At 71.0% G+C, this 54,739-nt stretch carries 52 protein-coding genes, 1 tRNA gene and 1 other RNA gene (1 of these 54 running past the window's edge); 25 read left to right on the top strand and 29 right to left on the bottom strand.

Going from position 1 to position 54,739, the window contains the following annotated elements:
* The 3 genes from recJ to OG2516_RS15255 form a co-directional block, all read left to right on the top strand.
* Nucleotides 1-489, top strand: partial view of a single-stranded-DNA-specific exonuclease RecJ gene (recJ, locus tag OG2516_RS15265; RefSeq protein WP_007256611.1) — the final stretch only. The gene continues 1,287 nt to the left of window position 1, outside the view; 489 of the gene's 1,776 nt are visible here — the last part of the coding sequence; its start codon lies beyond the left edge, outside the window; it ends in the stop codon at nt 487-489.
* A 103-nt stretch (nt 490-592) separates the two neighbouring features.
* A tRNA-Glu gene (locus OG2516_RS15260) sits at nt 593-667 on the top strand.
* A 100-nt stretch (nt 668-767) separates the two neighbouring features.
* Complete coding sequence (locus tag OG2516_RS15255) at nt 768-1,247, top strand: VOC family protein (protein WP_007256610.1); 480 nt, start codon at nt 768-770, stop codon at nt 1,245-1,247.
* Between the two features lie 33 nt (nt 1,248-1,280).
* Here OG2516_RS15255 and OG2516_RS15250 read toward each other — a convergent pair whose 3' ends face one another.
* Nucleotides 1,281-2,177 (bottom strand): LysR substrate-binding domain-containing protein, encoded by an 897-nt coding sequence (locus OG2516_RS15250; RefSeq protein ID WP_007256609.1) that lies wholly within the window; start codon nt 2,175-2,177, stop codon nt 1,281-1,283.
* A gap of 150 nt (nt 2,178-2,327) precedes the next feature.
* Here OG2516_RS15250 and OG2516_RS15245 point away from each other — a divergent pair, with 150 nt between their 5' ends.
* The 5 genes from OG2516_RS15245 to OG2516_RS15225 all read left to right on the top strand — a co-directional run bounded on the left by OG2516_RS15245 (nt 2,328) and on the right by OG2516_RS15225 (nt 6,734).
* A complete protein-coding gene (locus OG2516_RS15245; protein WP_007256608.1) occupies nt 2,328-3,557 on the top strand; it encodes an aromatic ring-hydroxylating oxygenase subunit alpha in 1,230 nt (409 codons plus the stop codon).
* Between the two features lie 5 nt (nt 3,558-3,562).
* Nucleotides 3,563-4,627: an FAD-binding oxidoreductase gene (locus OG2516_RS15240; RefSeq protein ID WP_007256607.1), complete on the top strand. Its 1,065-nt coding sequence runs from the start codon at nt 3,563-3,565 to the stop codon at nt 4,625-4,627.
* Nucleotides 4,628-4,705: 78 nt separating this feature from the next.
* Nucleotides 4,706-5,698: a 3-oxoacyl-[acyl-carrier-protein] synthase III C-terminal domain-containing protein gene (locus OG2516_RS15235; RefSeq protein ID WP_007256606.1), complete on the top strand. Its 993-nt coding sequence runs from the start codon at nt 4,706-4,708 to the stop codon at nt 5,696-5,698.
* Nucleotides 5,698-5,937, top strand: coding sequence for an NAD-dependent epimerase/dehydratase family protein (locus OG2516_RS15230; protein WP_007256605.1), 240 nt, complete (start codon nt 5,698-5,700; stop codon nt 5,935-5,937). The genes OG2516_RS15235 and OG2516_RS15230 overlap by 1 nt, the downstream gene beginning before the upstream one ends.
* On the top strand, nt 5,928-6,734 hold the full coding sequence (locus OG2516_RS15225; RefSeq protein ID WP_007256604.1) for an MBL fold metallo-hydrolase: 807 nt from the start codon (nt 5,928-5,930) through the stop codon (nt 6,732-6,734). Before OG2516_RS15230 ends, OG2516_RS15225 begins: the two co-directional genes overlap by 10 nt.
* Nucleotides 6,735-6,927: 193 nt before the next feature.
* Here OG2516_RS15225 and OG2516_RS15220 read toward each other — a convergent pair whose 3' ends face one another.
* The 9 genes from OG2516_RS15220 to OG2516_RS15180 are packed head-to-tail and all read right to left on the bottom strand — an operon-like array spanning nt 6,928 to nt 16,339.
* A complete protein-coding gene (locus OG2516_RS15220) occupies nt 6,928-8,034 on the bottom strand; it encodes an N-acetylglucosamine-6-phosphate deacetylase (protein ID WP_007256603.1) in 1,107 nt (368 codons plus the stop codon).
* Nucleotides 8,027-8,938 (bottom strand): ROK family protein, encoded by a 912-nt coding sequence (locus tag OG2516_RS15215; RefSeq protein ID WP_007256602.1) that lies wholly within the window; start codon nt 8,936-8,938, stop codon nt 8,027-8,029. The genes OG2516_RS15220 and OG2516_RS15215 overlap by 8 nt, the downstream gene beginning before the upstream one ends.
* On the bottom strand, nt 8,935-10,011 hold the full coding sequence (locus tag OG2516_RS15210) for an AgaS family sugar isomerase (RefSeq protein WP_007256601.1): 1,077 nt from the start codon (nt 10,009-10,011) through the stop codon (nt 8,935-8,937). Before OG2516_RS15210 ends, OG2516_RS15215 begins: the two co-directional genes overlap by 4 nt.
* Nucleotides 10,008-11,021: an SIS domain-containing protein gene (locus tag OG2516_RS15205; RefSeq protein ID WP_040615923.1), complete on the bottom strand. Its 1,014-nt coding sequence runs from the start codon at nt 11,019-11,021 to the stop codon at nt 10,008-10,010. Before OG2516_RS15205 ends, OG2516_RS15210 begins: the two co-directional genes overlap by 4 nt.
* Complete coding sequence (locus OG2516_RS15200; protein ID WP_007256599.1) at nt 11,018-12,163, bottom strand: Gfo/Idh/MocA family protein; 1,146 nt, start codon at nt 12,161-12,163, stop codon at nt 11,018-11,020. The genes OG2516_RS15205 and OG2516_RS15200 overlap by 4 nt, the downstream gene beginning before the upstream one ends.
* Nucleotides 12,164-12,174: 11 nt before the next feature.
* Entirely contained in the window at nt 12,175-13,272 is a 1,098-nt protein-coding gene (locus OG2516_RS15195) for an ABC transporter ATP-binding protein (RefSeq protein ID WP_007256598.1), read from the bottom strand.
* A gap of 51 nt (nt 13,273-13,323) precedes the next feature.
* Nucleotides 13,324-14,535 (bottom strand): ABC transporter substrate-binding protein, encoded by a 1,212-nt coding sequence (locus OG2516_RS15190; protein ID WP_007256597.1) that lies wholly within the window; start codon nt 14,533-14,535, stop codon nt 13,324-13,326.
* Nucleotides 14,536-14,564: 29 nt separating this feature from the next.
* Complete coding sequence (locus OG2516_RS15185) at nt 14,565-15,407, bottom strand: carbohydrate ABC transporter permease (protein WP_040615921.1); 843 nt, start codon at nt 15,405-15,407, stop codon at nt 14,565-14,567.
* Nucleotides 15,404-16,339 carry a carbohydrate ABC transporter permease gene (locus OG2516_RS15180; RefSeq protein WP_007256595.1) on the bottom strand — a complete coding sequence of 312 codons (936 nt, stop codon included), beginning with the start codon at nt 16,337-16,339 and terminating at the stop codon, nt 15,404-15,406. The genes OG2516_RS15185 and OG2516_RS15180 overlap by 4 nt, the downstream gene beginning before the upstream one ends.
* Before the next feature lie 152 nt (nt 16,340-16,491).
* Between OG2516_RS15180 and OG2516_RS15175 the strand changes: the two genes are divergently transcribed.
* From OG2516_RS15175 to OG2516_RS15150, 6 genes are all read left to right on the top strand, one after another.
* The gene (locus tag OG2516_RS15175) at nt 16,492-17,259 is read left to right on the top strand and encodes a GntR family transcriptional regulator (protein ID WP_007256594.1); all 768 of its coding nucleotides are present in this window, start codon (nt 16,492-16,494) and stop codon (nt 17,257-17,259) included.
* Nucleotides 17,256-19,070, top strand: coding sequence for a beta-N-acetylhexosaminidase (locus OG2516_RS15170; protein WP_007256593.1), 1,815 nt, complete (start codon nt 17,256-17,258; stop codon nt 19,068-19,070). The genes OG2516_RS15175 and OG2516_RS15170 overlap by 4 nt, the downstream gene beginning before the upstream one ends.
* Nucleotides 19,071-19,136: 66 nt before the next feature.
* Entirely contained in the window at nt 19,137-22,112 is a 2,976-nt protein-coding gene (locus OG2516_RS15165) for a valine--tRNA ligase (protein ID WP_007256592.1), read from the top strand.
* A gap of 51 nt (nt 22,113-22,163) precedes the next feature.
* Nucleotides 22,164-22,484 (top strand): DnaJ family domain-containing protein, encoded by a 321-nt coding sequence (locus tag OG2516_RS15160; protein WP_007256591.1) that lies wholly within the window; start codon nt 22,164-22,166, stop codon nt 22,482-22,484.
* Between the two features lie 111 nt (nt 22,485-22,595).
* Nucleotides 22,596-23,021, top strand: coding sequence for a DUF983 domain-containing protein (locus OG2516_RS15155; protein ID WP_007256590.1), 426 nt, complete (start codon nt 22,596-22,598; stop codon nt 23,019-23,021).
* Nucleotides 23,018-23,695, top strand: a complete 678-nt coding sequence (locus OG2516_RS15150; protein WP_007256589.1) for an NUDIX hydrolase — start codon at nt 23,018-23,020, stop codon at nt 23,693-23,695. The genes OG2516_RS15155 and OG2516_RS15150 overlap by 4 nt, the downstream gene beginning before the upstream one ends.
* Before the next feature lie 3 nt (nt 23,696-23,698).
* On the opposite strand, the gene OG2516_RS15145 is transcribed toward OG2516_RS15150, so the two are convergent.
* The 3 genes from OG2516_RS15145 to OG2516_RS15135 all read right to left on the bottom strand — a co-directional run bounded on the left by OG2516_RS15145 (nt 23,699) and on the right by OG2516_RS15135 (nt 25,799).
* Complete coding sequence (locus OG2516_RS15145) at nt 23,699-24,604, bottom strand: DMT family transporter (RefSeq protein WP_007256588.1); 906 nt, start codon at nt 24,602-24,604, stop codon at nt 23,699-23,701.
* Nucleotides 24,605-24,700: 96 nt separating this feature from the next.
* Nucleotides 24,701-25,585 carry a fatty acid desaturase gene (locus tag OG2516_RS15140; protein ID WP_007256587.1) on the bottom strand — a complete coding sequence of 295 codons (885 nt, stop codon included), beginning with the start codon at nt 25,583-25,585 and terminating at the stop codon, nt 24,701-24,703.
* Nucleotides 25,578-25,799, bottom strand: a complete 222-nt coding sequence (locus OG2516_RS15135) for a DUF2061 domain-containing protein (protein WP_007256586.1) — start codon at nt 25,797-25,799, stop codon at nt 25,578-25,580. Before OG2516_RS15135 ends, OG2516_RS15140 begins: the two co-directional genes overlap by 8 nt.
* A 106-nt stretch (nt 25,800-25,905) precedes the next feature.
* Here OG2516_RS15135 and OG2516_RS15130 point away from each other — a divergent pair, with 106 nt between their 5' ends.
* From OG2516_RS15130 to OG2516_RS15115, 4 genes are all read left to right on the top strand, one after another.
* Nucleotides 25,906-26,763 carry a helix-turn-helix domain-containing protein gene (locus OG2516_RS15130; RefSeq protein ID WP_007256585.1) on the top strand — a complete coding sequence of 286 codons (858 nt, stop codon included), beginning with the start codon at nt 25,906-25,908 and terminating at the stop codon, nt 26,761-26,763.
* A gap of 77 nt (nt 26,764-26,840) precedes the next feature.
* On the top strand, nt 26,841-27,695 hold the full coding sequence (locus OG2516_RS15125; protein WP_007256584.1) for a DUF6692 family protein: 855 nt from the start codon (nt 26,841-26,843) through the stop codon (nt 27,693-27,695).
* A 12-nt stretch (nt 27,696-27,707) separates the two neighbouring features.
* Entirely contained in the window at nt 27,708-28,466 is a 759-nt protein-coding gene (locus OG2516_RS15120) for a MauE/DoxX family redox-associated membrane protein (protein WP_007256583.1), read from the top strand.
* Entirely contained in the window at nt 28,463-28,882 is a 420-nt protein-coding gene (locus OG2516_RS15115; protein WP_007256582.1) for an ion channel, read from the top strand. Before OG2516_RS15120 ends, OG2516_RS15115 begins: the two co-directional genes overlap by 4 nt.
* Here the strand turns inward: OG2516_RS15115 and cueR are convergent.
* Together cueR and OG2516_RS15105 are read right to left on the bottom strand one after the other, a co-directional pair.
* On the bottom strand, nt 28,849-29,262 hold the full coding sequence (cueR, locus tag OG2516_RS15110; protein WP_007256581.1) for a Cu(I)-responsive transcriptional regulator: 414 nt from the start codon (nt 29,260-29,262) through the stop codon (nt 28,849-28,851). The genes OG2516_RS15115 and cueR overlap by 34 nt on opposite strands.
* A complete protein-coding gene (locus tag OG2516_RS15105; RefSeq protein ID WP_007256580.1) occupies nt 29,259-31,784 on the bottom strand; it encodes a heavy metal translocating P-type ATPase in 2,526 nt (841 codons plus the stop codon). The genes cueR and OG2516_RS15105 overlap by 4 nt, the downstream gene beginning before the upstream one ends.
* Nucleotides 31,785-31,922: 138 nt before the next feature.
* On the opposite strand from OG2516_RS15105, the gene OG2516_RS15100 reads away from it, so the two are divergent.
* Together OG2516_RS15100 and OG2516_RS15095 are read left to right on the top strand one after the other, a co-directional pair.
* Entirely contained in the window at nt 31,923-32,891 is a 969-nt protein-coding gene (locus tag OG2516_RS15100; RefSeq protein WP_007256579.1) for an aldo/keto reductase, read from the top strand.
* Between the two features lie 7 nt (nt 32,892-32,898).
* Nucleotides 32,899-34,461 carry a CRTAC1 family protein gene (locus tag OG2516_RS15095; RefSeq protein WP_007256578.1) on the top strand — a complete coding sequence of 521 codons (1,563 nt, stop codon included), beginning with the start codon at nt 32,899-32,901 and terminating at the stop codon, nt 34,459-34,461.
* A gap of 281 nt (nt 34,462-34,742) precedes the next feature.
* Here the strand turns inward: OG2516_RS15095 and OG2516_RS15090 are convergent, their stop codons facing one another.
* From OG2516_RS15090 to OG2516_RS15045, 10 genes are all read right to left on the bottom strand, one after another.
* A complete protein-coding gene (locus tag OG2516_RS15090) occupies nt 34,743-35,345 on the bottom strand; it encodes a M35 family metalloendopeptidase (protein ID WP_040615917.1) in 603 nt (200 codons plus the stop codon).
* A gap of 49 nt (nt 35,346-35,394) precedes the next feature.
* Nucleotides 35,395-36,108, bottom strand: coding sequence for an alanyl-tRNA editing protein (locus tag OG2516_RS15085; RefSeq protein ID WP_007256576.1), 714 nt, complete (start codon nt 36,106-36,108; stop codon nt 35,395-35,397).
* Nucleotides 36,105-38,519, bottom strand: a complete 2,415-nt coding sequence (locus OG2516_RS15080; RefSeq protein WP_192808386.1) for a DUF3772 domain-containing protein — start codon at nt 38,517-38,519, stop codon at nt 36,105-36,107. Before OG2516_RS15080 ends, OG2516_RS15085 begins: the two co-directional genes overlap by 4 nt.
* A gap of 8 nt (nt 38,520-38,527) precedes the next feature.
* Nucleotides 38,528-39,562, bottom strand: a complete 1,035-nt coding sequence (locus OG2516_RS15075) for a cysteine synthase A (protein ID WP_007256574.1) — start codon at nt 39,560-39,562, stop codon at nt 38,528-38,530.
* A gap of 55 nt (nt 39,563-39,617) precedes the next feature.
* Entirely contained in the window at nt 39,618-40,733 is a 1,116-nt protein-coding gene (locus tag OG2516_RS15070) for a gamma-glutamylcyclotransferase (RefSeq protein WP_007256573.1), read from the bottom strand.
* Between the two features lie 3 nt (nt 40,734-40,736).
* Nucleotides 40,737-41,180: a TrgA family protein gene (locus OG2516_RS15065; protein WP_007256572.1), complete on the bottom strand. Its 444-nt coding sequence runs from the start codon at nt 41,178-41,180 to the stop codon at nt 40,737-40,739.
* A gap of 33 nt (nt 41,181-41,213) precedes the next feature.
* A complete protein-coding gene (locus tag OG2516_RS15060) occupies nt 41,214-42,422 on the bottom strand; it encodes an SAM-dependent methyltransferase (protein ID WP_007256571.1) in 1,209 nt (402 codons plus the stop codon).
* 66 nt (nt 42,423-42,488) lie between these two features.
* The gene (locus tag OG2516_RS15055) at nt 42,489-43,925 is read right to left on the bottom strand and encodes a cryptochrome/photolyase family protein (RefSeq protein ID WP_007256570.1); all 1,437 of its coding nucleotides are present in this window, start codon (nt 43,923-43,925) and stop codon (nt 42,489-42,491) included.
* A 159-nt stretch (nt 43,926-44,084) separates the two neighbouring features.
* Complete coding sequence (locus OG2516_RS20795) at nt 44,085-45,881, bottom strand: BCCT family transporter (RefSeq protein WP_040615914.1); 1,797 nt, start codon at nt 45,879-45,881, stop codon at nt 44,085-44,087.
* 282 nt (nt 45,882-46,163) lie between these two features.
* Complete coding sequence (locus OG2516_RS15045) at nt 46,164-47,153, bottom strand: MDR family oxidoreductase (protein WP_007256568.1); 990 nt, start codon at nt 47,151-47,153, stop codon at nt 46,164-46,166.
* A gap of 170 nt (nt 47,154-47,323) precedes the next feature.
* Here OG2516_RS15045 and OG2516_RS15040 point away from each other — a divergent pair, with 170 nt between their 5' ends.
* Nucleotides 47,324-48,370, top strand: coding sequence for an extracellular solute-binding protein (locus OG2516_RS15040; protein ID WP_007256567.1), 1,047 nt, complete (start codon nt 47,324-47,326; stop codon nt 48,368-48,370).
* 79 nt (nt 48,371-48,449) lie between these two features.
* Nucleotides 48,450-48,800, top strand: a transfer-messenger RNA (tmRNA) gene (ssrA, locus tag OG2516_RS19720).
* A 61-nt stretch (nt 48,801-48,861) separates the two neighbouring features.
* Here the strand turns inward: ssrA and OG2516_RS20030 are convergent.
* Nucleotides 48,862-49,011 carry a hypothetical protein gene (locus OG2516_RS20030; protein ID WP_007256566.1) on the bottom strand — a complete coding sequence of 50 codons (150 nt, stop codon included), beginning with the start codon at nt 49,009-49,011 and terminating at the stop codon, nt 48,862-48,864.
* A gap of 159 nt (nt 49,012-49,170) precedes the next feature.
* Between OG2516_RS20030 and OG2516_RS15035 the strand changes: the two genes are divergently transcribed.
* The 3 genes from OG2516_RS15035 (at nt 49,171) to OG2516_RS15025 (ending at nt 51,750) form a co-directional block, all read left to right on the top strand.
* On the top strand, nt 49,171-49,833 hold the full coding sequence (locus OG2516_RS15035; protein WP_007256565.1) for a DUF1194 domain-containing protein: 663 nt from the start codon (nt 49,171-49,173) through the stop codon (nt 49,831-49,833).
* Nucleotides 49,834-49,976: 143 nt separating this feature from the next.
* Complete coding sequence (gene chrA / locus OG2516_RS15030) at nt 49,977-51,221, top strand: chromate efflux transporter (RefSeq protein ID WP_007256564.1); 1,245 nt, start codon at nt 49,977-49,979, stop codon at nt 51,219-51,221.
* A 64-nt stretch (nt 51,222-51,285) separates the two neighbouring features.
* Nucleotides 51,286-51,750, top strand: coding sequence for an SspB family protein (locus tag OG2516_RS15025; RefSeq protein ID WP_007256563.1), 465 nt, complete (start codon nt 51,286-51,288; stop codon nt 51,748-51,750).
* A 162-nt stretch (nt 51,751-51,912) separates the two neighbouring features.
* Here the strand turns inward: OG2516_RS15025 and OG2516_RS15020 are convergent, their stop codons facing one another.
* The 3 genes from OG2516_RS15020 to OG2516_RS15010 all read right to left on the bottom strand — a co-directional run bounded on the left by OG2516_RS15020 (nt 51,913) and on the right by OG2516_RS15010 (nt 54,618).
* The gene (locus OG2516_RS15020; RefSeq protein ID WP_007256562.1) at nt 51,913-52,464 is read right to left on the bottom strand and encodes a fasciclin domain-containing protein; all 552 of its coding nucleotides are present in this window, start codon (nt 52,462-52,464) and stop codon (nt 51,913-51,915) included.
* Between the two features lie 127 nt (nt 52,465-52,591).
* Nucleotides 52,592-52,996, bottom strand: coding sequence for a GFA family protein (locus OG2516_RS15015; RefSeq protein WP_007256561.1), 405 nt, complete (start codon nt 52,994-52,996; stop codon nt 52,592-52,594).
* Nucleotides 52,997-53,052: 56 nt separating this feature from the next.
* A complete protein-coding gene (locus OG2516_RS15010; RefSeq protein WP_007256560.1) occupies nt 53,053-54,618 on the bottom strand; it encodes a trimethylamine methyltransferase family protein in 1,566 nt (521 codons plus the stop codon).
* Nucleotides 54,619-54,739: the final 121 nt, after the last annotated feature.

Here is a 54,739-nt window from a genome sequence, read left to right as displayed (position 1 = left end):
GAGGGGCTGCTGCTCAAGGGCGGCGGACACCGCATGGCGGCCGGTCTCACCGTCGCCCGCGACCGGCTCGAGCCGGCGATGACGCGGCTGTCGGAGTTGCTCGCGCGGCAGGGGGCGGGCCGGCTGGGGCCGGCCGACCTGCGCCTCGACGGGCTGCTGATGCCGGGCGCCGCCACCGTCGAACTCTGCGAATCGCTTGAGCGCTGCGGCCCCTTCGGCCAGGGCGCCCCCGCGCCGCGCTTCGCCTTCCCCGGCGTGCGCATCACCCAGGCGCGCGAGGTCGGGACCGGCCACCTCAAGGTGCGCTTCGACGACGGCTTCGGCGGCGGCATCGACGCCATCGCCTTCAACGCGCTCGAAGGTCCGATGGGCCAGTGCCTCGTGCAGCACGGCGGCGCCCGCTTCCACCTCGCCGGCCGGCTCGAGATCAACGTCTGGCAGGGCCGCCAGCGGGTGCAGGTCAAGCTCGAGGACGCCGCCCCGGCCTGATCCCGCGCCCGGCCCGGGCGACGTGGCGGAAATCGCGGCAGGATTTCGCGAAAATCCTCTTGCACCGCCTGAGCGGCTTGGGTAGTCAGCCCGCACACAGAGTGGCCCGTTCGTCTATCGGTTAGGACGCCAGGTTTTCAACCTGGAAAGAGGGGTTCGATTCCCCTACGGGCTGCCACTTCCCCCCTCCCTTGACGACGCTCGCTTGCCCCGGCTCCGCCGCTGCGCTTTGCTGGTCCCGGTCGGCCCGGCGCCGGCCTTCGTGGAGGAGCGATCCCATGACCATTTCGAAGAACACCGTCTGCCTGTGGTTCGACCGCGACGCCGAGGCGGCCGCGCGCTTCTACGCCGACACCTTCCCCGACAGTGCCGTCCAGTCCGTCGCGCGCGCGCCGACCGACTATCCGTCGGGCAAGGCGGGCGACGTGCTGACCGTGACCTTCACCGTCGCCGGCATCCCCTGCCTCGGGCTCAACGGCGGGCCGGGCAACCGCCACAGCGACGCCTTCTCCTTCCAGATCGCGACCGACGACCAGGCGGAGACCGACCGCTACTGGGACGCGATCGTCGGCAACGGCGGCGCGGAGAGCGCCTGCGGCTGGTGCCGCGACAGGTGGGGCCTGTCCTGGCAGATCACGCCGCGCACCCTGACCGAGGCGCTCGCCGCCGGCGGCGAGGAGGCGCAGCGGGCCTTCACCGCGATGATGACCATGACCCGCATCGACGTCGCCGCCATCGACGCCGCCCGCCGCGGCTGACCGCCGCCTTCGCCGGCCCCCGTAGGCCGGGCTTCAGCCCGGCCCGCCCTCCGCCTGCGCCGCCACCAGCCAGTCGCGGAACGCCAGCGCCTTGGCGGACGCGCGCGGGTGGGTGCGCAGGTGGAACGGGTGGGGCGAGGCGAGGCGCTCGGGAACCGGCGACACCAGCGCGCCGCCCTCCAACAGCGGGCCGATCAGACCGGTCCAGCCGAGCACCGCCCCCGCGCCGTCGCGGGCGAGTTGCAGCGCGATCATGTGGTTGTTCACGGCGATCCGCCGCCCCGAAGGCGCGGGACCGCCCAGCGCGGCGAGCCAGTCGGGCCAGCCGGTCCAGTCGGTGTCCTCGGCCGCCATGTGGATCAGCGGGGCGGCCGCGAGGCCGGCGAGGTCGGCCACCCCGTGCTCGGCCGCGAAGCCCGGCGCGGCGACGGCGACGATCTCGTCGTGAAACAGCAGCCGCACCCCCGCTTCGCCCGCGGGCGGAGGCCCGTAATGAATCGCGAGGTCGGCCCGGCCGGCCGGCGCGGCGGCGTCGCTGACGATCTGGCTGACGACGATCTCCGGGTGGCTCTTCCAGAACTGCGCGATCTGCGGCGTCAGCCAGAAGGCGCTGACCGCCGTCGTCGCCTGCACGATCACGTCCTCCGCCTCCGCGGGCGCTCGCACGTCGCGCACCGCCTCCGAGATGCCCTCGAAGCCGCGCTGCAGCGCCACGAACAGGTAGGCCCCCGTCTCCGTCAGCTCGACGCCCCGGTGCTGGCGGCGGAACAGGCGCACGCCCAGGTCGGCCTCCAGCGCCTTGATCTGGTGGCTGACCGCGGCGGGCGTGACGTTGAGCTCGCGCGCCGCGCTCTTGAAGCCGAGATGGCGCGCCGCCGCCTCGAAGCAGGAGAGCGCCGTGAGCGAGGGGAGGTCGTAGGGGCGGGGCATGGAGGTCGCGTTCGCTCCGGTGGATGTCGCAACGGGAACAGGTGAACTCAGCTAAGCCAGGATGAGATTTATTGCCATTGAGAGCAACCTCCGACGGCGCGATGGGTCAGGTCAGCTAATGCCTGCAGCGCCGTCACAGGAGGCTCCGCCATGACCGCCCTCACCGAACTTCTGGCCCGTCGCGCGCCCGGCCACTCCCTCGAGCGGCCCTTCTACACCGACCCCGACATCTATCGGGCCGACCTCGCGGCGATTCATTATCGCGACTGGCTCTTCGCCCTGCCCGCCTGCCAGCTCGCCAAGCCCGGCGCCTACGCGCGGCTGCAGATCGGGGCCTACAACGTCATCCTCGTCAAGGGCGCCGACGGCGAGATCCGCGCCTTCCACAATTCCTGCCGCCACCGCGGCTCGGTGCTCTGCAAGGACGCCGCCGGGCAGGTGGCCAAGCTCGTCTGCCCCTACCACCAATGGACCTACGAGCTCGACGGGCGGCTGATCTGGGCGCGCGACATGGGGCCCGACTTCGACCCGGCCGCCTGGAGCCTCAAGCCGGTCCACAGCCGCGAGCTCTGCGGGCTGATCTACATCTGCCTCGCCGGCGAGCCGCCCGATTTCGCCCCCTTCGCCGACCTCGCCCGGCCCTACCTCGAGGTCCACGACCTCGGCCGCGCCAAGGTCGCCCACACCAGCTCCATCGTCGAGAACGGCAACTGGAAGCTGGTCTGGGAGAACAACCGCGAGTGCTACCATTGCGGCGGCACCCACCCGGCGCTCTGCCGATCGTTCCCGCTCGATCCGGAAGTCGCGGGGGTCTCCGCCGACGGCTCGATCTCGCCGCGCCTGCAGGCCCATTTCGACCGCTGCGAGGCGGCGGGCGCGCCGGCGCAGTTCCGGCTGGCGGGGTTCGCCGGGCAGTACCGCTTCGCGCGGATGCCGCTGCAGGCGCCGGCGGTGAGCTACACGATGGACGGCAAGCCCGCCGTGCGCCGCCCGCTGGGCCGCGTCGGGCTGGCCGACGCGGGCTCGCTGCTCGCCTTCCACTACCCCTCGACGTGGAACCACTTCCTGCCCGACATCTCCCTGACCTTCCGCGTCACCCCGATCGGGCCGCAGCAGACCGAGGTGACGACCTGGTGGCTCGTCGACAAGGACGCCGTCGAGGGCGTCGACTACGATCTCGACCGGCTCACCGAGGTCTGGCTCGCCACCAACGACGAGGACCGCGCCATCGTCGAGGGCAACCAGCTCGGCATCAACTCCCCCGCCTACGCGCCCGGCCCCTACAGCCCGGTGCAGGAGGACGGGGTGGAGCAGTTCGTCGACTGGTACGTGCGCACAATGCAGCGCAGCCACGCCCCCGCGGCGCTGGCGGCGGAGTAGCGGCGATGGGTGCGATGACGCCGACCCTCGCCTTCTGGGACGACACCGAGGCGCTCGAGTGCGTCTCGCGGCTGCCCGAGGCGCCGGAGGTGGTGACCTTCACCTTCCAGTCGCCCTCCGGCGCGCTGTTCCGCTTCAAGCCGGGCCAGTTCGTGACGCTGGAGCTGCCGGTGCCGGGCGGGCCGCTGATGCGCACCTACACGATCTCCTCGTCGCCCTCGCGGCCCACGTCGCTGACGATCACCGTCAAGGCGCAGGCCGGGTCGCTCGGCACCCGCTGGATGCTCGACCACCTGCGCCCGGGGATGCGGCTGAAGGCGGCCGGGCCGGGGGGCGGCTTCTCGCACCTCAACCACCCGGCGGAGAAGTACCTGTTCATCTCCGCCGGCTCGGGCATCACACCGCTGATGTCCATGACCACGTGGATGTACGATGCCGGACGCGAGCCCGATCTCGTTTTCATCAACTGCGCGCGGCGGCCGTCCGGGATCATCTTCCGCGAGCGGCTCGAGCACATGGCGTCGCGGATGCCGGGGATCGAGCTCGCCTGGGTGGTCAGCGATACCGATCGTTACCACCCGTGGAGCGGCTATCGCGGACGGCTGAACCAGCTGCTGCTCGGCCTCGCCGCGCCCGACTACCTCGACCGCGAGGTCTTCTGCTGCGGCCCCGAGCCGTTCATGACCAGCGTGCGCGAGGCGCTCGCCGGGCTCGGCTACGACATGGACCGCTACCACCAGGAGAGCTTCCACGCCCCCGTCGGCGCGACCGGCGCGGTGCCCGACGACGTCACGCTCGACGAGGCGGCGAAGGCGCAGGTGGAGTTCGCCGCCTCCGGCGTCACCGTCGAGTGCGCCGAGACGGAGACTTTGCTCGGCGCGGCCCGCTCGGCGGGGCTGTTCATCCCGTCGGGCTGCACCTTCGGCGTCTGCGGCACCTGCAAGGTGAGGAAGACGGAGGGGCAGGTCCACATGGTCCACAACGGCGGCATCACCGACGACGACATCGCGGCGGGCTACATCCTCGCCTGCTGCTCCAACCCGATCGGCCGGGTCACGCTCGAGGCCTGAGCGCATTTCTGCGGGCGCGCCACCGTGAACCGGGCTAAGGATGAGCCCGGGACACGGAGAAGGGGAGCGGGCGCGGCGATGACCACGGGATTGGCGCTACTCGGCACGGGCCACGCCCTGCCGGCACGGGCGGTGGAGTCCGATGCGCTCGACGCGGCGGCGGGGCGCGAGGTGGGCTGGCTCGCGCGCGCCTCGGGCGTGCGCCGCCGCTTCGTCGCCGACGAGGAGGACCAGATCGCCCTCGCCACCACCGCCGCCCGCGCTGCCATGACGGAGGCGGGAGTCGGGCCGGACGACATCGACCTGCTGCTGTTCGGCGCCGCCATCCCCTACCAGGCGCTCCCCTCGACCGCGCCCCTGCTCCAGCGCGCCCTCGCCATCCCCGACGGGCGCGCCGCCGCCTTCGACGTCAACGCCACCTGCCTTTCCTTCGTCACCGCGCTCGACATCGCCCAGCTCCAGCTCGCCGCCGGACGGCACCGGCGCGCCCTCGTGGTCAGCGCCGAGCTCGCCTCGCGGGGCCTGCCCTGGCAGGACGCGCCCGAGGTCGCCGGGCTGTTCTCCGACGGCGCGGGCGCGGCCGTCGTCGAGGCGGCGCCGGGGCGGGTCTTCGCGAGCCTGATGCGCACCTATCCGTCGGCCTGGGAAGCCTGTCAGGTTCAGGCGGGCGGCACCCGGCACCGCGCCGAGGAGGTCGACGCCGCGCGCTCCTACGCCCGCCTCGCCACCTTCGGGATGGACGGCAAGGTGCTGTTCCGCCTCACCGCCGCGCACTTCGCCGACTTCCTCGACGCGCTGCTCGCCCGCGCCGGCTGGCGGCGCGAGGACATCGCGCTGGTGATCCCGCACCAGGCCAGCCCCGGCGCGCTCAAGCACCTCGCGCGGGTCTGCGGCTTCGCGCCAGGCCAGATCGCCGACATCGCCGCCGGGTACGGCAACCAGATCGCCGCCTCGATCCCTGTGACGCTGGCGCTCGCCCGCGCCGAGGGGCGCGTGCGAGGGGGCGACAAGCTGCTGCTGCTCGGCACCTCGGCCGGCGTCTCCTTCGGCGGCATCGCGCTGGAGGTTTGATGGAACGCGTCCTCGTCACCGGCGCCACGGGCTTCCTCGGGGGCGCACTGGCCCGAACGCTGCGGGCGGAGGGGCGGCGGGTGATCGCCACCGGACGCGATCCCGCCGACCTCGCCGCCGCCCGCACCGCCGAGGCGGTGGCCCGGCTCCGCCGCGCCCGCGAGACTGTTCTGACCCTTGCACGCTGGCGCCCCACGATTTCCTTCGCCCGGGGCCTCGAGACCGTCACATGGACCTGAGCTTTCACGTCACCGCCACCGTCCCCGCCCACGAGCGGATGCTGCGCCACGCCGCCCCCTGGCGAAAGCTGCGCCTGCCGGTCCGGTTCGGCCTGCTGCGCCACCCGCGCCTCGGGGCGGTGCTGATCGACACCGGCTACAGCGCCCACGCGCTCCACGCCCCCGGCCGCTCGGCGGGGCTGCGCGCCTACGGCAAGCTGCTGCGCCCGAGCCTCGTCGCCGGGGGGAGCGTTGCGGACGTGCTCGCCGCCCACCGCCTCGCGCCCGCCGACGTGGCGGCCGTGATCCTGACCCACCTGCACCCCGACCACGTCTCCGGCCTGACCGATTTCCCCGCCGCCCGCATCCACCTCGCCGCCGATGCCGGGGCCGCCCTCGCCGCCCGCCATCCGATGCGGCAGGGGCTGTTCCCCGAGCTGCTGCCCGCCGACCTCGCCACCCGCACCGCCCGCTTCGAAGACGCCCCCGCCGCGCCTCAGCCCGGCGGCCTCGGCCTCGGCCACGACGTCTTCGGCGACGGCAGCGTCTTCGCCATCCCCCTGCCCGGCCACGCGCCCGGCCACGTCGGCCTGCGCTTCGCCGGCGACGGCCTGCTCTACGCCGCCGACACCGAGTGGCTCCGCTCCGCCCTGCCCGACCCGCGCCTGCCGCCCCTGCCGCTGCGCGCAATCGTCGACGACGCGCCCGCCTTCCTCGCCAGCAAGACCCGCGTCGCCGCTTTCGCCGCCGCGGGAGGCGACGTGCTGCTCTGCCACCAGCCCGAGCGGCACCGGCTCGACCGGGGCACATGGACCTGAGCCGCGCCACCGGCACCGCGCAGGCGCTCGCGGCCCCGCGAAGGCCGGATCGCGCGCCAGGAAGTCCGGCAACCCGTCGCGACGGCGAAGAGGAAGAACGGCCGCGTCACGTCGTACACGTGCCGCATCCGACGGTAGGTCCGGTTCATCCGCGCCGCCTGGTCCTGTTCGCTAGCGGCCACGTGTCCGGATCCTAGAGAAGGCTGTCCAGATACCCGTCGAACGTCCAGTCGCTGGACAGGTGTGCGATATCGGACAGAGCGCGCCCCTCCAGCGTCGCCAGGTCCGGCCGCCCGATCAGCTCCGCCGGCACGCTCACCGCCATGCGCAGCGCCATCTCCGGCGCCAGCTTCAGCACCTTGATCGCCCGCGCCACCGACTCCGCCATCGTCACGTGCGCCCCGGCGAGCGACCCTTCCGCGTTGACCAGCCGACCGTTCTCCACCCGGATCTCGCGCCCGTAGAGCGCGAAGCTGCCCGGCCCGCCCACCGTCGGCATCGCGTCGGAGACGAAGAACATCCGGTCCGGCACCGGCCGCGCGCGGATCGCCAGCGCCACCATCTCGTCGGCCACGTGATGCCCGTCGCAGATGATCCCGGCGTGAGCCGCGGAGTTGATCGCCGCCCCCACCACCCCGGGCTCCCGATTCTGCATCTGCGACATCGCGTTGAAAAGGTGGGTGAAACAGCGCGCCCCCGCCGCCACGGCCGCCCGCGCCTGCTCCGCGCTCGCGTCCGAATGGCCGATGGAGACGACCGCTCCCGTCGCCGCGAGCCGCGCCACCTGCGCGTCGCTGACCGCCTCCGGCGCGACCGTGATCATCACGCGCACCCCCGCCTCGCGCAGCGCGCTCACCAGCTCCAGGGTGCGTTCGACCATCGGCCGAACGAACCGCGCATCATGCGTCCCGCGCCGGATCGCGGCGATGTGCGGCCCTTCGATATGCAACCCGATGATGCCCTCGCGCCCCTGCGCCGAGATCGCCGCCGAAACCGTCTCCTCGAGCACCTCCGGCGCATCGGTGATCAGCGTCGGCAGGATCGCCACCGTCCCCAGCCGCCGGTGCGCGGCAGCGATCGTCTCCATCCCCGCGACGGTGGGGGTCGTGTTCAGCAAGCAGCCGCCGCCGCCGTTGACCTGCAAGTCGACGAAGCCCGGCGTGAGGAGACCGGCCAGGCGCCGCGCCTCCGGCCGCGCCTGTCCGATAGCGGACACCCGTCCGTCACGCACCTGGAGCGCCAGCCCCTCGTGCAGCCGCTGTCCGTCGAAAAGCCACTCCGGCGCGATCCACTCAGCCATGCGCCACCTGCTCCTGCCATGCTGCGTACGCCGCGCCCCGCGCGCCGCTCGCCGCGCCGCCCTCGGCCAGCACGACGTCCGGCACCGGAAAGCCGGGAAGCTGCGCCCGGCTTAGGGCCGCCTGCAAATCCTCGACCATGCCGTCGATTCGCGTCAGGCCGCCGCCAAGCACGATCACCTCCGGATCCACCGTGCAGACGAGCGCCATCAGCATCTCCGCCGCCAGCTCGCACCAGACCGCCCAGACCTGCGCCGCCCCTGCATGCGTTGCCTTCAGCCGTGCCACGTCCGGCGCCGTCATCGCCTCGCCCGTCAACGCCTCCGCCAGCCGCACCATCCCGCGCCCCGACACCAACGTCTCGAAGCACCCGGTGCGCCCGCAGCCGCACGCGACCACCGGCAGGCGGTGCGCCACGACCAGGTGCGCCGGGGCGTACATGTGTCCGAATTCGCCCCCGACGGATGTCGGCCCCTGCACCAGCCGCCCGTCCACGACGATCCCGCCGCCGATCCCCGTTCCCAGGATCAGCCCTACCGCCGGCGACCGCCCGCGGGCGGCGCCGAAGACCGCCTCCGACAGCGCGAACGCCCGGCAGTCGTTCGTCATCGTAAGCGCCCGTCCCGCCGCGTCGGCCACGTCGTCCGCAAACGGACGCCCGCTGACCGGCAGGTTCGACGCCAACGCCAACTTGGTTATTGGGTTAACGAGCCCCGCCGCTCCGAGACCGATCGCGCCCCCTCCCACCTGTCCTGCAGCCCAGGACACCTGTCCGGCAACGGACAACACCAATTCATCGTAACTTGCCGGTGTCGCCACCCGCGCGGTCTCGACCCGGCGCCAGCTGTTGTCGAAAATCTGCGTCTCGATCTTCGTCCCGCCGAGGTCGATGCCGGCCGCGATCATTCCGGCCGCACGGGGTACAGCGTGACGCCCGAGACGACCCGGCTCAACGTGCCCTCACCGGCGAAGGGATCGTCCACGTTCAGCCCCATCCGGTCCGACCAGACAACGCCCAGCACCTGCGCCAGCGCCACGGCGAGCGGCGTCAGCCAGACGTCCGGCAAGTCGAGCTGCGGGTCGTGCTCGGCCTGCGGGCCAACCGTCGTCAACCCCGCGCCTGGATATTGCGCCGACAACTCGTCGAGCAGATCCGCCTCGTAGCTCGCCGCCTGCGGGTCGGCACTGGTGAAGACCACGATGCGGGTGTCGGAATCGACGAAGCTCTTGGGACCATGGCGAAATCCGAGCGTGCTGTCCCAAAGCGCCGCGGTCTTTCCGGCCGTCAATTCCATCACCTTCAATGCCGCCTCGCGCGCCGCGAAGGCCATGGGTCCGGTGCCGAGGAAGACGACCCGGGCGGGCGGGGGCGTCGCCTCTGCGAGTGCCGCGTAGCGGGGCAACAGCGCCTCGAGCGCTGCCGCCAGGCGTGGCAGGGCGTCGGCCGGAGGCGCCTTGTCGAACAGGGTGAGCGCCGTCAGCAGCATCGTCGAGAAGCTCGACGTCATCGCGAAGCCCGCGTCGTGTGTGGCCGTCGGCAGCAGCACGACGCCACAGGGGCCAGTCGCTTCCCGCCGAGCGAGGGCGCCATCGGGGTTGCAGGTGACGTTCAGCCGCGGCGCGTCCGGAGCGAGCACGTCCAGGGCGTCCAGCGTCCCGAGCGTTTCCGGACTGCCGCCCGATCTGCCGAAGTTGACCACTAACGGACGTCTGTCCGACAGGTAAGCATGAGGCCGGCTGACAAGGTCCGTCGTCGCAACCGACCGCATCCGCGCGCCCTGCCCTTCCAGTCCGGCAACGATGATATCGCCGATGAAGGCCGACGTCCCGGCGCCGCAGAACCAGACCTCCTCGGCCTCGAGGGTCGCGAGCCAATCGCGCACCTCACCCGCCTTGAACTCGTCGTTCCAGGCGCGCCAGATGTTCGGCTGGGCCTGCAATTCGCGCCAGGTGGCCCAGCGTTCGAGGCTATTGCTCATGTGGTCCTCGTGACCTTCGACAGGGTATCGGGTGCGTCCGGGTCATGTCCCAGTGCGACTGCCGTGGCAAGAACGACGGGGTAAATCATGGCCAGCAATGCCGCCGCGGCCGCGGCCGGCGTCAAGTCAAGTGCGCCGACGTCGGATGGGCGCAGGCGAATGACATCGGCGCGTTTCTCGGTAAATCGCTGCTCGGCCGTATCCAGGCTCTCCTGAACCTCGCCGGCCTCGGTATCGAGCAGGATAACGGTCAGTTGTCTGCTAACCAACTGCAGCGGCCCGTGCAGCACTTCCGAGGCGGAATACGCCTCGGCATGAAGCGCACAGCACTCCTTGAGCTTCAACGCCACTTCCTGCGCCGCGCCAAAACCCGTGTCGCGTCCGATAACGTACACATGTTGCGCACGCAGCAATATTGCCTGCAATCGCGCCGACTCCGGGTGATCGAGCTTTATGTTCTGCAGCGTTTCGGCGGATGCCGTTGCGCGCGCGGCATAGGCCGGGACCAGCGCCGCGAGCAGTGCCATCCCGGCCCCGACGGACCCGATGACCGTTTTCGTCGCAGGCACCGCCCGCTCCTCGCCCGCGTCGATCGGCAAGGTCGCGTCCGCCTCGGCCTCGACCGCGCTGGCCGGCGCATTGGTGATCGCGACGACCTTCCCGCCCTTCGCGCGGGCCCCGCGAGCGGAGCGGACGAGGTCGTCCGAGGCACCGGATTGCGAGATCAGCAGCGCCAAGGTGCCGTCCATCCGCACCCCCTCGCCGAGGGAGAAGACCGAGGGCGGCAGCGACGTCATCGGCAGGCCGGTCTCGCGCATGAATTCGTAGGCGAGGACGCTGGCGGCCGCGTCGGAAGAGCCGCGCGCGATGGTCAGGATGGCGTGCAAGTCCGTCACGCCGGTGCGCTCCAGCGCCGCCCGGTGATCTGCCGTCGCGGCGCGAGCGAACACGGCCGGCGCTTCGGCACTCTCCCGCGCCATCAGCGCACCTGCTTGTTTACGTTCAGTCATTTTCGCAAACCATACGCGTCGAATTGTGTCCAGATGTCGGTGAGATCCACCACCGTGCCGCTGCGCCGGGCCTCGTCGAGCGCCAGAGCCGCGACGCCGGCCTCGAGCGCATCGACGACCGAGACCGGCAGCCGGTCCGTCTCCTCTCGCAGGAATGCGGCGATGTCGGCGCACATCATGGCGTCCGCGCCGTAATGCGCCCCCTGCGCCGCGCGCGCGCCACTGGTGTAGTCGTGGTCGGCATAGCGCGATCCGTCGCGCCGCGTGATCCTGAGATAGCCGCGGACGAAATCGCCCTCCGCCATGCCGCGGGCGCCGATGACGCAGAAGCGGCGCTGCTCGTCAGGGACCATCAGGTTGGTGTGGAAGGCGAGGCTGGCGCCGCTCTCGTAGCCGAGGATCGCCGTCTGGAAGTCGATGATATCGCCGTCGGAGCGGAACGGATCGTCCACGTTCTCCCAGACCGAGGGCTTCACGTGGAAGATTTCGGACTCGGCGTTGGAAACGGGCGCGTGTTCGGCAAGGAAAGACCGGCGACCGCCGATGCTGGCGACCGTTTCCGGACGGCTGTCCGTGATCATGTTGTAGAGGTCGAGGTCGTGGCAGCATTTCTCGAGCATGAAGCCGCCGGACAGGTCGGAGCGCCGGCGCCAGTCGCGCATGAAGAACGCCCCGTGGTAGGGGCCGATGTGTTCGTTGGCCTCGAGCGACGCGATCGGGCCGAGCACGCCCTCGTCCATGGCGGCCCGCAAATCGAGCATGTGCTGCGAGTAGCGGAGGACGAGGCCGACCATCACCCGCTCCTGTCCGAATTCGGACAGCAGTTCGGCCAGCTTCATGGTCTCCTCGATGGACACCACGACGGGCTTCTCGGCGAAGATCCGCGGCACGCCGGCCCGCAGCCCCGCCTCGATCTGCTCGAGGTGGAACTTGTTGGGCGAGCCGACGAGGAACAGGTCGGGCTGGGTGTCCGACAGCATCGCCTCGACGGACGGATAGCCGGGAATGTCCGTGCCGATCATATCGAGGTGGGTCGGCTGCGGGTCGTAGTAGCCGACGATGTCGGCCTCGGGCATGACGCCGCGCAGGGTCGACAGCACATGACCCGCGCGCAGCCCGATGCCGGCGGTAACGATCTTCATGTCAGGTCCTTTCAGGCGACGAGCGCCGGTGCGGCCAGCCGCCGCGACACCTGTCCATCGGCGGAAAAGAGGTGGCAGGCGTTGGTGTTGATGGCGAGACTGATCGTCTCGCCCTCGCGGATGGGGGCATCGCCGGGCAGCACGGCGCACACCTTGTCGAGCGGACCCACCGCGCCGTAGGTGATCGACTGGCCGCCCAGCCGCTCGAGCACGCGGACCTGCATCTGCAGCCCCTCGCCCAGCCCAAGATCCTCTGGCCGCAGCCCGACCTCGACGGGCGCCCCGGCGGACAGGCCGCGCGGCTCGACCGGAAGCGTCAGGGTCGGCCCGCCGGCGAGTTCGACGGTCACGCCGCCGCTATCGGTCGCCTGTACGATACCGGGGAGCAGGTTCATGTTCGGCTGTCCGATGAAGCCGGCGACGAATTTCGAGGCAGGGTGATGGTAGAGCTCCATCGGAGTGCCGAATTGCTCCACCCGTCCGCCGTTCAGGACGACGATTCGATCTGCCATCGTCATCGCCTCCACCTGGTCGTGCGTCACGTAAACCATTGTGGCATCGAGCTTTCGATGCAGCTGCGCCAACTCGACGCGCATGTCGCCGCGCAACGCGGCATCAAGATTGGACAATGGCTCGTCGAACAGGAACACCCGCGGCTCGCGGACGATCGACCGCCCGATCGCGACCCTCTGGCGCTGGCCACCGGACAGCTGTCCGGGCTTCAGCTGCAGCTTGTCGGTCAGCTGCAGGATTTCGGCCGCCTGTCCGACTTTCCGCTTCAGCTCCGCCTCGGGCAACTTCGCGACGCGCAGCGGAAAGGCGATGTTTTCGAACACGCTCAGGTGCGGGTAGAGCGCGTAGGACTGGAAAACCATGGAAATGCCGCGATCGAGCGGGTGAGCCCGGCTGACATCCTTGCCGCCGATGACGATCCGCCCCTGTGTCGCCTCCTCGAGCCCGGCGACGATGCGCAGCAACGTCGACTTGCCGCAGCCCGAGGGCCCGACGAACACCACGAACTCCCGGTCACGGATCGCAAGATCGATATCGTGCAGCACTTTCGCCTGCCCGAAGCTCTTGGAAATGTTCTGCAATTCCAGTGTCGCCATCGGCTCCATCCTTGGTGGCGGGCGGGCCGAGAGAGGCCCGCCCGTTCGTGATCACAGGGCCTCGTCGAGCTCTTCGCCGGCGATGGTGACGAGGTTCTCGACGCTGTCGTCCTCGAGGATCACCCCCTGCACCATGTTGGTGAACACCGACTGCAGCGACTTGAAGTCTTCCACCAGCGGCTCCGGTCCGCCGGTGGCGATGCCGTCGACGAAGACCTGCCAGAACGGGTCGTCCTTGTAGAAGGTGTCCTCCATTCCGAGCTCTTCGTACTTGAAGATCGGCGTAAGGCCCCAGGATTGATCGAGATCGTACTGCGCCTCGCCAGTCGCCAGCGCCTGGGCGAGTTCGTGGGCCAGGTCTTCATGGCCGGTGCCCTTGAAGACGACGAGGCTGTCGGTGATCAGAATCGTTCCCGCCTCGCCGCTCGGCCCGGCCGGGATCGGAACGACGAGCTGGTCAATGTCCTCGTTATGCTGACCGCGACCCCAAGGACCTTGCACGTACATCGCGATCTGGCCGTCGTTGAAGAGGTCGCGCAGCTGGTCGCGCTCCCAGGCGGTCGGGCCTTCCTGCGCGACATCGACGAGCCGTCCGTAGAACTCGAGCGTCTCGCGGGTCTGCTGCGAATCCAGCATGTTCTCGCCGGACTGCGTGTCGATCACCGTGCCCCCGTTGGAGTAGAGGTAGTTCAGGAACTGGTGCATCGTGTTGTCGAAGTCCTTGCCGGCGAGGCCGACACCGGCAGCTTCGGTGTTGTCGCGCACCGTCTCGGCAAGACTGATCATCTCGTCCCATGTCTGGGGCGCGACGCATTCCGCTCCGGCCTCTTCGACGAGGTCGCAGTTGATGTAGAGCGCCTTCGTGGAGAAGGCGTGCGGATAGCCCCAGCGAGTCCCTTCGATCGTGACCGTGTCGAGCACGCCGGGCTGGTAGGCGGTCTCGAGATCGGCCGGGATCTGGGCCGGCACGATCAGGTCGTTGTTGGCGAGCTGGCGCAGCGTGCGCGAGCCCATGTAGGCGATCGACGGCGGATCGCCCGCCGCGGCGAGGGTGAGCGACTTGTCCTGGCACGTGCCCCACGGCACGGCCTCCATGTTCACCGTCACCCCCTCGCGGCTCGCGGTGAACTCGTCGATCACCTTCTGATCCGCCTCGCGCACCTCGCCGCCGCACATGATGAAGTGCAGCTCCTGCGCGCTCGCCGACAGCCCGCTGCCGCCGAGGAGAATCGCCGTGATCCCCAATGTCTTCAGTCCGTTCATTTTCTTACTCCCTGTTTATGAACATTTGGTTATTCCTTCACCGCCCCCGCGGTCAGACCGGCGACCAGGTATTTCTGCAGGAACAGGAAGATGACCATGACCGGCAGCACCCCCGTCAGAGAGGCCGCCATCATCTCGTTCCAGGTAACGTCCTGGTAACCGATGAACTCGTATATTCCCGCCGGGAGCGGCTGGTACTCCCGAGTCTGGTTGAACGTGATCGCGAAGAGGAACTGCTGTGCATAAGCTCCGATGAAGACCGCCACACCGACGACGATGAGCCCCGGCACCGCGAGCGGCAGGACCACCCGCCGCAGCGTGTAGAGCCGACTCGCGCCGTCGACATACGCCGCCTCCTCCAGCTCGCGCGGGATCTTCTCAAGGTACGACCTCAGGAGCCAGATGCCCGTCGGGATCAGGAACGCCACGCCGGGCACGATCATCGACCAGTAGGTGTTGAGCAGCCCGAGCGTGCGCAGAACCCGGTAAAGCGGGATCAGGAGCACGGCGCCGGTGAACATGTTGACCCCGAGGAAGATCGCGAGGCTCATGTTCTTGAAGGGAAAATCCAGGCGCGCGTAGGCATAGGCCGCGGGCACCACGAAGATCATCGTGATGAGGGTCACCATGCCGGAAATATAGATCGAGTTGAGGATGTAGCGGCCGAGGAGCGGCACGGTCTGCCACATCCGGCTGTAGGCCTCGAAGCTGAAATCGTCGCCCCAGAAGCGGTAGGGTGTCGAGAACAGGTGCTCGAGCGGGCGCAGCGAGACCATGAACATCTCGACGAACGGCAGCAGGATGAAGGTCAGGAACAGCGCCAGCGCGGCATAGATGCCGACGAGCTGCAGCTTCGAGTACCGGTCCATCATTTGCCGCTCCCGTAGTGGCGGTTCACCTTACCGAGGAAGTACAGGTAGATGAGCGAGAAGATGGCGAGCAGGACGACGATCACGACCGCCCGCGCGGCGCCCTCGCCGAACTTGTAGTTGCCGATGGCGACCTTGTAGGTGTCCACGATGAGCGTCGTCGTGGCGCCGCGCGGGCCGCCCTCGGTCAGGATCCAGATCACCTCGAAGCTGTTGAAGGTCCAGATCGCGCTGAGCAGCGCCATCGACACGATGACCGGCATGATCTGCGGGATCGTGATGCGGCGGAACCGGTACCAGCGGCTCGCCCCGTCGACGTAGGCCGCCTCGTAGAGGTCGCGCGGCACGCCCTGCATCGCGGCGAGGAAGAACAGCGTCACCATCGGCGTGCCGACCCAGACGTCGGTGACGACGGCGGAATAGAAGGCGGACGTCTTGTAGGCGAGGAATTCGTAGGGCCCGTCGATCAGCCCGATGCGCTGGGCGACGCCGGACAGCAGTCCGAAATGGCCGTTGTAGAGCCACAGCCAGCCGATGCAGCCGATCGCGATCGGGATCACCCAGGGCGGCATGACGAGGATGCGGAACAGCGCCCGCCCCGGCACCGCGGCGTTGAGCAACGTCGCCCCGATCAGGCCGAGCACCAGCTTCAGGCTGACCGACACGAACATCCAGAAGAACGTGCGCACGATGGTGTCGTGGAAGCGGCTGCTGCCGAGCAGGTCGGTATAATTTTTGGTGCCGACGAAGGATTCGCCGCCGAGGCGGGCGTCGGTGAAGGAGAGGCGGAAGGTCTCGGCGAGCGGCCAGGCCACGATCACCGCGATGAACAGCATCGCCGGTGCGACGAGCGCCCACGCGAACCACCGCTCCGGCATGCGGATCGGCGCGCGACGTGCGGAAGCGGCGACGGGTGTCTCGGTGATGTCGGCCACGGATCCTCCAGCGCATGCCGGGCGGGGAAGCGAATCTCCCGGTCACGCTCACGTTAACACCTTCTGCGAAAAAAGCTACCATTAGCATACCAAACCGGCATCCTTGGCTAGTTGGTCCTACTCTGGTATATGGCCGCAATAGGAGGTGCGGCATGGACGGCGCGACTGACCCTGGCTTCTTCGCGCCCGCGCTCTGGCACCGTCCCGGGCGCGGTCCGCGCTATCAACAGCTTCACGACCACATCGCCGCCGCCATTCGCGACGGCCGACTGGCGGACGGGGCCCAACTGCCGCCCGAGCGCGAGCTGGCCGAACTGGCGCAGGTAAGCCGCGTCACCGTCCGCCGCGCCATCACCAAGCTCGTCGCCGCGGGTCAGGTCGACCAGCGCCGGGGCGCCGGCAGCTTCGTGCGCCGCGGGTCCGTCAAGCTCGAACATACCTTGTCGACGCTCACTTCCTTCACCGAGTACATGCGCGCGCGCGGGCTGACCTCGACCTCGCAGGTCCTGGCGCGCGGACTGTTCCCGCCGGCGCCCGACGAGACGGTGGCGCTCGGCCTCGCGACCTCGGCGCGGGTGGCGCGGATCGAGCGGCTTCGCAGCGCCGACGGGGTGCCGATGGCGCTGGAGCGGTCGTCTCTTCCGGCCGACATCCTCCCCGACCCCGACCTCGTCGACCTGTCGCTCTACACCGTGCTGCGCGCCGCGGGCACGGCACCGCACCGCGCCCTCCAGCGGATCAGCGCGGTCAACCTCGCCGCGCGCGAGGCCGAGAGGATGGCGCTGCCCGAGGGCGCGGCGGCGCTGCTGATCGAGCGCACCGGCTACCTCGCCAGCGGGCGGCCGATCGAGTTTACCCGCGGATTGTACCGCCCCGACATTTACGATTTCGTTGCTGAACTGCGCCTCGAGGACACATGAAGTTCGACGCCCGTATCGACGGCCGCACCATCGCCGTCACCCTCACCTCCGACCGCCCGCTCGAGGCGCCGGTCCTGTGCCTGTCGCTCATGGCGCCCTTCCGCGCGGTATCTGGCGGAGAGGATATCGCGCGGTGCGGCGGCTACGGCGAGATACAGCTGCCGAACCTGTCGGCCGGCAAGGAACACGTGGTCGAACTCGAACACCTGTCCGATTTCCGCCCCGCGAACCGCGCCTGGCTCCCGCTCGGGGCGTACCTGCGGACGGCTGACGGCCCGATCCCGCTGCCCGCGCTCGCGGCGGGCCGCACGCCGGAGGTGCTGCCGCCGGGAGAGACGCCGGAGCTGAAAATCGTGCCGCCCGTGACGGTCTGGCGGCCGACGGGCGGTGAGGTGTCCGTTACCGGCTTCGCGTCCGCCAGCGCGCATTTCGACAATGTCGAGGCCCTCGCCCGCCGCACCGGGCTCGGTCCCTTCCTGGCGGAGGACGGGCTGCCGCTGAGCGTCGCGGTCGACGGCCAGCTGAGCGAGGAGGCCTACCGGCTCGAGATCAGTCGCGGCGGCGTGCGGCTGTCGGCCTCGTCGAAGGCCGGGCGCTTCTATGGCGCGATCAGCCTGCTGACGCTGAAGGCGACGCATGCCGGCGCCCTGCCCTGCGGCACCATCGAGGACGCGCCTCGCTTCCCCTGGCGCGGCCAGCACCTCGACTGCGCGCGCCACTTCTACGAGCCCCACACGATCCGGCGGCTCATGGACCTGATGGCGCTGCTCAAGATGAACCGCTTCCACTGGCACTTCGCGGACGACGAGGCGTTCCGGCTCGAGGTGACCTGCTTCCCGGATGTCTGGAAACGGACATGCGTCCGGGGCGAGGGCGAGACGATCCCCGGCGTGTTCGGCGGCGGCGTGCGCTCGGGGGGCAGCTACAGCCTCGAGACGGCGCGGGACGTCGTCGCGCACGGACAGGCGCTCGAGATCGGCGTGCTGCCCGAGATCGAGGTGCCGGCCCACGCGCTCGCGCTCGCGCGGGTGATGCCGGAGCTGCGCGATCCGTCCGATACCGGACAGGAGCGCAGCGTGCAGGGATACGCCGAGAACGTCCTCAATCCGGCGCGTGACCAGTTCTGGACGGTGATCGAACAGCTGTCCGAGGAGGTCGCCGCCCTGTTCCCGCTCGGGATGCTGCACCTGGGCTGCGACGAGTTGCCGGAGGGGGCGTGGGAGGGCTCTCCCGCCGTGGCCGATCTGAAGGCGCGCGAAGGGCTGGAGAGTGCCGACGATGTGTCGGGCTGGACCATGGCGAAGCTCGCCGGACATCTGTCCGAGAGAGGCGTCCGCGTCGCCGCCTGGGAAGAGGCGGCGCGAGGCAGCAACGGCGGCATCGGCCACGGGGCGCTGCTGCAGAGCTGGTCTGGCCAGGGGCCGGGGCTGGAGGCCGCGCGGGCGGGCTACGACGTCATCATGAGCCCGGCGCAGCACGTCTACCTCGACATGGCCCACAGCGACGACCCCGACGATTGGGGCGCCTCCTGGGCCGCCTTCGTCGCGCTGGAGGACGTCATCGCCTGGTCGCCCGTGCCGCCCGAGGCACGGGACATCGCGGAGCGGATCAAGGGGGTGGAGGGCTGCTTCTGGAGCGAATTCACCACCCACGACCGGGAGATGGAGGCAATGGTCGCGCCCCGCATCCTCGGCGTCGCCGCGAAGGGCTGGGACATCACCGACCGGCTGACGGGCGCGCAGCTGCGCGGGCTGGCGCATGCCTACGCGCCGGTCTTCGCGGCGATGGACTGGCAGAGCGGCTACCGCTAGGGGCGCTCTTTCCCTGCGCCCCCAAGCCCGCTATTGCTCGCCCGCGCACGCAGCAAGGACGACCAGATGCCGATGGACAAGACTTTCGACGCCGCCGCCGCCGAGCCGCGCCTCTACGAGGCCTGGGAGCGGGGCGGTGCCTTCCGCGCCGGCGCCAACGCGCGCCGCGACGAGAGCTTCTGCGTGATGATCCCGCCGCCCAACGTCACAGGCGCGCTGCACATGGGCCACGCCTTCAACAACACGCTGCAGGACATCCTCGTGCGCTGGCACCGGATGCGCGGCTTCGACACGCTCTGGCAGCCCGGACAGGACCATGCCGGCATCGCCACGCAGCTGCAGGTCGAGAAGCTGCTGGCGAGCGAGGGCAACGAGGGCCGGCGCGAGCTGGGGCGCGAGAAGTTCCTCGAGAAGGTGTGGGACTGGAAGGGCCAGTACGGCTCGACCATCGTCAACCAGCTGAAACGGCTGGGAAGTTCCTGCGACTGGTCGCGCAACGCCTTCACCATGGCCGGCGCGCCGGGCGATCCGCGCACCGGCCACGAGAACTCGCCCGACTTCCACGACGCGGTGATCAAGGTCTTCGTCGAAATGTACGACAAGGGCCTGATCTACCGTGGTAAACGGCTGGTCAACTGGGACCCGCATTTCGAGACGGCGATCTCGGATCTCGAGGTGGAGAACGTCGAGGTCGACGGGCACATGTGGCACTTCAGGTACCCGCTCGCGGGCGGCGAGACCTACACCTACGTCGAGCGCGACGAGGACGGCACCGTGCTGCTCGAGGAGGAGCGCGACTACATCTCCATCGCGACGACGCGGCCCGAGACGATGCTCGGCGACGGGGCCGTCGCGGTTCATCCAGAGGATGAACGTTACGCGCCAATCGTCGGGAAGTATTGCGAAATCCCCGTCGGCCCCAAGGCTGACCGGCGGCTGATCCCGATCATCACCGACACCTACCCCGACCCGCATTTCGGCTCGGGCGCGGTGAAGATCACCGGCGCGCACGACTTCAACGACTACGGCGTCGCCAGCCGCAACAGCATCCCGCTCTACCGCCTGATGGACAGCGCCGGTCGGATGCGCGACGACGGGGCGCCCTACGCCGAGGAGGCCGACAAGGCGCGCCGCTTCGCCGAGGGCGCCGGCTTCACCGAGGCCGAGGTCGACGCGATCAACCTGGTGCCCGAGGAGTATCGCGGGCTCGACCGCTTCGAGGCGCGCGCCCGCGTCGTCGCCGACATCGACGCCGAGGGGCTGATGATCGAGGTCGAGGACAAGAAGATCGTCCAGCCCTTCGGCGACCGCTCGCAGGTGGTCATCGAGCCGATGCTCACCGACCAGTGGTTCGTCGACACCTCGAAGATCGTCGGCCCCGCCCTCGATGCAGTGCGCGACGGCACCACCAAGATCCTGCCCGAGAGCGGCGAGAAGACCTACTTCCACTGGCTCGAGAACATCGAGCCCTGGTGCATCTCGCGCCAGCTCTGGTGGGGGCACCGGATCCCCGTCTGGTACGGGCCGCGCCCGCACGGCTACGAGGGCCACGGCTTCGGCCCCTACATCCACTTCTGCGCGCCGACCGAAGCGGAGGCGCTGGAGAAGGCGCGCGCGTTCTACGGCACCGAGGTGCGGATCCTGCCCGAGGGCGAGACCTTCACCCCGACCGAGGATTACGAGACCGTCGGCGTCGACGGCACGCCCCGCACGGTGCTGCTCTTCCGCGACGAGGACGTGCTCGACACGTGGTTCTCCTCCGGTCTGTGGCCCATCGGCACGCTGGGCTGGCCGGAGCAGACCGACGAGCTGAAGCGCTACTTCCCCACCGACGTGCTGGTCACCGGGCAGGACATCCTGTTCTTCTGGGTGGCGCGGATGATGATGATGCAACTGGCTGTCGTCGGCGAGGCTCCTTTCCACACGGTCTACCTGCACCAGCTCGTCCGCGACGAGAAGGGACAGAAGATGTCCAAGACGCGGGGCAACGTGATCGACCCGCTCGAGATCATCGACGAATACGGCGCGGACCCGCTGCGCTTCGCCAACGCGTCGATGGCGGCGATCGGCGGCGTGCTGAAGCTCTCCGTCGACCGCATCAAGGGCTACCGCAATTTCGTTACCAAATTGTGGAACGCCTGCCGCTTCGCCGAGATGAACGGCGTCTTCGAGGCCGGCGCGCCGCCCGCCGCGCCGCCGCGCCCGGAGGCGACGGTCAACCGCTGGATCATCGGCGAGACCGCGCGGATCCGCGAGGAGACCGACGCCGCGCTCGCCGCCTACCGCTTCAACGACGCCGCCAACGGGCTCTACGCCTTCGTCTGGGGCAAGGTCTGCGACTGGTACGTGGAGTTCTCCAAGCCGCTCTTGATGGACGGCACCGAGGAAGAGCGCGCCGAGACGCGGGCGACGATGGCCTGGGTGATCGACCAGTGCCTGATCCTGTTGCACCCGATCATGCCGTTCGTGACCGAGGAGCTCTGGGGCACGCTGGCGCAGCGCGAGCGGATGCTGGCGCTCACAGACTGGCCCGAGCACACGACGGCCGACCTGCTCGACGACGCGGCCGACGCGGAGATGAACTGGGTGATTTCGCTGATCGACGGCGTGCGTTCGGCGCGGGCTCAGATGAACGTGCCGGCGGGGCTGCAGATCCCGGTGCTGCGGCTCGAGTCCGACGCCGCCGCCCGCGCCGCCTGGGCCAACAACGAGGCGCTCATCAAGCGCCTCGCCCGCATCGACAGCCTCGAGGACGCCGACACGCCGCCCAAGGGCGCGATCGCGATCTCCGCCCGCGGCGCGAGCTTCGCGCTGCCGCTGGCCGACATCATCGACGTCGCCGCCGAGAAGGCGCGGCTCGAGAAGGCGCTCGGCAAGCTCGGCAAGGAGCTCGGCGGGCTGCGCGGCCGGCTGAACAACCCGAAGTTCATCGCCTCCGCCCCCGAGGAGGTCGTCGCCGAGGCGCGCCAGAACCTCGCCCTGCGCGAGGAGGAGGAGGCGCAGATCAACACCGCCCTCGCCCGGCTCGGAGAGCTTGCCTGACGCCCGCCCCGTGCCCACATGCAGCCCCGGACCACACCGGGAGGGGCTGACATGAGCGGGTTCCTGCGCCGCATCTTCGAGCGCCACGTCGAGCGCGCCGAGGCCGAGGGCAAGCTCTCGGGCCTCGCCGGCGAGGGCAAGCCGCTGGAGATCGAGCAGGGCGGCGACGTGACGACGGAGATCGGCCACAAGGTGATGGCCGAGGCCGGCGTGGTGCCGCTCGAGGTGACGCTGGTGCGCCAGCTCGCGGAGGCGCGCGCCGCCTACGGCCGCGCCGAGGGCGCCGACGAGAAGAAGGCGGCGATGGCGCGGATCGCCGACCTCGAGATGAAGAAGAACCTCGCCTTCGAGCGGCTGCGCCGGCACCGCTGAGGCTCGCCCGTCGCACGCGCGACAATCCGCCCCACGGCATTCTGTCCTCTTCCCGCAGGCGCTCGGGCCTGCCACGGTCGCGCCGAGACTGCTTCATCCGGACCCCGTGCCATGTTTGACGATCGCTCCTCCGCCACCGCCTCCGCCGCAACGCCCGTCGCACTCGACCGTCCCGCCAAGCCCGCCATGTGGCGCGGCTTCCGGCGGCGCTGCCCCAATTGCGGCGAGGGCCCGATGTTCACCGGCTACCTCAAGGTTGCCGACCGCTGCCCCGTCTGCCGCGAGGAGCTCTACCACCACCGCGCCGACGACGGGCCGGCCTACCTGACGATCCTCGTCGTGGGCCATATCATGGCGCCGCTGTTCCACGTCGTCTTCACGCACTTCCGCCCCGAGCCGCTCGTCATGGCGACGCTGTTCACGGTCGGCTGCGTGGCGCTGAGCCTCTACCTGCTGCCGCGCCTGAAGGGTTTCGTGGTGGGGCTGCAATGGGCCAAGCGGATGCACGGCTTCGGCGGCGTCCCCGCCCGGACGTGACCGTCTCCGTCCGCGACGCCGCGACGCTGATCCTGGTGCGCGAGGACGGGCCGGAGCCGGCGGTGCTGATGGGGATGCGCGGCGGGCGCGCGGCGTTCATGCCGGGCAAGATGGTGTTTCCCGGCGGCGCGGTCGATCCGGGCGACGCCGGCATCCCCCTCGCCGCCCTGCCCGGGCGCGACTGCCTCGCACGCCTCTCGCAAGACAGCGCCCTGCCCCCGGAGGCGCTCTGCGCGGCCGCGATCCGGGAACTCTGGGAAGAGACGCGCCAGATCCTCGGCCGCCCCGCGCCCTGGCCCGACGCGCCGCCCGGCTGGCGCGGCTTCGCCGCCACCGGCCACCGCCCCGACGCCGCGGCCCTCTCCTACGTGTTCCGCGCGATCACCCCGCCAGGCAACACCCGCCGCTTCGACGCCCGCTTCTTCGCCGCTCCCGCCAGCGCGCTCGTCTCCGATCCCGACGCCCTCTCGGCGGTCGAGGGCGAGCTGTCCGGCCTGCGCTGGGTGCCGCTGTCGCAGGCGCGCACGCTCGACCTGCCCTTCATCACCCGCGTGGTGCTCGCCGAGGTCGCCGTCCACGGCCGCCGCCCCGCCGGGCCGGTGCCGTTCTTCCGGCACGGGCAGGAGGAGAGCCACTTCGCCCGCCTCGCGGGGCGCGACCCGCTGGATCTCTAGGCGTCAGCTCGTCGCGATCAGCGCCAGGATCGAGACCACCAGCACCGCGATCCCGGCCAGCTCCCGGCCCGTGATGCGCTCGCGGAAGAACAGCCACGAGGCCAGCAGCGAGAAGATCAGCTCCACCTGCCCCACAGCGTTGACGATGCCCGCGCTCTGGAGCGTGTAGGCGGTGAACCAGCCGATCGAGCCGGCCATGCTCGTCAGGCCGACGAGGCCCGAGACGCGCCAGTTGCGAAACACCCGCCCCACCTCGCCGGGCTGGCGCCAGCCGAGCCAGCCGCCGAGCGCCAGCGTCTGGAAGGCGGTGACGCAGCCCAGCGTCACCAGCGCGCGCAGCAGCACGTCGCCGCTCTCGAGCGACAGCGACGCGCCTCGGTAGCTGACGCCGGAGATGCCGAAGAACACGCCCGAGGCCAGCCCCAGCCCGGCCGCCGGGTTCGCGATCCGCCGCAGCCACGTCCCGGCGCCGCCGCCGGGCGGGTCCGACAGCAGCAGCACCCCGACGAGTCCGACGAGGATCGCCGCGAGGCTCGCGAGGCTGATCCCCTCGCCGAGGATCACGATCCCGGCGAGCACCGACAGCAGCACCTCGGTCTTCTTGAAGGTGATGCCGACGGCGAAGTTGCGGTGCTTGAACAGCGCGACGACGCAGATCGTCGCGAGGATCTGGCTGATCCCGCCCGCCACCGCGTAGGGCCAGAAGCCGGCCGGAATGGCGGGCAGCGCCGCACCGGTGCCACGGGCGTAGGCAAGCGCGAGCAGCCACACGAGCGGCATCGACCAGACGAAGCGCGCGAAGGTCGCCCCCGCCGCCGAGAGCCGCCCGGCGGCGAGCACCTTCTGCAGCATGAACCGCAGCGTCTGCGCGAAGGCGGCGGCGAGGGTGACCGGGATCCAGAGCTCCATCCGCCCGCTATCGCGCCCGCCGCCGCCCGTGGCAAGCCACCCCGGCGGCGCGCGCGGTCAGGGCGTGGAGCCGTGCATATTTTCGGCCAGATGAAGTCAGCCGCCGCGCAGCGGGTGGGGGACCGGATCCTTGGCGCGCCAGAAGTAGCGGGCGAGGATCTCGGCGTAGGAGCGGTAGCGGTAGCCGCCGTTGACGCCGAGGTAGCGCGCGGGGTTGCGGGCGTAGAGCCGCGGCAGGCGGTACCACGGCACGCGCGGGTGCATGTGGTGGACGACGTGGAGGTTGTTGTTGAGGAACAGCAGCGCCAGCGGGCCGCGATCCTCGATGATGACGGTGCGGGCGCGCGCCTTCTCGTGGGCCTGGTGCTCGAGGAAGGTGCGGATCTTGAGCACCGACATCGCCGCGTAGGCGGCCGCGAGATAGGCCGGGAGCGGCAGCGGCGCGAGCGCGACCGCCGACAGCACCACCGCCGAGGCCGGCAGGTGCGCCGCCCACGCGGCGCGCACGGCGGGCTCGTGGCGCGCGCGCCAGTCGCCCGCGAGGAACGCCACCTGCCCCGCCAGCGGCCCGATCACGATGCGCCCCGCCAGCGTGTTGTTCACCCGCAGCACCGCCTGCAGCCAGCGCGGCAGGCGCCGCCAGGCGGCGGGGTCGAGGTAGTTGCTCTCGGGGTCGTCGTAGGGGTCGGTGAGGATCGCGTCGTGGTGGTGGGCGAGGTGGGTGTCGCGGAAGCGCCCGAACGGGACCAGCAGCCCCAGCGCCGGCCAGACGAGGGCGGCGTTGAGCCGCCGGTTGCGGAAGGGGTGGCCGTGGATCGCCTCGTGCTGGAGCGAGGAATGCAGCACCAGCGCCACCACCAGCGCCGGCAGCGCCAGCCACGGCGACAGCGCCGCGAGGCCGAACAGGGCGGCGGCCCAGAGGGCGTAGCATCCCGCCAGCAGCGCCAGCGTCGGCCACTCGAAGGTGCGCGGCTCAGACATCGCGCACCCTCCCCGCCTGCCGGCCCCAGGCGATGCGGTCCCACAGGCGCTCGTAGCCCACGTACATCGACAGCCCCAGGGCCGCGTTGACCAGCGCCATCGTCCCGCCCAGCGCGAGCGAGCCGGTCATCGCCAGCCCCACGAGGGCCATCACCGTCAGCCCGAGCAAATTCCACACAACCGCCTTCACGACGGACCGGGTCCGCGTCTCCATGTCGTCTCCTGCATTTTTCGTATGCCGCGACGCTATGTCGGATGACAGGCGGGAGCCATTCCGTTTCCGGTACACAAACCGCGACGAATGTGACTGAATGCACCGTATGGTGACGGTCCTCGACAAGCGCCAGCGCGCGCAGCTCTTCCAGACCCGGCTGGCCGCCGCGATGGCGCGGCGCGGGCTCAACCAGTCCGACCTCGCGCGGCAGGCCGGGGTGGACCGCTCCACCGTCAGCCAGCTGCTCAAGGACGACACCCGCCTGCCCAACGCACATGTCGCCGCGCTCTGCGCCGAGGTTCTGGGGGTGTCGGCGGACTGGCTGCTCGGCCTGACCCAGCGCCCCGAACTGGCCGCCGACCTGGTCGCGGCGGCGATGAAGATCACCGAGGCGCCCCGCGCGCTGGTGGACGAGCAGATCTTCGACTGGCACCGGGAGGCGGAGGGATACAAGATCCGCCACGTCCCCGCCGGGCTGCCCGACATGCTCAAGACCTCGGAGATGCTGCACTGGGAGTATCGCGCCACGCTCGGGCGGACGACGGAGCAGGCGATCGGCGCCTCGGAGGACCGGCTCAACTGGATCCGCGCCTCGCCCTCGGACTACGAGATCGCCCTGCCGCTCCACGAGCTGCGCAGCTTCGCGCGCGGCGAGGGGTACTACGCGGGGATGCCCGCCAGCCTGCGCGCGGCGCAGATCGACCACATGGCGCAGTTGCACGACCAGCTGTTCCCGTCGCTGCGGCTGTTCCTCTACGACGCGCACCGGCTGTTCTCGTCGCCGCTGACGGTGTTCGGCCCGCTGCTCGCGGTGATCTACCTCGGCTCCAACTACCTCGCCTTCCGCGACACCGAGCGGATCCTCGCCCTGACGCGGCACTTCGACAAGCTGGTGCGCGAGGCCGACGTCACCGACCGCGCCCTGCCCGGCCACCTGGCCGAACTCAAGACGGCGCTGGGCTGACCGTCTCGGAACCTGCCGCGCCCGCGCGTCGTTCGCCCGGCGTACCCCCAAGGGGTGGGCGGCGAAGGGAGCGTGTCATGTCTTACGTCAAGTTCGGTCTGATGATCCTCACGTCGACGGTGGTGATGTTCATCCTGATGTACCTCAACACCTACGCCTGGGAGCACCTCTTCTGGTCCGAGACGCGGACCTACATGGCGATCCTGATGGGCGCGACGATGGCGATCATCATGCTCGCCTACATGCTCGGCATGTACGACAGCAAGGCGATGAACGCGGCGATCTTCGTCGGCGCGATCGTGGTCTTCGGGGTGTCGCTGTGGCTGGTGCGCAGCCAGACGACGGTGTCGGGGCCGAGCTACATGCGCGCGATGATCCCGCACCACTCGATCGCGGTGATGACCTCCGAGCGGGCGCAGATCGAGGATGCCCGCGTGCGCCATCTCGCCGACGAGATCATCGCCGCCCAGCGCAAGGAGATCGCCGAGATGCGCTACCTGATCGACGACGTCGCCGACGGCAACGTGGTGCGCGAGATCTACGAGGACCCGCCCGCCGCGCCGGGCAGCGTCGAGGATGCGCTGGACAACACGCTGATCTCGCAGCTCGACCTGTCGCCGCTGACCGAGGCCGAGGCCGGCGAGGTCGTCGCCGGGCCGACCTGCACCTTCAACCGCAGCCCCGAGGCCGACCCGATCCTGTGGACCGCCGCCGACGGCGGGGCGGCGATGAAGCTCAACGGGGTCATCGTCGGGCTCGAAGAGAGCGGCGAGGGCGACTTCGCCACCGACGGCGCGCGCGTCGCGGTGCGGCTGCTGGGCGACGAGGCGAACTGGAGGTCGAATGCCGCGTTGACCTTCGAGCTCGAGGAGGGGCTGAGCGTCGGCTACCGTGGCTTCTTCGACTGCACCGGCAGCGACGGCACCGAGTAAGGGAGGAGCGCCATGCCGCTCGACCAGACCAGGAAGGCCCGGCTCTACCGCATGGTGATGCCCGGCCACACCTGCCCCTACGGGCTCAAGAGCAAGGACCTGCTCGAGCGGCAGGGCTTCGAGGTGGAGGACCACCCGCTCACCACCCGCGAGGAGACCGACGCCTTCAAGGAGGAGCACGGCGTCGCCACCACGCCGCAGACCTTCATCGACGGCGCGCGGATCGGGGGCTACGACGATCTGCGCGCGCATTTCGGCCAGGAGGTGAAGGGCGAGGACGAGGCCAGCTACCAGCCGGTGATCGCGATCTTCTCGGTAGCGTTCCTGATGGGCATGGCTGTGAGCTGGCTCGCCTACGAGACGATCCTCACCTTCCGCACCGTCGAGCTCTTCATCGCGATCAGCATGTGCATCCTCGCGATCCAGAAGCTGCAGGACATCGAGGGCTTCTCGACGATGTTCCTCAACTACGACCTGCTGGCCCGGCGCTGGGTGCGCTACGGCTACATCTACCCCTTCGGCGAGGCGCTGGCGGGGGTGCTGATGCTGGCGATGACGCTGTTGTGGATCGCGGTGCCGGTGGCGCTGGTGATCGGGACGATCGGGGCGGTGAGCGTGTTCAAGGCGGTCTACGTCGACAAGCGCGAGCTCAAATGCGCCTGCGTCGGCGGCGGCAGCAACGTGCCGCTGGGCTTCGTGTCGCTGACGGAGAACGTGATGATGGTCGCGATGGCGATCTGGATGCCGCTGCGGATGGGGTGGTTCGGATGATCGGGCTCGGCATCGGGGTCCTGCTCGTGGTGCTGCTCGGCGTCTTTCACCACCTCGGTCTGCTGGTGGTGCGCGCGCTCAACCCCGGTGCCGATACGCTTCCGAAGGCGGCGATCCTCGTCGTCTTCATCAGCCTTCTGGTGCTGCACGTGGTCGAGATCCTCGGCTTCGCCGTGGCCTACCGGCTGCTGCTCGACTGGGGCGCGCTCGGTACGCTCACCGCCGAATTCAGCGGCAGCTGGGAGGGGCTGATCTACTTCTCCGGCGTCAACTTCGCGACGCTGGGCTATACGCAGATCCAGACGGAGGGGCCGATCCGGATGGTCAACATGATGCAGTCCCTCGGCGGTTTCATGGTGCTGACCTGGTCGGCCACCTTTCTCTACTCGACGTCCGAGCGCGCCTGGAAGGCGTGATCGCGGAGGTCGTCGAGGATCGGGCAGTCTGGGCGCGCGTCGCCCGCGCAGGCATCGACGAGCCGGGCCAGCGTGGCGCGCATCTGCTGCAGCTCGGCGAGCTTGCGGTCGATCTCGGCGAGGTGGTCGCGGGTGAGCTGTCGGACCTCGGCGCTGGCGCGGCCGGTATCCTCGTAGAGGCGCAGCAGCGCGCGGCAATCCTCCACCGAGAAGCCGAGCGCGCGGGCGCGGCCGATGAAGGCGAGCTTGTGCAGGTCGCGCTCGTCGAAGGCCCGGTAGCCGTTGGCGCCGCGCGCGGGCCGCACGAGGCCGATCTCCTCGTAGTAGCGGATTGTCTTGACCGGCAGGCCGGCGCGGCGGGCGACGTCGCTGATGTTCATGCGCCCTGCTCCACCGGGGCCGGCGCGGCGGCGGCGGCGCGCGAAGCCGGGGCGTCCGGTCGCCCGGCCATGGCGGGCGCGACGCGGCGCAGCCGGAGCGCGTTGCTCAGCACGAAGACCGACGACAGCGCCATCGCGCCGGCGGCGAGCATCGGCGACAGCAAGAGCCCCGTCGCCGGGTAGAGCAGCCCCGCCGCGACCGGGATCAGCGCCACGTTGTAGCCGAAGGCCCAGACGAGGTTCTGGCGGATGTTGGCCAGGGTCCGGCGCGAGACGGCGGCGGCGTCGACGACGCCGCGCAGGTCGCCCGACATCAGCACCACGTCGGCGCTCTCGATGGCGACGTCGGTGCCGGTGCCGATGGCAATGCCGACGTCGGCGTGGGCCAGCGCGGGCGCATCGTTGATGCCGTCGCCCACGAAGGCCACCTTGCGCCCGCCGGCCCTGAGCCTGTCGAGCGCGGCGACCTTGCCGTCTGGCAGGACGCCCGCGACGACGTGGTCGATGCCGGTCTCGGCGGCGATGGCCTGGGCCGTCTCCTGCCGGTCGCCGGTGATCATCGCCACCTCGAGCCCTTCCGCCTTGAGCGCCGCGATGGCGGCGCGGCTGGCGGGCTTGACCCGGTCGGCCACCCCCACGAGCGCCGCGAGGCGGCCGTCGAGCGCGGCGAAGAGCGGCGTGCGGCCGCGCCGGGCGAGGTCGGCGGCGGCCTCGGCGAAGGGCGCGGGCTCGATGCCCTCGCGCTCGAGCAGCCGCGCGGTGCCGACGAGCAGCCGCGAGCCGCCGACCTCGGCCGAGATGCCGTGGCCGGGGATCGCCTCGAAGGCGGACACGTCCGTCCCCGCCAGCCCCTCGGCCCGCGCCGCACGCACCAGCGCGTCGGCCACCGGGTGCTCCGAGCGGGCCTCGGCGGCGGCGATGCGGCCGAGGATGTCCTCCCGCGTCACGCCCTCGGCGAGCACCAGGTCGACCAGTTCGGGCCGCCCCTCGGTCACGGTGCCGGTCTTGTCGAGCGCCACCACGTCGACCGAGGCCAGCGCCTGCAGCGCGTCGCCCTTGCGGAACAGCACCCCCATCTGCGCCGCGCGCCCGGTGCCGACCATGATCGAGGACGGCGTCGCGAGACCCATCGCGCAGGGACAGGCGATGATCAGCACCGAGACCCCCGCGACGAGCGCGTGGGTTAGCGCCGGCTCGGGGCCGAGCAGCAGCCACCCCAGCACCGTCAGCGCTGCGACGGCGATGACGGCGGGCACGAACCAGAGCGTCACCCGGTCCACGAGCGCCTGGATCGGCAGCCGCGCGCCCTGCGCCTCCTCGACCATGCGGATGATGTGCGCGAGCGTCGTCTCCGCCCCGATGCGCGTCGCCCGCACCCGCAGCGCGCCCGCGCCGTTGACCGTGCCGCCGGTGACGGCGTCGCCCGCGCGCTTGTCGACGGGGAACGGCTCGCCGGTGATCATGCTCTCGTCCACGTGGCCCTCGCCCTCGAGCACCTCGCCGTCGGTGGGGATGCGTTCGCCCGGCCGCACCACGAGCACGTCGCCCGCCCGCAGCGCCTCGACGGGCCGCTCCTCGAGCGCGCCGTCCGCCGCCTCCACCCGCGCGGTGCGGGCCTGCAGCCCGACGAGCTTGCCGATCGCCGCGCCGGTGCGGCCCTTGGCGCGGGCCTCCAGCCAGCGGCCGACGAGGATCAGCACCACGATCACCGCGGCGGCCTCGAAATAGACCGCCCGCAGCGCCTCGGGCAGCAGGCCGGGCAGGAAGGTGGCGAACGTGGAATAGCCCCACGCCGCGCCCGTGCCGAGCGCGACGAGGCTGTTCATGTCGGGCGCGCCGCGGCCCAGCGCGGCGAGGCCCTTGGTGAAGAAGTGCCGACCGGGGCCGAACAAGATCAGCGAAGTCAGCGCGAACTGGATCAGCCAGTCGGCCTGCTGCCCGAGCCCGCGCTCGATCAGCGCGCCGAAGCCCGGCACCAGGTGCGCGCCCATCGCGAGCACCACGACCGGCAGAGCCAGCGCCCCGGCGAACGCCACGCGCCGCGCGAGGCCGGCGGCCTCCTCGGCCTTGCGCGCGCCCCGCTCGGCCTGCGCCTCCGCGCCCGCGACGCGCGCCGGATAGCCCGCCGCCGTCGCCGCCGCGGCGAGCGCGGCCGGCTCGGTGGTGCCTTCGAAGTAGCTGACGGTGGCGGTCTCGGCGGCGAGGTTCACCGCCGCCGAAACGACGCCCGGCACCTGCGCCAGCGCCCGCTCGGCCCGCCCGACGCAGGACGCGCAGGACATCCCCCCGAGCGCCAGCGTCGCCGTCGCCTGCCGCGCCGGGTAGCCGGCCTCGCGCAGCGCCGCCGCGACCTCCGCGAGCCGTCCCGGCCCGTCGAGCCGCACCCGCGCCGTCTCGGACGCGAGATTGACGGAGACCGCCTCGACGCCTTCGAGCGCCGTCAGCGCCCGCTCGGCACGGCCCACGCACGACGCGCAGGACAGTCCCTCCAGCGCCAGCGTCGCCTCGTGATATTCGCCCATGACAGCCTCCGATTCACTGGTGTCACGGGAGACATAAGGATTCCAGTTACTGGAGGGTCAAGGGCGCTGTTCACTTATTGAAACCCCGTCTCCCATGCCTATGCTGCGCCGCGATACGCAGTAGGAGGGACCAGCGACATGACCATCGGCACCAAGGTAAACAAGCGGCTGCCCTACCCGATCCCCGACCTCTGCTTCGGCACCTCGCCGCTCGGCGACATGCCCGACACCTACGGCTACGGTGTCGACGCCGAGCGCGCCCAGGCGACGGTGCAGGCGATCTTCGACCAGAGCCCGAGCTTCCTCGACACCGCCCGCATCTACGGCCACGGCCGCAGCGAGGAGCGCATCGGCCAGGTGATCCGCGAGCGCGGCGGGCTGCCCGAGGGCGTGCTCGTGTCGACCAAGCTCGACCGCCACTTCGAGACCGGCCGCTTCGACGGCGCGCAGGCGCGGCGGTCGCTCGAGCAGAGCCTCGAGGCGCTCGGCCTCGACAAGGTCCACATGCTGCACCTGCACGACCCGGAGCACGCCGCCGACCTCGACGAGATCACCCGCCACGGCGGCGCGCTCGACGAGCTGTTCCGGATGAAGGAAGAGGGCCTGACCGACGCGGTGGGGCTGGCGATGGGCGAGGTCGAGCTGACGCGCAGGCTGCTGGCGGAGCGCGAGTACGACACGCTCATCAACCACAACCGCTTCACCCTGCTCAATCGCAACGCCGACACCCTCTACGACGAAGCCCACGCCCGCGGCGTCGCGATCTTCAACGCCGCGCCCTACGCCAGCGGCATCCTCGCCAAGGGCAGCGCCAACAGCCCCCGCATCACCTACCAGGAGGCCAGCGAGGACCAGCTCGCCCCGGTGCGCGCCATCGAGGAGGTCTGCGCGCGCCACGGCGTGCAGATCGGCGTCGCGGCGCTGCAATTCTCCATGCGCGACCCGCGCATCACCTCCACGATGGTCGGCGTGTCGCGCCCCGAACGGGTCCAGCAGACCTGCGACTGGGCCGCGCAGGAGGTGCCGGAGGCGCTCTGGGAAGAGCTCGCCGCCTTGCCCTACGACACCAGCGACCCGGAGGCCGAGCGGGTCTACAAGCCCGGCTGAGGCCGCCATGCGCCGCGCCCTCGCCGCCGCCCTCGCCCTGCTCGCCGCCCCGGCGGCGGGTGAGCCGGCGTTCCGCGACCTGACGGAGGCGCTGCCCGTCGCCCACGTCTACGACGGCGACTGGGCGTTCTATGTCGGCGGCGGCGTCGCGGTGTTCGACTGTGACGACGACGGCTACCTCGACCTCTACGCCGCCGGCGGCGCGGGCCCGGCGCGGCTGTTCGTCAACCGCACCGCCAGGGCCGGCGCGCCGCCCGCCTTCGGCCTCGCCGACGCGCCCGAGGCGGCGCTGACGGACGTCACAGGCGCCTACCCGCTCGATCTCGACGGCGACGGGCGGCTCGACCTGTTCGTGCTCCGCTCCGGCCCCAACGCCGTGCTGCGCGGCCTCGGCGGCTGCCGCTTCGAGCGCGCCGAGGCGGCGCTCGGCATCGCGCCCGGCGACGGCTGGAGCACCGCCTTCGCCGCCGCCTGGGGCCCGGGCGACGAGCGCCCGACTCTCGCCGTGGGCAACTACGTCGACCGCGACGACCCGGCCGGCCCGTTCGGCACCTGCGACACCCACCAGCTGTTTCGCCCCGAGGCCGACGGCTACGGCACGCCGGAGATCATTGCCCCCGGCCATTGCACCTTGGCGATGCTGTTCACCGACTGGAGCGGGCGCGGCACGCCCGACCTCTGGATCAGCAACGACCGGCACTACTATGTCCGCGACGGGCAGGAGCAGCTGTTCCGCGTCTGGCCCCGGCTGGCGGAGTGGCGGGCCGAGGAGGGCTGGGAGCGGCAGATGCTCTGGGGCATGGGCCTCGCCGCGCGCGACATCACCGGCGACGCCCGCCCCGAGATCGCCGTCACGAGCATGGCCGACCAGAAGCTCTACGAACTGCAGGGCGACGGCGCCGCGCCGCGCTTCGCCTCGATCGCCTTCGCGCGCGGCACCACGGCGCACCGGCCCCACACGGGCGACGAGGGACGGCCCAGCACCGGGTGGCACGTGGAGTTCGGCGACGTGGACAACAACGGGCGGGACGACCTGTTCATCGCCAAGGGCAACGTCAACCAGATGCCGGACATGGCGGAGTTCGACCCCGACAACCTGCTCATGCAGCAGCCCGACGGCCGCTTCGTCGAGCGCGCGAGCGTGGCCGGCGTGGCCTCCGGCGCGCGCGGCCGCGGCGCGGCGCTCGCCGACCTCAACCGCGACGGGCGGCTCGACCTCGTGGTGGTCCAGCGCCGCGCGCCGATGAAGCTCCACGAGAACGTCACCCCGGACGCGGGCGGCTGGGTCGCGCTGCGCCTGGCGCAGCCCGGCGGCAACCGCTTCGCGGTGGGCGCGCGGATCGAGCTGGAGGCGGGCGGGCGGACCTGGTTCCGCGAGGTGCAGGTCGGCGGCGGCCACGCCGGGGGCCAGGCGGGCCACGCGCATTTCGGGCTGGGCAGTGCCGAGGAGGTGCGCGCGCGGGTGCGCTGGCCCGACGGGGAGATTGGCCCGTGGCGGGCGCTCGGGCCGGGGCGGTTCTGGCTGCTGGAGCGGGGCATGGAGCCGGTGGCCGAGGCCGCCGCGCGCTGACGGAGCCGGGCAGGACTGCTGAGGGCCGCCTGCGACCGGAGCCGGCCGGCACGAGGTCCGGCACGACGTAAGCCGGGCAGCGCCGGCCCGAGGGGCGGGGTCTGGCTGCTGCCCGACGTCTCCAAAGCCCCTGCCGCGCGTGCTCCGGAACTGCATCGCCAGAAGCGCCGCCCCGTGGGGGCGGGCCGGCGCTGCCCGGCGGGGGCCGGGCGGGCACGCGGACGGCGTGGCGCGCAACCGGAGAGGGGCGTAGCGAGAAAGCGTTTCGCTCCGGGTCCCGCTCACGGCAGGTAGGAGATGTCCTCGGCGAAGTACTGGTAGCTGTCGGCGTTTCGGATCAGGACTTCCTGGCGGCGCAGGGCGCGGTCTGAGCAGGCGGAGCGGGAGTAGCAGATGTCGTCGGTGCGGGCGACGACGTCGAAGTGGCTCATCTCGTGGATGATCGTCCCCTCGCGGCTGCCGTTCTCCATCTCCTCCGACCCCTGCGGGAAGGCGTACATGCGCGGCATGGAAAAGAAGGCCGGGCAGAGGTTGATGCGGTAGTGATCGTGGCTCCAGACGTTGGCGTACATCTGGCGGTCGCAATCCTCCTCGCCGATGTTGGCGCACACGATCTTGATCTCGGCGTCGCGGATCGCGATGTGGATCGACTTGAACGCTGCCCGCACCACCGCCGCGTTCTCCTTGCTGTAGGGGCCGAACCAGCGGCGGTATTCCGGCGTGTCGCCGACGGAGACCGCCGCGCGCAGCACCACCTTCTCCGCCCCCGCGAGCGCCTCGAGCACCGCGTCGCGCTCGACCTTCTCGCAGGTCTCGAACTGCTGCGCCGCCGCCGGCGCGGCCACGAGCGCCAGCATCACCGCGAGTGCTCCGGTCAATCTCATCGCCCGACCTCCTCAGCGCCTTGGCCTTCCGAGGATAGGCGACACCGGCTCAATCGAGCAACAGGCTCACGCGTCGGTTCTGGCGGCCCTTCTTCTCGACCTTGCCGAGCCGCAGCGCGCCGATCTCACCCGTGGAGGCGACGTGGGTGCCGCCGCAGGGCTGCAGGTCGAGCGTGTCCGCCCCCTGCCCGATCCGCACCAGCCGCACCCGGCCGGTGCCGCGCGGGGGCTGGACGCGCAGGGTCTTGACCAGGTCGGGGCGGGCGTCGAGCTCGCCCTCGGTGATCCACTCGGCGCTCACCGGCAGGTCGGCCGCCACCATCCGGGCCAGCGCCGCCTCGATGCCGTCGCGGGCGGGGGCGTCGGGCATGTCGAAGTCGAGCCGGCCCTTCTCGGCGGTGATGCTGCCGCCGGTGACGGGCAGCGGGATGGCGACCGACAGCAGGTGCAGCGCCGTGTGGACGCGCATGTGCCGGTGGCGGCGCTCCCAGTCCAGCTCCTGGCGCACCCGCGCCCCCGCGGGCGGCAGCGGCGCGGGCTCGGCGGGGACGAGCACCACGTCGCCGTCCGCGCCCTTCACCGTCGTCGCGATCTCGATCGCGCCGCCGTCCCAGGAGAGCCGGCCGCTGTCGCCGGGCTGGCCGCCGCCGGTGGCGTAGAAGATGGTCCGGTCCAGCACCACCCCGCCCTCCTCGGTCAGCGCGGTCACCTCGGCGTCGGCGTCGCGCAGGTAGGCGTCCTCGAGAAACAGCAGCTCGCTCATCCTTCCTCCCCCCTGATCACGTCGGGCCGCTCGCCCTTCAGCGCCGCCTGCCAGTCGCCCGACTGGCCCTGCGTCGAGCGGCCGCCGGTCTCGCCGCCGCCCCGCAGCGCCTCGGGGTTGCGCACCCAGAGGTCGCGCTGCGGGAACGGAATCTCGATCCCCTCCTCGGCGAAGCGCTTGGCGATGGCGTGGTTCATCTCGGTCTGCACCGACAGGATCCAGTTCACGTCGCGCAGGATGGCACGGATCTCGAAGTTCATCGAGTTGTCGCCGAAGCCGTGGAACAGCACGTAGGGCTCGGGATTGTGCAGCACCATCGGGTGCGCGCGGGCGATGTTGAGCAGCACGTCCGAGACCTTCTGGGTGTCGGTGCCGTAGGCGACGCCGATCGGCAGGATGATCCGTCCCACCGAGTTGCCGCGGGTCCAGTTGGTGACCTTGCCCGAGACGAGGTCGGAGTTCGGCACGATCACGTCGGTGCGGTCGAAGGTCTCGATCCGGGTCGAGCGGATCGAGATGTCGCGCACGTAGCCCATCTCGTCGCCGACCTGGATCCAGTCGCCCTGGCTGATCGGCCGCTCGATCAGCAGGATGATGCCGCTGACGAAGTTCGACACGATGTTCTGCAGGCCGAACGAAATCCCGACGGTGAGCGCACCGGCGATCAGCGCGAGGTTGGAGAGATCGATCCCGGCCGAGGTGATCGCCACCAGCGCGGCGACGATGATGCCGACATAGCCGATCCCCGAGACGGCCGCGTCCTGCCCGCCCGCGTCGAGCCGAGTGCGCGGAAGGATCATGCTGCGCAGCGCGCCCTGCACCGCGCGGGTGGCCATGTAGCCGATGGTGAAGACGAGCAGCAGCGTCAGGATCGTGGTCGGCGACAGGCGCGAGTCGCCGATGGAGAAGCCGGTGCGGAAGCGGGTCCAGATCTCGGTGAGGTCGGCCACCCGCGCGCCCCAGATCAGCGCCAGCAGCGGCAGCGCCACGAGGATCAGCCCGAGCGCCAGCAGCACCGGCAGCAGCGCGCTGTCGGCGGCGGTCTCGCTGCCGACGATGAGCACGTAGATGTCGAACACCAGCCGCTGCAGCAGCACCACCAGGCCGAGCACCGCGAGGCTGTAGGCGGTGGAGCGCAGAAGCTCCCACGCGGCGGTGTCGAAGCCGAAGGCGGCGAGCAGCGGCCCGACGACGCCGACGATGGTGACGAGCCGCCCCAGCACCACGACGATCCGGCCGCGGAACTGGGTCGTGCCCGGCTCCTCGCCCTCGGCCTGCGCCGCGCCGGCGAGGAGCCGGCCGAACTGGAACAGGATCAGCCCCAGCGCGACGGCGACGGGGAACATCAGCACCGCGTAGGCGGCGGTGCTGGTGTCGTTGACCAGCAGGAAGTTGCGCCCGATCAGCGTCAGCCCGACGATCCATCCCAGCAGCGTCGTCAGCCAGTGCGCCTGGCGGCGGGTGGCCTCGGCCAGGTCGAGCGGGCCGGTGCGGCCCTCGCCGTCGGGGAAGTAGCGCTCGGCGAGCCAGTGGGCGAGCAGCACCACGAGCCCGCCGAGCGGCAGCGCGGCGAGCACCGCGTCGCCGCGCAGTCCGGTGAGGGTGGTCGCCGTGGCGGCCGCGAACAGCGCCAGCAGGCCCGCGAAGGGCACCGCGATCAGCCCGAGCGAGACGAAGAACGACAGCACCGACGCCTTGCGCGTCCCCGGCCGCGACACCCGCCGCGCCAGCCGGCGCACCCAGATCTGGCCGCGCGCGAGCAGCACGAAGGCGAGCAGCAGGAACACGAGAATCGCCGGCAGCTCGCGGCGCAGGGTCTGGCGGCGGGCGTCGCTGTCGAGGCCGGTGCTCACCTCGGCGACCAGCTCGGTGACGCCGTCCTGCACCGCACCCGCCGCCTCGGGCCAGTTCGCCGGGTTGAGCGGCAGCGGCCCCTGCGCGCCGAGCGAGCGGGCCTGGCGGGCGCGCACGGTGGCGTCGATCTCGCCGATCAGCCCGGTGGCGCGGGTATGGGCCTCCTGTGCGAGCTGGACCGGGGCGCGCAGCTCGCCGAGCTGCGCCTGCAGCGCCCGGCGGCGCTCGGCGATACGCGGCTCCTCGGCCGGCTCGTCCTCGCCGGGCGGCTCGCCCAGTGCCGCGAGCTGGGACTCGACGGTGTCGATGCGCGCGGCGTTTATCGCTTGCGCGTCGAGGAAGTCGTCGCGCCACCCGGCGAGCTCGGCGCGCAGCCGCTCGAAGGCGAAGGTGGAGGCCCCGCCCGTCTCCACCGCCTCCTCGGCGCGCACCGCGACGCTTTCCCACGCCTCGTAGTCGGGCGCGAGGCTCTGCGCCGCCGCGGCGCCCGCGAGCAGGGTCAGCGACAGGGCGAGCCAGGCGACGAGCGCCGCCCAGCGACGGGAGAAACCGGCCATGGCGGCGGTCATACGTCCTCGAACACGCCCGGGATCGACGTCGGGCCATGCTCGAGCCAGCGCGGCACGGGCAGGTCCTTCGACTTGAGGAAGTCGGGGTTGAACAGCTTGGACTGGTAGCGGTTGCCGTAGTCGCACAGCACGGTGACGATGGTGTGGCCGGGGCCGAGCTCCTTCGCCATCCGGATCGCGCCGGCGACGTTGATGCCCGACGAGCCGCCGAGGCAGAGGCCCTCCTGCTCGAGCAGGTCGTAGACGATCGGCAGCGCCTCCTCGTCGGAGATCTTGTAGGCCATGTCGGGGGTGAAGCCCTCGAGGTTGGCGGTGATGCGGCCGTTGCCGATGCCCTCGGTGATCGAGGTGCCCTCGGCCTTGGCCTCGCCATTCTGCAGCAGGTCGAACACCGCCGAGCCGCCGGGATCGGCGAGCGCGACCTTCACCCCCTTGGGCTGCAGCGCCATGCCGACGCCGGCCAGCGTGCCGCCGGTGCCGACGGCGCAGACGAAGCCGTCGACCTTGCCGTCGGTCTGCTCCCAGATCTCGGGCGCGGTGCCCTCGACATGGGCCTGGCGGTTGGCGGTGTTGTCGAACTGGTTGGCCCAGATCACCCCGGCCTCGGTGGTGCGGCGCAGCTCCTCGGCGAGGCGGCCGGAATAGCGGACGTAGTTGTTGGGGTTGCGGTAGGGAACCGCCGGCACCTGCACCAGCTGTGCGCCCGCGAGGCGGATCATGTCCTTCTTTTCCTGGCTCTGGGTCTCGGGGATCACGATGACGGTGCGAAAGCCCATCGACGCCCCCACCAGCGCCAGCCCGATGCCGGTGTTGCCCGCCGTGCCCTCGACGATGGTGCCGCCGGGCTTGAGCTCGCCGCGTTCGACCGCGTCGCGGATGATGTAGAGCGCGGCGCGGTCCTTGACGGACTGGCCGGGGTTGAGGAACTCGCACTTGCCGAGGATGGTGCAGCCGGTCTCTTCCGACGCCTTCCGGAGCTTGATCAGGGGGGTGTTGCCTACCGCGTCGGCGAGATCGGACTTGAACTGCATGGGGTCGCTCCTCTGAGGCGTGCGGCCCTCGGTTTAGGCAGCCCCGCCGGTGAACTCAAGCGGAGCCGCGCAGCCGCTCGCGGTGTCGTGCGAGCCACAGGAGCATCATCGCCAGCGGCGCGACGTTGATCTCGCCGCTGTCGATCAGCGCCAGCGCGTCGTCGAGCGGCAGGACGTGGCTGCGGATGTCCTCGTGCTCCTCGGGCGCGCCGCCGAGCCGCTTGTCGGCGCCGGCGAGGTCGGCGAGGCCGAGGAAGCAGTGGAAGTAGTCGGTGTTGTAGCCCGGGCTGGCATAGACCCCGGCGATCGGCTCGACCGCGCGGATGGTGATGCCGGATTCCTCCATCGCCTCGCGCACCGCCGCCTCCGCCGGGCTCTCGCCGGCGTCGATCAGCCCGGCGACCGGCTCGAGCAGGATCGGGTGCGGGTCGTTGCGGATCAGCGCGCCGATGCGCATCTGCTCGACGAGCAGCACGCAGTCGCTCGCCGGATCGTAGGGCAGGATCAGCGCGGCATCGAACGACACGAAGCACTCGCGGCTGATCTCCGCGGCCGCGCCGCCGTCGAAGCGGGCCTGCCGCATGGTGAAGGTGCGCAGCCGGAAGAAGCCGTCGAAGCCCTGCCCGAAGCCGGTGATCTCGGCCGGGTGCGCGGCGCTCCGCAGCGCCGTGGGCGCGGGCTGCACCAGCCGCGCCCGGATCCACGCCCGCGCCCGGATCGCGGTGAAGACCCGCGCCACCTGCTCCGGCGTCTGCCCCGCCGCGCGCCGCTCCATGACCTCCTCGGCCACGAACCGCATCACGTCGCCCCAGCGCTCGGCCCAATCGTCGAGCGACCAGTCGCCCGCCTCGGGCCAGCGCCCCGGCTCGGGCACGTAGACGTCGGCGGTCACCGGACCGTCGGCCGTCTCGACGTCGAGCCGCCGGCAGCCGTAGGCATAGCCGCCCTCGTAGAAGTCGAGCCGCGCCCGCGCCTCGGCGTCGGGCTCGAACAGCAGCCCCTCGGCCGCCCCCTCGCCCGGCACCAGCACCGGGAAGTCGTGCCCCGCCACCGCGCGCGCCCGCCACCCCGGCAGCCGCGCCGGCGTCAGGTCGAGCGTGTCCGGGTCACGGCCGAGCAACGTGGCGAGCAGCGGCTTGTGCCGCAGGGTCCCGTAGACGAAGAGCGCCATTCCTCAGCGCGCCACGCGGCTGGCATACTCGGTCACGACCCCGGCCGCGATCCCGCCGACGAGGATCGCCGCCCAGACCTCGAGCGTCGACATGAACGCCAGGTGCTCCACCCCCAACTCGAACACCGCCACCAGCGCCTCGACGGGGCCATCGTATTCCTTGCGCAGCGAGCGGCCCAGCATGTCGTTGAAGCTGTGTACGAACAGCGCCCAGAACACCATCATCAGCGCCGTGGTGAACCCGATCCCCGTCGCCGCGACGACGCCGTCGCCCGCGCGCTTGCCCATGATGATCCAGCCGCAGAGCACCCCGACGGCGGCGTTGACCTCGGCGAACCAGCCGGTCACGAAATCCTCCGGGAACATCGGCTCGATCATCGTCTCGGAGACGAACCACGCGAGGCAGCCGAAGAGAATGGCCGCCACGAGGCGGGCGAAGGTGGGCATGGCGCCTCCTGCTCGGGTCCGGGGCCGCCTCGTTCAGGCCGGGCGCGCCACCGTGATCTGCGTCACGTCGCAATTGTGCCCATGGAAGGTCGCCGCGCAAGAGGTGAGGTAGACATTCCACATCCGCCGGAAACGCTCGTCGAAACCGAGCCGCTGGATCTCGTCCCAGCGGTCGTTGAACGTCTCGTGCCAGCGCCGCAGGGTCAGCGAGTAGCTCTCGCCGAACTCGATGCGGTGGCTCAGCGCCAGCCCCGCCGCCTCGATCTCCTCGGCGAGCCGCTTCGGCGATGGCAGCATGCCGCCGGGGAAGATGTACTTCTGGATGAAGTCGACCCCCTTGCGGTAGATCTCCCAGCGCTCGTCGGGGACGGTGATGATCTGCAGCGTCGCCTGCCGCCCGGGCTTGAGCCGCTCGCGCAGGGTCTGGAAGTAGACCGGCCAATATTGCTCGCCCACCGCCTCGAACATCTCGATCGAGGCGATGCCGTCGTAGCTGCCCCGCTCGTCGCGGTAATCCTGCAGCCGGAACTCCACCTGCCCCTCGAGCCCCGCCTTGCGGATGCGCTCGACGGCGTAGTCGTACTGCTCGCGGCTGATCGTCAGGCCGGTGACCTTCAGCCCGCGCTCGCGGGCGGCGTACTCGGCGAACCCGCCCCAGCCGCAGCCGATCTCCAGCACGTGATCGCCCGGCTTGGCGCCCATCTGGTCGACCATCGAGGCGTACTTCCTGATCTGCGCCGCCTCGAGGCTCTCCTGCCCGGTCTCGAACAGGGCGCTCGAGTAGGTCATCGTGTCGTCGAGCCACAGCCCGTAGAAGGCGTTGCCCAGATCGTAGTGCGCCGAGATGTTGCGGCGCGCCTGCCGCTTGGTGTTGCGCTGCATCCAGAAGCGCAGCCGCTCCCACGCCTTGACCAGCCGCATCGCCGGGTAGCCGTCGTAGAGCGCGTAATTGTCCTTGCTGAGCAGGTCGAACACCGCGAGCAGGTCGGGGGTGCTCCACCAGCCGTCCATGTAGGCCTCACAGAAACCGACGTCGCCCTCGCGCACCACCCGCGCGAAGGTCTCGGGATCGTGGATGTGCGCCTCGGCGACGGGCCCCGGGCGGCGGCCCTCGGCGCGGAAGACGCGGCCGTCGGGCAGGTGCATGTCGATGCGCCCGTGGTCGAGCCGCTGCGCGACCTCGAACACGCGTGCGAAGTAGCGCGGCAGGTTCCGCTGCCCCTCGGTCGTCGTCAGGATCATCCCCATCGTCCCCGTGTCACTCCCTGCTCTCCGTCGCCGCCGATCCTACCGGCCCGGCGCGGCTTGTCACCCGCCCGCCGCGTCCGCGTCCTGCCGCCCCTTGTAGGCCGCCAGCGCCCGCGCCCGCCCCTCGGCGAGGCCGACCACAGGTTGGGGATACGGATCATCCGCCGACATGGACCACTTTCGCGGGATCGCCGCGAAGTAGGCCAGCGCCGTCGCGGGCGGATCGTCCTGCCCCTCGGCGACCCACTTGCGGCGGTAGGCGCCGTCGGGGTCGAACTTTTCGGCCTGCCCGTCGGGGTTGAAGACCCGGAAGAACGGCGAGGCGTCCGGCCCCGACCCGGCCACCCACTGCCAGCCGAGCGCGTTGTTGGCCGGGTCCCAGTCCGTCAGGTGCGCGTCGAACCAGCGCTGCCCGATGCGCCAGTGGCTGAGCAGGTGCTTGGTGAGGTAGGAGCCGACGATCATCCGGCCGCGATTGTGCATCCGCCCGGTGACGTACATCTCCCGCATCGCCGCATCCACCAGCGCCACCCCGGTGCGCCCCCGCTGCCACGCGACCACCTCGGGCGCGTCCTCGTCGGTGTTCCACGGGAAGGCCGCCCATTCGGGCCGCCAGTTGTCGGTGGCGAGGCGTGGCGTGTGGTGCAGCAGGTGGTAGGCGAAGTCGCGCCACGCCACCTCCTTCAGGAACGTCTCCGCCCCCGGGTTGCCCGCGTCGCGCGCCATCAGCCCGGCTTGCCAGCAGCTGCGCGCCGAAATCTCGCCCACGGCGAGGTTCTCCGACAGCCCCGACGTGCCCTCCACGTCGAACCGGTTGCGCGCCTGCGGGTAGTCCGCGAGCCGCTCCTCGACGAACCGCTCCAGCCGCCGCGCCGCCGCCGCCTCGCCGACGACCACGTGCTCCGCCACCACGTCCGCGCCGCGCCGCATCTCCGCCCCGAGGCCCCACGCCTCGAGCCGCTCGCTTTCGGGCCACCGCCCGGGCGCGGTGAGCCGCTTCGGCGGCGGCAGCGGCGTGCCCACGTCGCGGTCGCGCACCGACTTCCAGAACGGGGTATAGACCTTGTAATAGCCCCCCGTCTTCGTCGCGACGCTCTCGGGCGGGAACAGCACGTGCCCCTCGAAGGCCCGCGTGCCGATGCCCTCCGCCGCCAGCGCCCCGGCCACGTCGCGCTCGAGCGCGGCCGCCACAGGCTCGTGGGCCCGGCTCCACCAGACCTCCCCCGCCTCCGCCTCGCGCGCCAGCGCGACCAGCGCCGCCGCCGCTCCGCCGCGCCGCAACACCAGCCGCGATCCCGCGCCCGCCAGCGCCTCGGCGAACGCCGCGACCCCGAGCCCCAGCCGCCACTGCGCCGCCGCGCCCCGCGCCTCGACCGTCTCGTCGCACAGGAAGACCGGCACCACCGGCCGCCCCGTCGCCGCCGCCTCCGCCAGCGCCGGATGATCGCCCAGCCGCAACTCCCGCCGCACCCAGACCAGGATCGCCTCTGCCGCCATACCGCCTCCCGCTGCCTGCAGCGCCAGAACCTAGCCCTCCGGCGCGCCGGTCCAGTCACCTCTGTCCTGCAAATATCCCCGCCGGAGGCTCCCCCGGCACGAAAAAGGGCGGCGCGCCCGGCCCGGCGCGCCGCCCTCTCCATCAGACCGCGCCGTGCCTCAGCGCGGCTCGGCCCGCAGGCCGCGCCAGATGGCGAAGCACATCACCAGCAGCACCAGCGTGAACGGAAGTCCGGTGGAGATCACCATCGCCTGCAGCGCGCCGAGACCGCCGCCGACCAGCAGCACCACGGCCACCAGCCCCTCGAAGATGCACCAGAACACCCGCTGCGGCACCGGCGCGTCGATCTTGCCGCCCGCGGTGATCGTGTCGATCACGAGCGAGCCGGAATCCGACGAGGTCACGAAGAACACGATGACCAGCACGATGCCGATGAAGGAGGTGATCGCCGCCAGCGGCAGCCCGTCGAGCATCTTGAACAGCTGCAGCTCGAGCGGCGCGTCCTGCGCGGCGGTGTAGCCCTCGTTGAGCACCTGGTCGATCGCGGTGCCGCCGAAGACCGTCATCCAGAACACGCAGACCAGCGAGGGGATGAGCAGCACGCAGGTGACGAACTCGCGCACCGTGCGGCCGCGGCTGACGCGGGCGATGAACATGCCCACGAAGGGCGACCAGGAGATCCACCAGGCCCAGTAGAAGCTGGTCCAGCCCTGAGTGAAGTTGACGTCCTCGCGGCCGACCGGGTTGGAGAGCGCCGGCAGGTACTGGCCGTAGGCGATCAGCGAGTCGGCGAAGCCGGTGAGCAGCGCCAGCGTCGGCCCGGCGATCAGCACGAAGAGCAGCAGCAGGAGCGCGAGCCCCATGTTGATCTCCGAGAGCTTCTTCACGCCGCCGTCGAGCCCGCGCAGCACCGAGACCAGCGCCACCGCGGTGATCGCGCAGATCAGCACCACCTCCGTCGTGCGCCCCATCGGAATGCCGAACAGCTCGTTGAGCCCCGCGCTCGCCTGCGTCGCGCCGAGGCCGAGCGAGGTGGCCAGGCCGAACAGCGTCGCGAAGACGGCGAGGATGTCGATGACGTGGCCCCACCAGCCCCAGACGCGCTCGCCGAGGATCGGGTAGAACGCCGAGCGGATCGAGAGCGGCAGGCCCTTGTTGTAGCTGAACAGCGCCAGCGCCAGCGCCACCACGGCGTAGATCGCCCAGGGGTGCAGGCCCCAGTGGAAGATCGTCGCCGCCATGCCGAGGCGCACCGCTTCCTGTTCGTCGTCCGACGAGGCGCCGAGCGGCGACCAGTCGGTCCGGGTCTCGGAGGCGATGAACGCGTCGCGCGCCGCCTCGGGCACGCTCGAGGCGATGGCCGCGTCGAGCGCGGCTCGGTCGGGCGCGGTCAGCCCGGTCGCGGCGTCGAACTCCTCGCGGCTGCCGAAGCCCTCGGGGAACGCGCCCTCGCCCGGATCCTCGCCGGTGAAGCTGACGCTGTAGGTGGTGCCGCCCGCCGCGGTCGAGTAGTGCGTCAGCGGCTCGGACACGCCGTAGAACATCAGGCCGATGCCCATGCCGGCGGCGAACAGCATCGCGAACCAGCCGGTGTAGGTGTAGTCCGGCGTCGCCTCCGCCCCGCCGAGCCGCACCTTGCCCACGGGCAGGACGATCAGCGCGATGCAGAACAGCACGAAGATGTTGGCCGACCCGAGGAAGAACCAGTCGAACCCCTTGGTCACGAAGGAGAAGATGTCGGCGAAGACACCCTCCGCCTGGCCGGGAAAGGCCAGCGCGTAGATGACGAACGCGATGATCGACAGCCCCGAGACGAGGAACACCGGGTTGTGGATGTCGAAGCCGAACGGCCCGATCTTCCTCTCGATGTTGTCCTGGCCGATCTCGTATTCGGTGTCGATCACCGCGGCATCGCCCTCGGGCGCTGGTATGCCTTGGCTGGTGGTTTCAGTCACTGTCGCCACTCCTTGTTGTTGCAGCTCTGCCCGTGCTGGCCGGACGGATGGGCCCGGCGGCGGCGAGCGCCGCGTTAACGCACTGGAAAGCCGACGGAGTACCGCCCCCGTCGCGCATTTTCCACCCCGGGCCCGGCACCTGCCGCGCCTGCCGTGAGGGAAGCCTAGCAGCACCGCGCGCCCCGGGGAAACCGCCCGCGACCGATTTTCACCGCGCTGCGACGCCGACTGCCCCCCGTAGGCCGGGCTTCAGCCCGGCCCCGCCTGCCGAGGCCCGCGCCGTCAGCCCGTCACGTCGACCACGACCCGGCCGCGCACGCCGCCCTGCAGGATCTCGGCGCCGAGGCGGGGAAGATCCTCGAGCGTGGCGGGAACGACCATCTCCTCGAGCCGGTCGAACGGCAACTCCGCCGCGATGCGGGTCCAGGCCCGCTCCCGGGCAGCGCGCGGCTGCATCACGCTGTCGATGCCGAGCAGGTTCACACCGCGCAGCAGGAACGGGATCACCGTCGCCGGCAGCGCCGCGCCGCCGGCGAGGCCGACCGCCGCCACGGAGGCGCCGTACCTCATCTGCCCGAGCACCCGCGCGAGCATCGCGCCGCCCACCGCGTCGATGCAGCCCGCCCAGCGCTCGCTCTCGAGCGGCCGCTTGACGGTCTCGGCGAGCTCCGCGCGCGGCACGATCTCGCCGGCGCCGAGGCCGCGCAGGTAGTCGTCGTTCTCCGGACGCCCCGTCACCGCGGCGACCTCGTGGCCCGCCGCGGCGAGCAGCGCCGTCGCCACCGAGCCGACCCCGCCCGACGCCCCCGTCACCAGCACCGGGCCGTCGCCCGGCGCGAGCCCGTGATCCTCGAGCGCCAGCACCGCGAGCATCGCCGTCAGCCCCGCCGTGCCCACCGCCATCGCCTGGCGCGTCGTCATGCCCCCGGGCAGCGGCACCAGCCACTCGCCCCTCACCCGCGCCGTCTCGGCGTAGCCGCCCCAACGGACTTCGCCGACACGCCAGCCGGTCAGGATCACCTTGTCGCCCACCGCCCAGTCGGGGCTGTCGCTGGCGGTCACGGTGCCGGCGAAGTCGATCCCCGGCACGTGCGGGTAGTCGCGCACCAGCCCGCCGCCGGGGCCGAGGCAGAGGCCGTCCTTGTAATTCAGCGTCGAGTACTCGACGGCGACGGTGACGTCGCCCTCGGGCAGGCGGCTCTCCTCGACCTGCCGCACCGACGCCCCGGTGCCGCCGTCCGCGTCCTTCTCGACGACCAGCGCTCTGAACATGCTCTCACTCCCGTGGCTGTGCTTCCGCCGCCCGATAGAACACCGCCCGCGCGCCCTGCGCCACCGGCAAACGCGCCCCGCCGCACCCGCGGCGGCGCCACGCTTCCCTCTTGCCGCCGCCACGGCCCATGCTAGCGTCGGCTCCCGAAGCTACACCCAGGGAGACAACCATGACCCTCAGACATCTGCTCGGCAGCGCCGCCCTCGCCAGCCTCGCCGGCGGCGCGGCGGCCCAGGACAGCGACTTCACGGTGCTCGACTATCCCGGCTTCGAGGATCCCGCCTACCACGCCGCCTATGTCGACGCGCACGGCGCGAGCCCGACCTTCAGCTTCTTCGGCGACGAGGAGGAGGCATTCCAGAAACTCGTCTCCGGCTTCCAGGCCGACGTCACCCACATCTGCGCCGGCTCGGTGACGAAGTGGATCGAGAGCGGCATCATCGAGCCATGGGACACGTCCAGGATCGACGCCTTCGCCGACCTCAACTCCGACCTCACCGGCGAGGACGTCGCTTCGGGCGACGCCGAGGCCTACTTCATCCCGACCGACTACGGCTCGACCGCCATCGCCTACAATCCCGACGAGGTGCCCGAGGAGGACGTCGCCAGCCTCGAGGTGTTCAAGAACCCGGCCTATGCCGGCCGCCTCACCCTGCCCGACAACGTCGACGACGCCTACGCGCTCGCCTACCTCGCCACCGGCGTGACCGACTGGACCGAGGCGAGCGACGCCGAGTTCGAGGCCGCCTCGGCCTGGCTGCGCGAGGTGCACCCGAACCTGCGCACCTACTGGACCGACCCGGCGGAGCTGTCGCAGCTGCTGTCGTCGGGCGAGGTGCTGGTGAGCTGGGCCTGGAACGAGACCTACCCCGCGATGGTCGAGGAAGACCGCCCGATCGCCTTCCAGCGCGAGCCCGAGGAAGGCTCGTCGCTGTGGCTCTGCGGCTACGTCAACATGGCCGACGCGCCGGGCTCGGAGGACAAGGCCTACGACTACATCAACGCTCTCCTCGCCCCGGAGAGCGCCGAGCCGCTGCTCGACGCGGGCTTCGGCACCTCCAACGCCGCCGCGCTCAGCGCCGAGTTCTCCGAGGAAGAGCTCGAGGCCGCCGGCCTCGGCAGCATCGACGCGCCGGTGCTCGCCCAGCTGCCCATGAGCCAGGAGCTGCGCCAGAAGCAGTCGGAGACGTTCGAGATGATCAAGGCCGGGTTCTGAGCCGAACCCGGCGGCATCGAGAGGGGCTGTCCGCCCCTCTCGAGCTCTCCCCGAGGATATTTGCCGAACAGAGGCCGGGGGGCTTGAGCGGCGCGGGGCGCGCGCCTATATTCCGGGTGTCTCGCAGGAGACTATGGACATAAACGCGCTCGTAATAAGCGGATCGGACCCGGGGGCGGTACCCGGCGGCTCCACCATACACCTTCGTTGGGGGAACATGGGGCCGAAACAGGATCGACGAACGTCTAAAGGGGTTAGCTTTGTCTCGGTGAGGTACCACCGTGATCGGTCCGTAAAGCATAATTGCCAACGACAATCGTGCTCCGGTCGCCGTTGCTGCTTAAGCAGTAACGAAGATCGAAATCTTAAGCCCTTGCGCCTAGCAGCGTAAGGCGGGGTTCGCAGGCACCTGGCAACAGAAGCCTGCACTTTCCCACCTTGCAGGATCGGCCGACCCCGCCGCGCGGAGCCGGCCCGTGATGTGGGGCTGGTCAGTCCTCGACCTCTTCCGCCACCTCGCCCTCGCCGCCCTCGACCTCCTCGACGACCGGCTCCTCGACCACCACGTCGTCGGTGAAGAAGTACCAGTAGCCGAGCGCGAGGATCACGACCACGACGATGATCCCGATGAGTCTGCTCATCCGTTCTTCCTTTCCTGACTTGCGTCCGCCAATGCGGTCCGCGCCCGCCGATGATAGCCGCCCGCCGCGCCGCCGTGCAGGGGGCGCGCGCGCGCGGCTGACATAGCGTCACCCGCGCGCCACTTGCCAGCCGCGGCCGCGGTGCGGAAAGTGGCGGGAATGGTCCCGCTGCTGTCCCTCGCCCTCGCCCTCGCGCTGCTCGCCGCGCCCGCGCGCGCCTGCGACACGGCGCTCCTGCTCCTGATGGACGTGTCGAACTCCATCGACGTCGGCGAGTACCGGCTCCAGACCGACGGCCTCGCCGACGCGCTCGAGGATCCCGAGATCGCCCAGGCGATGCTCGAGGGGCAGGTCGCGCTGTCGGTGGTGCAGTGGTCGGGGCCCGACGATCAGGCGGTCTCCCTGCCCTGGACCCGCATGCGCACGCCCGCCGACCTCGCCGCCTTTGCCGCCCGCGCCCGGGCCATGCGCCGCGCCTTCCGGCTCTCCGACACCGCGCCCGCCGAGGCGCTGACCTTCGCCCTCGCCCACATGGCGCAGGCGCCGCCCTGCGCGCGGCGGATCGTCGACATCTCGGGCGACGGCATGGCCAACGCGGGCGGCGAGGTGCGCGGCCTGCCCGCGCGGGCCGAGCGGCAGCAGGTGACCATCAACGGCCTCGCCATCGAGGGCATGGGCGTCGCCGTCACCACCTTCTACCGGCGCGCGCTGATCACCCGCGACGGCTTCGTCATCACCGCGCGCGGCCACCGGGAGTACCCGGAGGCGATCCGGCGCAAGATCCTGCGCGAGGTCTCCCGCATCTTCGGCAAGGCCCGTTGACACCGCCGCCCCGCCCGCCTTGATGCCGCCATGCCCGCCCGATCGCCCTCCCCCGCACGCACTCCCGGCCGCGCAAGAGCGCGCGCCCCTTCATCTGGCCACAAATATGCCCGCCGGAGGCGTCCCGCCGCAGGCCCCGCGCGATGACGCTCGCCCGGTTCACCGCCGTCTTCGCACGCATCGGCCTGCTGTCCTTCGGCGGCCCGGCCGCGCAGATCGCGCTGATGCACCGGGTGCTGGTGGACGAGCGCGGCTGGCTCGGCGAGGCGCAGTTCCTGCGGGCGCTCGGCTTCTGCATGCTGCTGCCCGGGCCCGAGGCGATGCAGCTGGCGACCTACGCCGGCTGGCGGCTGCGCGGCATCCCCGGCGGGTTGATCGCGGGCGGGTTGTTCGTGGCGCCGGGGGCGGTGGTCATCTCGGGGCTCGCCTTCGCCTACGCCGCCTGGGGCGCGGTGCCGGAGGTGCAGGCGGCCTTCCTGGGGATCAAGGCGGCGGTGGTGGTGATCGTGGTGCAGGCGATCCTGCGGCTGTCGCGGCGCGCGCTGAAGGGGCCGGGCGCCGTCGCGCTGGCGGCGCTGGCCTTCGCGGCGCTGTTCCTGTTCGACTTGCCGTTCCCGCTCGTGGTGCTGGCCGCCGGGCTCTGGGGCGCGGCGCGGGCGCACGGGCGCGGCGCGGGGCGGCCGCCGCTGCCGGTGGCGCGCACGGCGGCGGTGCTGGGCTTGGGCGGCCTGCTCTGGGCGGCGCCGGTGGGGCTGGCCTGGGCGGCCGGGCAGACGCTGCTGACCCAGCTCGGCCTGTTCTTCTCCAAGCTCGCCGTCGTCACCTTCGGCGGCGCCTACGCGGTGCTCGCCTACATGACCCAGGAGGTCGTCGCGCAGCATGGCTGGCTGACGACGGAGCAGATGATGGACGCGCTCGGCCTCGCCGAGACGACGCCGGGGCCGCTGATCCTCGTCACTCAGTTCGTCGGCCAGCTGACCGGCGCGGCGGCGGGCGGGACGCCGCTGGCGCTCGCGGCGTCGGCGATGGTGCTGTGGGTGACGTTCGTGCCCTGCTTCATCTGGATCTTCGCGGGCGCCCCGCTGATCGACTGGCTCGAACACCAGCCCCGCATCGCCGGCGCGCTCGCGGCGATCACCGCCGCCATCGTCGGCGTCATCGCCAACCTCTCGGTCTGGTTCGCCGCGCACCTGCTGTTCGCCGAGGTGGGCCGGGTGACGCTCGGCCCGCTGCACCTGCTCGCGCCCGACCCGGCCACCCTGTCGCCCGCCGCGCTGGCGCTCACCGGGCTTGCGGCGCTGTTGCTGCTGTGGCTGAACCGGCCGCTCTGGCAGGTGCTGGTGCTGCTCGCCGCCGCCGGCGGAGCGACCGGGCTGATCGCGGCCTGATCCCCCCTTTTCTCTCCCCCTGAAACCTTTATGCTCAGTCGCATCAGCGGGAAGGAGCACCGCCGTGAGGCAAACCATCGACTACGGCAATCTCATGCACCGGGCCATGCGCGGCCTGATCCAGCAGGTGCTGCAGGACGTCGCCGAGGAGGGGTTGCCGGGAAATCACCACTTCTTCATCACCTTCGACACCATGCACCCCGACGTCGAGATCGCCGATTGGCTGTCCGATCGCTACCCGGGCGAGATGACGGTGGTGATGCAGCACTGGTTCGACGGGCTGGAGGTCACCGACGAGGGCTTCTCGGTGACGCTCAACTTCGGCGACAGCCCCGAGCCGCTCTACATCCCCTACGACGCGATCAAGACCTTCGTGGACCCCTCCGTCGAGTTCGGCCTCCGCTTCGAGACCCAGGAGGAGGACGACGAGGACGAGGAAGCGCCGATGGACGAGATGGTCGAGGACGACACCCCCGACGCCGCGCCGAAGGAGGCCGAGGTCGTCAGCCTGGATCGCTTCCGCAAGTGATGCCATGGGCGCCCCGTAGGCCGGGCGTCAGCCCGGCGCGCGCGCGGGTGCCGGGCTGAAGCCCGGCCTACGGGCACTGCCCCTGCAACATGAAACTGCCGCCGCGACCCGGGTCGCGACGGCAGCGTCTCTTGTCCTGCGCCTGCCTCGGCGGCGGCCGGTTCAGCCGGCCTGACCGGCGGGCAGCAGCACCGTGTCGATCACGTGGATCACGCCGTTCGACTGGTCGACGTCGGCGATGGTGACGGTGGCGACGCGGCCGTTCTCGTCGGTGAGGGTGATCATGTCGCCCGCCATCTGCGCCTGCAGGGTGCAGCCGCCGACGGTCGGCACGGGATGGTTGCCGTTGTCGTCGGCGATCATGCCCATGATGGCGTCCGACATCGCGTCGGCGGCGACCACGTGGCAGGTCAGGATCTGCTGCAGCTGCTCGACGTTCTCGGGCTTGAGCAGTTCCTCGATCGCCGCCGGGTCGAGCTTGGCGAAGGCGTCGTCGGTGGGCGCGAAGACGGTGAACGGGCCGGCGCCGGACAGCGTGTCGACGAGGCCGGCGGCCTGCACGGCGGCGACGAGCGTCGTGTGGATCGGCGAGTTCACCGCGTTCTCGATGATGTTCATGTCGGCCATCATCGGCGCGCCGCCGACGGTGGGGTTATCCTGGGCGACGGCGGCGGTGCCGGCAAAGAGGGCGGCGGCGGCGATAAGCGTCTTCATGTGTCTCTCCTGTCGTTCCCGCCGGGGCCGATCCCCGGCGGGTTGCCTACAGACACGGAGCGAAACGGGTCCAGTTTCAGCGGCGCGCGCGAAATTTCTGCCGGCTCACGCAGCCGTGACAAGTGCGTCAGGGGATGCGATCGAGCGGGTCGCAGTCGATGACGGCCCAGCCGAAGCGGCGGCTGTCGTCGTGGTAGACCGAGACCGTCGGCGCGGGCACGTCGAGGCTCGCGAAGCCGCCGGCGGGGATCGCGACGAGGCCGGCGGCGCCGCTGTTGGTGTACCAGACCGTCGTGCCGCAGGTGGGGCAGAAATGGCTGGTGGCGGTGCCACCCGCGTCGCCCTTGCGCTCGAAGCTGCGGCTGGTGCCGGCGGTAACGACGGCCGCCTCGGGGTAGCGGGCGTTGAGCGAGAAGGCGCTGCCGGTGCGTCGCTTGCAGGCGAAGCAGTGGCACACCGAGACGCGCAGCGGCGCGCCGGTGCAGGTGGCGCTGAGTTGCCCGCAGGCACATGTGGCGCGGCGTTCGATCATGGCGGCTCTCCCGGAAACCCGGCGCAGCACAGCACTCCCCCGCCCGCGCGGCAAGCTCAGAAGTCGGTCGGCGCGCCGCCCTCGCGCTTGCGCCGCGCGACGAAGTCGGCGAGCGCCTCGCGCCGGTCGTCCGCCATCGGCGGCGGCTCGAAATCGGCGAGGATCTGGCGAAACACCCCGTGCGCCCGTTCCGCCGTCCAGACCCCGCCCGCCTGCTGCCACGCCTCGAAGTTGCGCCAGTCGCTCACGATGGGCCCGTAGAAGGCCGTCTCGTAGCGTGCGCGGGTGTGGTCGATGCCGAAATAGTGCCCGCTAGCGCCCACCTCGCGGATCGCCTCGAGCGCGATCTCCTCCGGCCCGGTGGCGACGATCCCCGGCTCCATGTACCGCTGGATCATCTGCACCACCTCGCAGTCCATCACGAACTTCTCGGGCGAGGCGATCAGCCCGCCCTCGAGCCAGCCGGCGGCGTGGTAGACGATGTTGCTCCCCGACTGTACCGCCGCCCAGAGCGAGTTCGACGTCTCCCACATCGCCTGCCCGTCGGGCACGTTGGCCGTGCAGACCCCCGACGAGCGCAGCGGCAGCCCGTAGAAGCGCGCCATCTGGCCGGTCATCTGGGTGGCACGCATGTATTCGGGGGTGCCGAAGGCGGGGGCGCCGGATTTCATGTCGACGTTGGAGGTGAAGGTGCCGAGCACGCAGGGTGCGCCGGGGGCGACGTGCTGGAACAGCGCGATCGCCGCCAGCGCCTCGGCGATCGACAGCGTCACCGCGCCCGCCATGGTTACCGGCGCCATCGCGCCCGCCAGCGTGAACGGCGTCACGATCACCGCCTGTCCGCGCCGGATGCAGCGCAGGCAGCCGTCGATCATCGGCGCGTCGTGCTTGAGCGGCGAAGTGGAGTTGATGTTGGTGTACATCCGCGGCGTGGCGCGGAACTCCTCCTCCGACAGCCCGCCGGCGATCTTCACCATCTCGAGCACGTCGTCGACCCGCTCGGCCCCCAGCGAGTAGGCGTGGACGACCTTGTCGGTGAGGGTGAGCTTGTCGTGGAGCACGTCGAGGTGGCGCGTCGAGGGGTGCAGGTCGACCGGCTCGACGGGGTAGCCGCCGGCGAAGTGGATGCAGTTGAAGTGCTGCGTGAGCCGCAGCAGGTCGGCGCACTGGGCGCGGGTGCCGGGGCTCTTGGCGGGCATCGTCAGGTCGCGGTAGTTGGGCGGCGAGCTGACGTTGCCGAACAGGATGGTGCGCCCGCCGACGGTGATTTGCCGCGCCGGGTTGCGCGGGGTGAGGGTGAAGCGCGCCGGGGCGCGCGCGACCATCTCCATCACCCACTCGCGCCCCATCCGGACGTTGGTGCCGCTGACGGTGGCGCCGGCTTCGGCGAAGAGCGCCAGCGCCTCGGGGTTGAGGAACTCGACGCCGATCTCCTCGAGGATGCGCATCGCCCCGTCGTGGATCGCGGCGACACCCGCCTCGTCGAGCGGCTCGACGGGGCGGTCGCGGTTGTCGGGGAGGCGCCAGGCGCTCTGCCGGATCAGCCCGGTGCCGCGCCTGCGGGCGTTGGCGCTGTGTCCTCCCGCCCTGCGGCGGCGATGCGCGGCGGTCTGTCCGTCCATGGTGCGGCTCCCCGTGACCTGCTCCCAGCATCACCCACCGCCGCGCCCGCCGCCGCCCGGAAAGCGACATGTGCCGTCGGATTCAGTACGGCAGGCCGGGCAGCGCCGACATGTAGGCCGG

Origin of the sequence: Oceanicola granulosus HTCC2516, from assembly GCF_000153305.1 — a bacterium.
In the GTDB taxonomy this organism is placed as follows: domain Bacteria; phylum Pseudomonadota; class Alphaproteobacteria; order Rhodobacterales; family Rhodobacteraceae; genus Oceanicola; species Oceanicola granulosus.
Note: the sequence above shows the minus strand (reverse complement) of the source record. Positions and strands in the feature narration are given on the sequence as shown.

What these genes read in the sequence shown, in the direction of transcription:
- OG2516_RS15255 (WP_007256610.1), top strand. Translation starts at nt 768, where the DNA reads ATGACCATTTCGAAGAACACCGTCTGCCTGTGGTTCGACCGCGACGCC.
- OG2516_RS15250 (WP_007256609.1), bottom strand. Translation starts at nt 2,177, where the DNA reads ATGCCCCGCCCCTACGACCTCCCCTCGCTCACGGCGCTCTCCTGCTTC.
- OG2516_RS15245 (WP_007256608.1), top strand. Translation starts at nt 2,328, where the DNA reads ATGACCGCCCTCACCGAACTTCTGGCCCGTCGCGCGCCCGGCCACTCC.
- OG2516_RS15240 (WP_007256607.1), top strand. Translation starts at nt 3,563, where the DNA reads ATGGGTGCGATGACGCCGACCCTCGCCTTCTGGGACGACACCGAGGCG.
- OG2516_RS15235 (WP_007256606.1), top strand. Translation starts at nt 4,706, where the DNA reads ATGACCACGGGATTGGCGCTACTCGGCACGGGCCACGCCCTGCCGGCA.
- OG2516_RS15230 (WP_007256605.1), top strand. Translation starts at nt 5,698, where the DNA reads ATGGAACGCGTCCTCGTCACCGGCGCCACGGGCTTCCTCGGGGGCGCA.
- OG2516_RS15225 (WP_007256604.1), top strand. Translation starts at nt 5,928, where the DNA reads ATGGACCTGAGCTTTCACGTCACCGCCACCGTCCCCGCCCACGAGCGG.
- OG2516_RS15220 (WP_007256603.1), bottom strand. Translation starts at nt 8,034, where the DNA reads ATGGCTGAGTGGATCGCGCCGGAGTGGCTTTTCGACGGACAGCGGCTG.
- OG2516_RS15215 (WP_007256602.1), bottom strand. Translation starts at nt 8,938, where the DNA reads ATGATCGCGGCCGGCATCGACCTCGGCGGGACGAAGATCGAGACGCAG.
- OG2516_RS15210 (WP_007256601.1), bottom strand. Translation starts at nt 10,011, where the DNA reads ATGAGCAATAGCCTCGAACGCTGGGCCACCTGGCGCGAATTGCAGGCC.
- OG2516_RS15205 (WP_040615923.1), bottom strand. Translation starts at nt 11,021, where the DNA reads ATGACTGAACGTAAACAAGCAGGTGCGCTGATGGCGCGGGAGAGTGCC.
- OG2516_RS15200 (WP_007256599.1), bottom strand. Translation starts at nt 12,163, where the DNA reads ATGAAGATCGTTACCGCCGGCATCGGGCTGCGCGCGGGTCATGTGCTG.
- OG2516_RS15195 (WP_007256598.1), bottom strand. Translation starts at nt 13,272, where the DNA reads ATGGCGACACTGGAATTGCAGAACATTTCCAAGAGCTTCGGGCAGGCG.
- OG2516_RS15190 (WP_007256597.1), bottom strand. Translation starts at nt 14,535, where the DNA reads ATGAACGGACTGAAGACATTGGGGATCACGGCGATTCTCCTCGGCGGC.
- OG2516_RS15185 (WP_040615921.1), bottom strand. Translation starts at nt 15,407, where the DNA reads ATGATGGACCGGTACTCGAAGCTGCAGCTCGTCGGCATCTATGCCGCG.
- OG2516_RS15175 (WP_007256594.1), top strand. Translation starts at nt 16,492, where the DNA reads ATGGACGGCGCGACTGACCCTGGCTTCTTCGCGCCCGCGCTCTGGCAC.
- OG2516_RS15170 (WP_007256593.1), top strand. Translation starts at nt 17,256, where the DNA reads ATGAAGTTCGACGCCCGTATCGACGGCCGCACCATCGCCGTCACCCTC.
- OG2516_RS15165 (WP_007256592.1), top strand. Translation starts at nt 19,137, where the DNA reads ATGCCGATGGACAAGACTTTCGACGCCGCCGCCGCCGAGCCGCGCCTC.
- OG2516_RS15160 (WP_007256591.1), top strand. Translation starts at nt 22,164, where the DNA reads ATGAGCGGGTTCCTGCGCCGCATCTTCGAGCGCCACGTCGAGCGCGCC.
- OG2516_RS15155 (WP_007256590.1), top strand. Translation starts at nt 22,596, where the DNA reads ATGTTTGACGATCGCTCCTCCGCCACCGCCTCCGCCGCAACGCCCGTC.
- OG2516_RS15145 (WP_007256588.1), bottom strand. Translation starts at nt 24,604, where the DNA reads ATGGAGCTCTGGATCCCGGTCACCCTCGCCGCCGCCTTCGCGCAGACG.
- OG2516_RS15140 (WP_007256587.1), bottom strand. Translation starts at nt 25,585, where the DNA reads ATGTCTGAGCCGCGCACCTTCGAGTGGCCGACGCTGGCGCTGCTGGCG.
- OG2516_RS15135 (WP_007256586.1), bottom strand. Translation starts at nt 25,799, where the DNA reads ATGGAGACGCGGACCCGGTCCGTCGTGAAGGCGGTTGTGTGGAATTTG.
- OG2516_RS15130 (WP_007256585.1), top strand. Translation starts at nt 25,906, where the DNA reads ATGGTGACGGTCCTCGACAAGCGCCAGCGCGCGCAGCTCTTCCAGACC.
- OG2516_RS15125 (WP_007256584.1), top strand. Translation starts at nt 26,841, where the DNA reads ATGTCTTACGTCAAGTTCGGTCTGATGATCCTCACGTCGACGGTGGTG.
- OG2516_RS15120 (WP_007256583.1), top strand. Translation starts at nt 27,708, where the DNA reads ATGCCGCTCGACCAGACCAGGAAGGCCCGGCTCTACCGCATGGTGATG.
- OG2516_RS15115 (WP_007256582.1), top strand. Translation starts at nt 28,463, where the DNA reads ATGATCGGGCTCGGCATCGGGGTCCTGCTCGTGGTGCTGCTCGGCGTC.
- cueR (WP_007256581.1), bottom strand. Translation starts at nt 29,262, where the DNA reads ATGAACATCAGCGACGTCGCCCGCCGCGCCGGCCTGCCGGTCAAGACA.
- OG2516_RS15105 (WP_007256580.1), bottom strand. Translation starts at nt 31,784, where the DNA reads ATGGGCGAATATCACGAGGCGACGCTGGCGCTGGAGGGACTGTCCTGC.
- OG2516_RS15100 (WP_007256579.1), top strand. Translation starts at nt 31,923, where the DNA reads ATGACCATCGGCACCAAGGTAAACAAGCGGCTGCCCTACCCGATCCCC.
- OG2516_RS15095 (WP_007256578.1), top strand. Translation starts at nt 32,899, where the DNA reads ATGCGCCGCGCCCTCGCCGCCGCCCTCGCCCTGCTCGCCGCCCCGGCG.
- OG2516_RS15090 (WP_040615917.1), bottom strand. Translation starts at nt 35,345, where the DNA reads ATGAGATTGACCGGAGCACTCGCGGTGATGCTGGCGCTCGTGGCCGCG.
- OG2516_RS15085 (WP_007256576.1), bottom strand. Translation starts at nt 36,108, where the DNA reads ATGAGCGAGCTGCTGTTTCTCGAGGACGCCTACCTGCGCGACGCCGAC.
- OG2516_RS15080 (WP_192808386.1), bottom strand. Translation starts at nt 38,519, where the DNA reads ATGGCCGGTTTCTCCCGTCGCTGGGCGGCGCTCGTCGCCTGGCTCGCC.
- OG2516_RS15075 (WP_007256574.1), bottom strand. Translation starts at nt 39,562, where the DNA reads ATGCAGTTCAAGTCCGATCTCGCCGACGCGGTAGGCAACACCCCCCTG.
- OG2516_RS15070 (WP_007256573.1), bottom strand. Translation starts at nt 40,733, where the DNA reads ATGGCGCTCTTCGTCTACGGGACCCTGCGGCACAAGCCGCTGCTCGCC.
- OG2516_RS15065 (WP_007256572.1), bottom strand. Translation starts at nt 41,180, where the DNA reads ATGCCCACCTTCGCCCGCCTCGTGGCGGCCATTCTCTTCGGCTGCCTC.
- OG2516_RS15060 (WP_007256571.1), bottom strand. Translation starts at nt 42,422, where the DNA reads ATGATCCTGACGACGACCGAGGGGCAGCGGAACCTGCCGCGCTACTTC.
- OG2516_RS15055 (WP_007256570.1), bottom strand. Translation starts at nt 43,925, where the DNA reads ATGGCGGCAGAGGCGATCCTGGTCTGGGTGCGGCGGGAGTTGCGGCTG.
- OG2516_RS15045 (WP_007256568.1), bottom strand. Translation starts at nt 47,153, where the DNA reads ATGTTCAGAGCGCTGGTCGTCGAGAAGGACGCGGACGGCGGCACCGGG.
- OG2516_RS15040 (WP_007256567.1), top strand. Translation starts at nt 47,324, where the DNA reads ATGACCCTCAGACATCTGCTCGGCAGCGCCGCCCTCGCCAGCCTCGCC.
- OG2516_RS20030 (WP_007256566.1), bottom strand. Translation starts at nt 49,011, where the DNA reads ATGAGCAGACTCATCGGGATCATCGTCGTGGTCGTGATCCTCGCGCTC.
- OG2516_RS15035 (WP_007256565.1), top strand. Translation starts at nt 49,171, where the DNA reads ATGGTCCCGCTGCTGTCCCTCGCCCTCGCCCTCGCGCTGCTCGCCGCG.
- chrA (WP_007256564.1), top strand. Translation starts at nt 49,977, where the DNA reads ATGACGCTCGCCCGGTTCACCGCCGTCTTCGCACGCATCGGCCTGCTG.
- OG2516_RS15020 (WP_007256562.1), bottom strand. Translation starts at nt 52,464, where the DNA reads ATGAAGACGCTTATCGCCGCCGCCGCCCTCTTTGCCGGCACCGCCGCC.
- OG2516_RS15015 (WP_007256561.1), bottom strand. Translation starts at nt 52,996, where the DNA reads ATGATCGAACGCCGCGCCACATGTGCCTGCGGGCAACTCAGCGCCACC.
- OG2516_RS15010 (WP_007256560.1), bottom strand. Translation starts at nt 54,618, where the DNA reads ATGGACGGACAGACCGCCGCGCATCGCCGCCGCAGGGCGGGAGGACAC.